General features: G+C 55.4%; 56 protein-coding genes, 2 tRNA genes, 1 other RNA gene, 1 pseudogene and 1 riboswitch (1 of these 61 cut by a window edge). Of the genes and pseudogenes, 28 read left to right on the plus strand and 32 right to left on the minus strand.

The window, feature by feature from the left end:
- Positions 1-583, plus strand: partial view of a glucans biosynthesis protein MdoC gene (gene mdoC, locus ECL_RS12710; RefSeq protein ID WP_013097165.1) — the 3' portion only. It extends 557 nt beyond the left edge of the window; only the last 583 of its 1140 coding nucleotides appear in the window; its start codon lies off the left edge, out of view; its stop codon occupies positions 581-583.
- Between the two features lie 34 nt (positions 584-617).
- On the opposite strand, the gene ymdB is transcribed toward mdoC, so the two are convergent.
- The 5 genes from ymdB to csgB form a co-directional block, all read right to left on the minus strand.
- Complete coding sequence (gene ymdB, locus ECL_RS12715; protein ID WP_013097166.1) at positions 618-1160, minus strand: O-acetyl-ADP-ribose deacetylase; 543 nt, start codon at positions 1158-1160, stop codon at positions 618-620.
- A gap of 105 nt (positions 1161-1265) precedes the next feature.
- Positions 1266-1586: a fimbrial protein gene (locus tag ECL_RS12720; RefSeq protein WP_013097167.1), complete on the minus strand. Its 321-nt coding sequence runs from the start codon at positions 1584-1586 to the stop codon at positions 1266-1268.
- Positions 1587-1747: 161 nt separating this feature from the next.
- Positions 1748-2080: a curli assembly chaperone CsgC gene (gene csgC, locus ECL_RS12725; protein ID WP_013097168.1), complete on the minus strand. Its 333-nt coding sequence runs from the start codon at positions 2078-2080 to the stop codon at positions 1748-1750.
- Between the two features lie 61 nt (positions 2081-2141).
- Positions 2142-2597 carry a curli major subunit CsgA gene (csgA, locus tag ECL_RS12730; RefSeq protein ID WP_044158649.1) on the minus strand — a complete coding sequence of 152 codons (456 nt, stop codon included), beginning with the start codon at positions 2595-2597 and terminating at the stop codon, positions 2142-2144.
- Positions 2598-2638: 41 nt separating this feature from the next.
- The gene (gene csgB / locus ECL_RS12735) at positions 2639-3094 is read right to left on the minus strand and encodes a curli minor subunit CsgB (RefSeq protein ID WP_013097170.1); all 456 of its coding nucleotides are present in this window, start codon (positions 3092-3094) and stop codon (positions 2639-2641) included.
- Positions 3095-3838: 744 nt separating this feature from the next.
- Between csgB and csgD the strand changes: the two genes are divergently transcribed.
- From csgD to csgG, 4 genes are read left to right on the plus strand one after another with little or no spacing between them, the layout of a single operon-like run.
- A complete protein-coding gene (csgD, locus tag ECL_RS12740; RefSeq protein WP_013097171.1) occupies positions 3839-4489 on the plus strand; it encodes a biofilm master transcriptional regulator CsgD in 651 nt (216 codons plus the stop codon).
- Positions 4490-4493: 4 nt separating this feature from the next.
- A complete protein-coding gene (gene csgE, locus ECL_RS12745; RefSeq protein WP_013097172.1) occupies positions 4494-4883 on the plus strand; it encodes a curli production assembly/transport protein CsgE in 390 nt (129 codons plus the stop codon).
- A gap of 23 nt (positions 4884-4906) precedes the next feature.
- On the plus strand, positions 4907-5320 hold the full coding sequence (gene csgF / locus ECL_RS12750) for a curli production assembly/transport protein CsgF (RefSeq protein ID WP_013097173.1): 414 nt from the start codon (positions 4907-4909) through the stop codon (positions 5318-5320).
- A 26-nt stretch (positions 5321-5346) separates the two neighbouring features.
- Positions 5347-6180: a curli production assembly/transport protein CsgG gene (csgG, locus tag ECL_RS12755; protein WP_013097174.1), complete on the plus strand. Its 834-nt coding sequence runs from the start codon at positions 5347-5349 to the stop codon at positions 6178-6180.
- A gap of 43 nt (positions 6181-6223) precedes the next feature.
- Here the strand turns inward: csgG and ECL_RS12760 are convergent, their stop codons facing one another.
- The 4 genes from ECL_RS12760 to ghrA form a co-directional block, all read right to left on the minus strand.
- Positions 6224-6706: a DUF1097 domain-containing protein gene (locus tag ECL_RS12760; protein WP_202797609.1), complete on the minus strand. Its 483-nt coding sequence runs from the start codon at positions 6704-6706 to the stop codon at positions 6224-6226.
- 96 nt (positions 6707-6802) lie between these two features.
- Positions 6803-7357, minus strand: coding sequence for a TorD/DmsD family molecular chaperone (locus tag ECL_RS12765; protein WP_013097176.1), 555 nt, complete (start codon positions 7355-7357; stop codon positions 6803-6805).
- A 20-nt stretch (positions 7358-7377) separates the two neighbouring features.
- Positions 7378-8115, minus strand: a complete 738-nt coding sequence (locus ECL_RS12770; protein ID WP_013097177.1) for a phosphatase — start codon at positions 8113-8115, stop codon at positions 7378-7380.
- Between the two features lie 84 nt (positions 8116-8199).
- Complete coding sequence (gene ghrA / locus ECL_RS12775) at positions 8200-9138, minus strand: glyoxylate/hydroxypyruvate reductase GhrA (protein WP_013097178.1); 939 nt, start codon at positions 9136-9138, stop codon at positions 8200-8202.
- Positions 9139-9369: 231 nt separating this feature from the next.
- Here ghrA and ECL_RS12780 point away from each other — a divergent pair.
- Positions 9370-9457, plus strand: a tRNA-Ser gene (locus tag ECL_RS12780).
- A gap of 131 nt (positions 9458-9588) precedes the next feature.
- On the opposite strand, the gene ECL_RS12785 is transcribed toward ECL_RS12780, so the two are convergent.
- A complete protein-coding gene (locus tag ECL_RS12785; RefSeq protein ID WP_013097179.1) occupies positions 9589-10494 on the minus strand; it encodes a LysR family transcriptional regulator in 906 nt (301 codons plus the stop codon).
- A 109-nt stretch (positions 10495-10603) separates the two neighbouring features.
- On the opposite strand from ECL_RS12785, the gene ECL_RS12790 reads away from it, so the two are divergent.
- The 4 genes from ECL_RS12790 (at position 10604) to ECL_RS12805 (ending at position 12569) form a co-directional block, all read left to right on the plus strand.
- Positions 10604-11464 carry a pirin family protein gene (locus ECL_RS12790; RefSeq protein ID WP_013097180.1) on the plus strand — a complete coding sequence of 287 codons (861 nt, stop codon included), beginning with the start codon at positions 10604-10606 and terminating at the stop codon, positions 11462-11464.
- A 20-nt stretch (positions 11465-11484) separates the two neighbouring features.
- Positions 11485-12162: an isochorismatase family protein gene (locus tag ECL_RS12795; protein WP_013097181.1), complete on the plus strand. Its 678-nt coding sequence runs from the start codon at positions 11485-11487 to the stop codon at positions 12160-12162.
- Positions 12163-12299: 137 nt separating this feature from the next.
- Positions 12300-12387: transfer RNA gene (locus ECL_RS12800), tRNA-Ser, on the plus strand.
- A gap of 44 nt (positions 12388-12431) precedes the next feature.
- Positions 12432-12569, plus strand: a non-coding RNA gene (locus tag ECL_RS12805) — RtT sRNA.
- Positions 12570-12736: 167 nt separating this feature from the next.
- Here ECL_RS12805 and ECL_RS12810 read toward each other — a convergent pair.
- The 5 genes from ECL_RS12810 to efeU form a co-directional block, all read right to left on the minus strand.
- Positions 12737-14242, minus strand: a complete 1506-nt coding sequence (locus tag ECL_RS12810; protein ID WP_013097182.1) for an alanine/glycine:cation symporter family protein — start codon at positions 14240-14242, stop codon at positions 12737-12739.
- Positions 14243-14650: 408 nt separating this feature from the next.
- Positions 14651-15442, minus strand: a complete 792-nt coding sequence (gene phoH / locus ECL_RS12815) for a phosphate starvation-inducible protein PhoH (RefSeq protein WP_013097183.1) — start codon at positions 15440-15442, stop codon at positions 14651-14653.
- 500 nt (positions 15443-15942) lie between these two features.
- Entirely contained in the window at positions 15943-17226 is a 1284-nt protein-coding gene (efeB, locus tag ECL_RS12820) for an iron uptake transporter deferrochelatase/peroxidase subunit (RefSeq protein WP_013097184.1), read from the minus strand.
- Between the two features lie 5 nt (positions 17227-17231).
- Entirely contained in the window at positions 17232-18359 is a 1128-nt protein-coding gene (gene efeO / locus ECL_RS12825; protein WP_013097185.1) for an iron uptake system protein EfeO, read from the minus strand.
- A gap of 43 nt (positions 18360-18402) precedes the next feature.
- On the minus strand, positions 18403-19236 hold the full coding sequence (gene efeU, locus ECL_RS12830; RefSeq protein WP_013097186.1) for an iron uptake transporter permease EfeU: 834 nt from the start codon (positions 19234-19236) through the stop codon (positions 18403-18405).
- Between the two features lie 250 nt (positions 19237-19486).
- On the opposite strand from efeU, the gene ECL_RS12835 reads away from it, so the two are divergent.
- Positions 19487-20671 carry a NupC/NupG family nucleoside CNT transporter gene (locus tag ECL_RS12835; protein WP_013097187.1) on the plus strand — a complete coding sequence of 395 codons (1185 nt, stop codon included), beginning with the start codon at positions 19487-19489 and terminating at the stop codon, positions 20669-20671.
- Between the two features lie 70 nt (positions 20672-20741).
- Here ECL_RS12835 and ECL_RS12840 read toward each other — a convergent pair whose 3' ends face one another.
- Together ECL_RS12840 and putP are read right to left on the minus strand one after the other, a co-directional pair.
- Positions 20742-21161, minus strand: coding sequence for a DUF3574 domain-containing protein (locus ECL_RS12840; protein ID WP_013097188.1), 420 nt, complete (start codon positions 21159-21161; stop codon positions 20742-20744).
- Between the two features lie 117 nt (positions 21162-21278).
- Entirely contained in the window at positions 21279-22787 is a 1509-nt protein-coding gene (gene putP, locus ECL_RS12845) for a sodium/proline symporter PutP (RefSeq protein ID WP_044158644.1), read from the minus strand.
- A gap of 422 nt (positions 22788-23209) precedes the next feature.
- Between putP and putA the strand changes: the two genes are divergently transcribed.
- Positions 23210-27172: a trifunctional transcriptional regulator/proline dehydrogenase/L-glutamate gamma-semialdehyde dehydrogenase gene (putA, locus tag ECL_RS12850; protein WP_013097190.1), complete on the plus strand. Its 3963-nt coding sequence runs from the start codon at positions 23210-23212 to the stop codon at positions 27170-27172.
- Between the two features lie 101 nt (positions 27173-27273).
- On the plus strand, positions 27274-27663 hold the full coding sequence (locus tag ECL_RS12855; protein WP_044158640.1) for a lysozyme inhibitor LprI family protein: 390 nt from the start codon (positions 27274-27276) through the stop codon (positions 27661-27663).
- Between the two features lie 68 nt (positions 27664-27731).
- Here the strand turns inward: ECL_RS12855 and rutR are convergent, their stop codons facing one another.
- Entirely contained in the window at positions 27732-28370 is a 639-nt protein-coding gene (rutR, locus tag ECL_RS12860; RefSeq protein WP_013097192.1) for an HTH-type transcriptional regulator RutR, read from the minus strand.
- Between the two features lie 242 nt (positions 28371-28612).
- On the opposite strand from rutR, the gene rutA reads away from it, so the two are divergent.
- From rutA to rutG, 7 genes are read left to right on the plus strand one after another with little or no spacing between them, the layout of a single operon-like run.
- Positions 28613-29704, plus strand: a complete 1092-nt coding sequence (rutA, locus tag ECL_RS12865; RefSeq protein ID WP_013097193.1) for a pyrimidine utilization protein A — start codon at positions 28613-28615, stop codon at positions 29702-29704.
- Positions 29704-30393, plus strand: coding sequence for a pyrimidine utilization protein B (rutB, locus tag ECL_RS12870; RefSeq protein ID WP_013097194.1), 690 nt, complete (start codon positions 29704-29706; stop codon positions 30391-30393). Before rutA ends, rutB begins: the two co-directional genes overlap by 1 nt.
- Before the next feature lie 11 nt (positions 30394-30404).
- The gene (gene rutC, locus ECL_RS12875) at positions 30405-30791 is read left to right on the plus strand and encodes a pyrimidine utilization protein C (RefSeq protein WP_013097195.1); all 387 of its coding nucleotides are present in this window, start codon (positions 30405-30407) and stop codon (positions 30789-30791) included.
- Positions 30792-30798: 7 nt separating this feature from the next.
- Positions 30799-31599, plus strand: a complete 801-nt coding sequence (rutD, locus tag ECL_RS12880; protein ID WP_013097196.1) for a pyrimidine utilization protein D — start codon at positions 30799-30801, stop codon at positions 31597-31599.
- Between the two features lie 9 nt (positions 31600-31608).
- Positions 31609-32199, plus strand: coding sequence for a malonic semialdehyde reductase (locus ECL_RS12885; protein WP_013097197.1), 591 nt, complete (start codon positions 31609-31611; stop codon positions 32197-32199).
- Positions 32200-32208: 9 nt separating this feature from the next.
- Positions 32209-32703: an NADH-dependent FMN reductase RutF gene (gene rutF / locus ECL_RS12890; protein WP_013097198.1), complete on the plus strand. Its 495-nt coding sequence runs from the start codon at positions 32209-32211 to the stop codon at positions 32701-32703.
- Between the two features lie 21 nt (positions 32704-32724).
- Positions 32725-34053 (plus strand): pyrimidine utilization transport protein G, encoded by a 1329-nt coding sequence (rutG, locus tag ECL_RS12895; RefSeq protein WP_013097199.1) that lies wholly within the window; start codon positions 32725-32727, stop codon positions 34051-34053.
- Between the two features lie 35 nt (positions 34054-34088).
- Here the strand turns inward: rutG and ECL_RS12900 are convergent, their stop codons facing one another.
- Positions 34089-34982, minus strand: a complete 894-nt coding sequence (locus ECL_RS12900; RefSeq protein ID WP_013097200.1) for a DMT family transporter — start codon at positions 34980-34982, stop codon at positions 34089-34091.
- 120 nt (positions 34983-35102) lie between these two features.
- On the minus strand, positions 35103-35273 hold the full coding sequence (locus ECL_RS12905; protein ID WP_013097201.1) for a con-10 family general stress protein: 171 nt from the start codon (positions 35271-35273) through the stop codon (positions 35103-35105).
- A 391-nt stretch (positions 35274-35664) separates the two neighbouring features.
- Here ECL_RS12905 and wrbA point away from each other — a divergent pair, with 391 nt between their 5' ends.
- Positions 35665-36261, plus strand: a complete 597-nt coding sequence (wrbA, locus tag ECL_RS12910; RefSeq protein ID WP_013097202.1) for an NAD(P)H:quinone oxidoreductase — start codon at positions 35665-35667, stop codon at positions 36259-36261.
- 18 nt (positions 36262-36279) lie between these two features.
- Positions 36280-36507, plus strand: coding sequence for a YccJ family protein (locus tag ECL_RS12915; protein ID WP_008499832.1), 228 nt, complete (start codon positions 36280-36282; stop codon positions 36505-36507).
- A gap of 32 nt (positions 36508-36539) precedes the next feature.
- Here ECL_RS12915 and agp read toward each other — a convergent pair whose 3' ends face one another.
- A complete protein-coding gene (gene agp, locus ECL_RS12920) occupies positions 36540-37781 on the minus strand; it encodes a bifunctional glucose-1-phosphatase/inositol phosphatase (protein WP_013097203.1) in 1242 nt (413 codons plus the stop codon).
- 152 nt (positions 37782-37933) lie between these two features.
- On the opposite strand from agp, the gene ECL_RS12925 reads away from it, so the two are divergent.
- Both ECL_RS12925 and ECL_RS12930 read left to right on the plus strand, forming a co-directional pair.
- Entirely contained in the window at positions 37934-38377 is a 444-nt protein-coding gene (locus ECL_RS12925; protein ID WP_013097204.1) for a winged helix-turn-helix transcriptional regulator, read from the plus strand.
- Positions 38378-38502: 125 nt separating this feature from the next.
- Positions 38503-39297 (plus strand): SDR family NAD(P)-dependent oxidoreductase, encoded by a 795-nt coding sequence (locus tag ECL_RS12930; RefSeq protein ID WP_013097205.1) that lies wholly within the window; start codon positions 38503-38505, stop codon positions 39295-39297.
- A 1-nt stretch (position 39298) separates the two neighbouring features.
- Here ECL_RS12930 and ECL_RS12935 read toward each other — a convergent pair whose 3' ends face one another.
- Entirely contained in the window at positions 39299-39658 is a 360-nt protein-coding gene (locus tag ECL_RS12935; protein ID WP_013097206.1) for a winged helix-turn-helix transcriptional regulator, read from the minus strand.
- A 100-nt stretch (positions 39659-39758) separates the two neighbouring features.
- On the opposite strand from ECL_RS12935, the gene ECL_RS12940 reads away from it, so the two are divergent.
- Positions 39759-40508: an SDR family oxidoreductase gene (locus ECL_RS12940; RefSeq protein WP_013097207.1), complete on the plus strand. Its 750-nt coding sequence runs from the start codon at positions 39759-39761 to the stop codon at positions 40506-40508.
- Between the two features lies 1 nt (position 40509).
- On the opposite strand, the gene ECL_RS12945 is transcribed toward ECL_RS12940, so the two are convergent.
- The gene (locus tag ECL_RS12945) at positions 40510-41013 is read right to left on the minus strand and encodes a DedA family protein (protein WP_013097208.1); all 504 of its coding nucleotides are present in this window, start codon (positions 41011-41013) and stop codon (positions 40510-40512) included.
- Between the two features lie 156 nt (positions 41014-41169).
- Positions 41170-41339: riboswitch (M-box (ykoK) riboswitch) on the plus strand.
- 59 nt (positions 41340-41398) lie between these two features.
- On the opposite strand from ECL_RS12945, the gene ECL_RS12950 reads away from it, so the two are divergent.
- Positions 41399-42400, plus strand: coding sequence for a magnesium transporter (locus ECL_RS12950; RefSeq protein ID WP_013097209.1), 1002 nt, complete (start codon positions 41399-41401; stop codon positions 42398-42400).
- A 42-nt stretch (positions 42401-42442) separates the two neighbouring features.
- Here ECL_RS12950 and ECL_RS12955 read toward each other — a convergent pair whose 3' ends face one another.
- On the minus strand, positions 42443-43519 hold the full coding sequence (locus ECL_RS12955; protein WP_013097210.1) for a LacI family DNA-binding transcriptional regulator: 1077 nt from the start codon (positions 43517-43519) through the stop codon (positions 42443-42445).
- A 269-nt stretch (positions 43520-43788) separates the two neighbouring features.
- On the opposite strand from ECL_RS12955, the gene ECL_RS12960 reads away from it, so the two are divergent.
- A complete protein-coding gene (locus tag ECL_RS12960; RefSeq protein WP_013097211.1) occupies positions 43789-45054 on the plus strand; it encodes a maltoporin in 1266 nt (421 codons plus the stop codon).
- A gap of 102 nt (positions 45055-45156) precedes the next feature.
- Here the strand turns inward: ECL_RS12960 and ECL_RS12965 are convergent, their stop codons facing one another.
- The 6 genes from ECL_RS12965 to ECL_RS12990 form a co-directional block, all read right to left on the minus strand.
- A complete protein-coding gene (locus tag ECL_RS12965; RefSeq protein ID WP_013097212.1) occupies positions 45157-45399 on the minus strand; it encodes a PTS sugar transporter subunit IIB in 243 nt (80 codons plus the stop codon).
- A gap of 130 nt (positions 45400-45529) precedes the next feature.
- A complete protein-coding gene (locus ECL_RS12970) occupies positions 45530-47587 on the minus strand; it encodes a beta-galactosidase (protein ID WP_013097213.1) in 2058 nt (685 codons plus the stop codon).
- Positions 47588-47616: 29 nt separating this feature from the next.
- The gene (locus ECL_RS12975) at positions 47617-48819 is read right to left on the minus strand and encodes a glycoside hydrolase family 53 protein (protein ID WP_013097214.1); all 1203 of its coding nucleotides are present in this window, start codon (positions 48817-48819) and stop codon (positions 47617-47619) included.
- Positions 48820-48821: 2 nt separating this feature from the next.
- Positions 48822-49673 carry a sugar ABC transporter permease gene (locus ECL_RS12980; protein ID WP_013097215.1) on the minus strand — a complete coding sequence of 284 codons (852 nt, stop codon included), beginning with the start codon at positions 49671-49673 and terminating at the stop codon, positions 48822-48824.
- Between the two features lie 11 nt (positions 49674-49684).
- The gene (locus ECL_RS12985; RefSeq protein WP_013097216.1) at positions 49685-50989 is read right to left on the minus strand and encodes a carbohydrate ABC transporter permease; all 1305 of its coding nucleotides are present in this window, start codon (positions 50987-50989) and stop codon (positions 49685-49687) included.
- Positions 50990-51046: 57 nt separating this feature from the next.
- The gene (locus tag ECL_RS12990) at positions 51047-52261 is read right to left on the minus strand and encodes an extracellular solute-binding protein (protein ID WP_013097217.1); all 1215 of its coding nucleotides are present in this window, start codon (positions 52259-52261) and stop codon (positions 51047-51049) included.
- A gap of 321 nt (positions 52262-52582) precedes the next feature.
- Here ECL_RS12990 and ECL_RS12995 point away from each other — a divergent pair, with 321 nt between their 5' ends.
- Positions 52583-53698: an ABC transporter ATP-binding protein gene (locus ECL_RS12995; protein WP_013097218.1), complete on the plus strand. Its 1116-nt coding sequence runs from the start codon at positions 52583-52585 to the stop codon at positions 53696-53698.
- On the opposite strand, the gene hpxK is transcribed toward ECL_RS12995, so the two are convergent.
- On the minus strand, positions 53695-54933 hold the full coding sequence (hpxK, locus tag ECL_RS13000) for an allantoate amidohydrolase (RefSeq protein ID WP_013097219.1): 1239 nt from the start codon (positions 54931-54933) through the stop codon (positions 53695-53697). The genes ECL_RS12995 and hpxK overlap by 4 nt on opposite strands.
- Positions 54930-56170: pseudogene (locus tag ECL_RS13005) on the minus strand (pyridoxal-phosphate-dependent aminotransferase family protein). Before ECL_RS13005 ends, hpxK begins: the two are co-directional and overlap by 4 nt.
- Positions 56171-56172: the final 2 nt, after the last annotated feature.

Genomic DNA, 56172 nt, shown 5'->3' on the forward strand with positions numbered 1-56172 from the left:
GCTGGGCATCGCCTATGCGGCAGTGCGACGGACGCTGTTTATTGTCTATCCGCCGATTCTGAGCGACGGATTATTCAATTTTGTGGTGATGCAGTCGCTGTTCTACATCCCCTTCTTTTTAATCGGGGCGCTGGCCTTTATTTATCCGAAGCTTAAGTCGCTGTTTACGACGCCCTCACCGTGGTGTGCTTTTGGTGCCGCCATCGCGTTTGCGGCCTATCTTTTAAATCAGCGCTACGGCAGCGGCGATGCGTGGATGTATGAAACCGAGAGCGTCATTACCATGCTGCTGGGCCTGTGGATGGTGAATGTGGTCTTTGCGCTGGGCCACCGACTGCTTAATTTTAAGTCCAGCCGCGTGACCTATTTCGTCAATGCTTCGCTGTTTATCTATCTGGTGCACCACCCTCTGACGTTGTTCTTCGGGGCCTATATCACACCGCATATCGCCTCCAACACGCTGGGCTTCTTTACCGGGCTGGTCTTTGTGATTGGAATCGCCATCGTGCTTTACGAAATCCACCTGCGGATACCGCTTCTGCGTTTCCTTTTCTCCGGGAAACCGCAGGTAAGAGCATCATAAAAAAACGCGGCGCACTCAGTGCGCCGCGTGTGTTTCAGATCTCTAATTCCTGTCCGCGCTGGGTCAACAGCCGCTGATAAAGATGCAGTGTCTCCTCATCGAAACAGACAAATGTCACTTTTTCGGGCATCGGTTTAAGCGACAGGTAACGATACACGGTGTCTACCGCAATCGTCGCTGCGGCAGCTTTCGGATAGCCATACACTCCGGTGCTGATGGCCGGAAACGCCATGGTTTTATAGCCATTATCAGCGGCCAGACGCAGGCAGTTTCGGTAGGCCTCTTCGAGGATACTCGCCTCATGCCGATCGCCGCCATGCCATATTGGCCCCACGGCATGAATCACCGCTTTCGCGGGAAGATCGCCCGCAAGCGTAATAACGGCATGACCCGGTGGGCACTCCCCCTGTTGCTGACGCACAGTCTTGCAGGCTTCCAGCAGTTGCGGTCCGGCAGCCCGGTGGATAGCGCCATCCACGCCACCGCCGCCCATCAGTGACGGATTGGCTGCATTGACGATCACATCAACGTGCATCGTCGTGATATCGCCATGAATAACGTCAATTTGCGGTTTCATAAATACCCTCTGCTTCCCGCCATTTTCTTAAGTGTATCGCAGAGGTACCCGAGAGAAAAAACTATCGGGAAAAACCTCTTCCGCCGTAAAGCGGAAGAGCACACATCAGCGGTACTGAATTTGTACCACCGCGAGCGTTTTTTCAGGATTGAGGTACTTCATGCTGAGGGTGGCGAGGCTGGTATCGGTCACATGGCCATTAAGTGCATCTTCATAACTGACCATGCGCGTATGAATCCGGTTATTTTCCGGGCATGACAACGCAAACTGCCGCGTTTGTGCAGTCACTTCACAGGGGTCGGCGACAATCGCGCCGCGAAAATGAATGACCCCACCCTCAACAACCGTCGCCGCAAAAACCGGGGTTACAAAAAGAGAAATGAGCAGACTAAAACCAGAAGCGAGTTGAGCGATATATTTGGTCACGTGTATGTACTCCTCAATGAAAATCGTCCTTGAGGGGTAAAAGCGCTCCATTAAAGCAAACGTAGTTTCACGTTCCGGAACTTAGTTGCTCAGTTCCTGTTATCAGCATAGCTCAACGGTGAAGGCCTGCCACATTGGCAAATCATTGATTTTATGAATGATTAAAGCCTCTTCTCCGGCGGTGACCACTGCTGTGATAAATGAAGCGATTTACCATCAGAGACGGTGACAATAATGTTCACCGTATCCCCCGTACCAATATTTAAACTCAGCCGCATTAAATCGATCGTCTGATTAGCGGGGATAAAAAGCCTGTTTTGCTGGCGTGATGTACTTTGGCCACTCTGCCCTTCCCGTTCAGCCACGATTTGTACCTGACAATCACACGGCGTTGTCAGCGTAACCTGGGGAATAATGGTGGTCATATCGCCCTGCTGCGATGTGTTAAACGTTATTTGACTGGAAAGCGCGGCAAGGAGAATTAAGGTATTCATGATGCACTCCCGAAAAAAAACAGGGCTGAGGCCCTGTTTTTTTGTAGCACAGATTTCAGTATTAATACTGATAAGCTGCAGCGTGGTTACCAAAACCAATCTGGGTAACATTGACCGTAGAATTAGACGCAGTCTGATCAACCATTGCGCCGTTAAATCCACCGTACTGGCTCACATTCATTGTAGAGTCGTGACTGTTCCATTGATCAAGCGTTGCGCTGTTGGCAAAACCATTCTGAGTCAGAGAGATGGTGCTGTCGTCAGAACCTTGTCCAACATCTGCGCCATTACCGCCACCACTCTGGCTAATAGACAGCGTTGAATCTCTGGCATTGGTCTGCAAGGCGACAGCTGAGTTACCGCCACCGTTCTGGTAAATATTCAGGGTTGAATTTGGGCCATCACCGCCTTGACCATGACCGTGTCCATGGCCCCAGCCACCTTGATCAATGAGACCGGCCATAGCACTACCAGAAACGACGATTGCTGCAAGAGCTGCCACTTTGATAAATTTCATGGTAAAACCCCCATCGGATTGATTAAAGTCGCCGCGAATAACTAACGTTGAATAACGCGAATTGCCATTTGCGACTGTTTTTGCACTACAACTGCGTTTTTCTGTGTACCGTACTGCGTGATGCTTGCCCTATTACCCGACCCTTTCTGGATAATTTTCGCACTATTACCAAATCCGTCCTGCGTAATATCTGCATCATTCGCAAAGCCGCTCTGAGCAATATACGCAATATTATAAGTCCCTGATTGATCAACCCGCGCCCTGTTACCTGACCCATCCTGGGAAACGATGGACAATAATTTTGAACCGTCCTGGCGCACCTGAGCGTCATTAAGTACACCCTGTTGACCAATAATGGCTGCCTGATTTAATGATGTACGGCTTAATTCATTTACCGCAAAGTTATATTCAGAGGTAGCCAAATCTGAATTCGCCGCGGTGACAACCCCAGGCGCTCCCAGTAATGTAAACATCATAAATAACGATGTGTTTTTCATGTTGCCACCCTGGACCTGGCTGTTTTAAAAGACTTCAGGTTAGAACAACGCATATTTTATTAACGCGTCGTTACGGTGAAGAGTATGTCTGCCGAAACACGTTAAATATCTCACCCGCGCGGCTTATTTTTATTTTTCAGGTCACCTCAAAGTAGTAATCCCTGAACAAAAATAGCGATAAGCGAAGCCATTTAATTTTTATAAAGCCTTATCCCTCGCAAATGGGTGAAACATCGCAGCGGCTGTTCCGACGCGAGAGAGGAAGGGTTAAACGTAACGACAGGATGACATTAACGTTAACGTGTGACACAAGACGCGATTTCTTAAGGCGAAGCGGCATTCATTCCGTAGGTTAGATTTTTTTTGAAACTCATACTTTAAAATTTCTGAAAAAGAATAGCATAAAAACATTAAAATCAGTCGCATATAAATATTTGTATGATTTTTAAAATCTGTGCATCATTATTTAGCTGTACAACTTTTTCATCAATTAAAGGCTTTCAAGAAGGTACTTATTCATAAATTAATATTGATTTTTACATCTTGTTACACGTTTAACACTTGCTTTAAACTTCGTAAAAGCTAGATTGAAATTAGATGTACGAAATTCGTTTTATATTTTCCTCCCCTGTGGAGGTTATGGTTTGATTCTACACACAGCAGCGCAACATCTGTCAGTACTTCTGGTGTCCTCTTTTCGCAGGAGGACAACTGCCAGGTGTCATAAAAAAGTGGGGTTTCATCATGTATAATGAAGTCCATAGTTTACATGGTCATACATTACTGTTGATCACAAAACCTTCTTTGCAGGCGACCGCTTTATTACAACATTTAAAGCAATCTTTATCCCTGAACGGAAAATTGCATAATATTCAACGTTCTTTCGATGATATTGCACCTGGCAGCATTATTCTTTTCGATATGATGGAAGCGGATAAAAAGCTCATCCATTACTGGCAAGATACTTTGAGCAGGAAAAACAATAACATCCGCGTGTTATTATTGAATACGCCTGACGAGTATCCTTTCCGGGACATTGAAAGTTGGCCGCATATCAATGGCGTGTTCTACGTCACTGAAGAAGAGAATCGGGTGGTAGAAGGCCTGCAAGGTATCTTGCGAGGAGAGTGTTATTTTTCGCAAAAGCTGGCCAGCTACCTTATCACGCACTCCGGAAATTACCGCTACAACAGTTCAGAGTCAGCACTGCTAACGCACCGCGAGAAAGAGATCCTGAACAAATTACGCATTGGTGCTTCAAATATTGAAATCGCCCGTTCGTTATTTATCAGCGAAAATACGGTAAAGACGCACCTTTATAATCTTTTCAAGAAGATAGCTGTTAAAAACCGAACTCAGGCGGTTTCATGGGCAAACGATAACCTCAGGCGTTAATCACATGAAACGCACCATGAGTTGGATTGCCGCAGCGGGCTTTCTGCTCGCTGCCGGGAACCTGAAGGCCGTCGAGGTCGAAGTTCCCGGATTGTTAACGGACCATACCGTCTCTTCTGTCGGACACAATTTTTATCGTGCCTTCAGTGATAAATGGGACAGTACGTATCCTGGAAATATAACAATCAACGAGCGGCCCAGTGCTCGATGGGGAAGTTGGATAACAATAACGGCTAATCAGTTCGTTATTTATCAAACATTTTTATTTCCCACCAAAATAGACTTCGATAAAAACGTAGCCTTGGCGCTGGCGCAATCAGAAGACGCTATTAATCGCATGCAAATAGACAAAGCGCTATTAAGCACTAGTGATTTAGCAAAAGACGAGTTCTAGCGAACCTATATCCGGAGGCTGTCATGCGTATTGCATATGCAGTTGTTTCGATAATGCTCATCACCCCATTAAGCTGGGCCGGGAATATGACATTCCAGTTCCGTAATCCCAACTTTGGTGGTAACCCGAATAATGGGGCGTTCATGTTGAATGAAGCCCAGGCGCAAAATTCTTATAAAGATCCCAGCTTCAAGGATTTTAGCGTGGATACGCCATCTGCACTGGACAACTTCACCCAGGCGATCCAGTCGCAAATTTTGGGCGGTTTGCTGACCAATATCAACACCGGCAAACCCGGCCGCATGGTGACCAATGACTTCATTGTCGATATCGCCAACAGGGACGGGCAGCTCCAGTTGAATGTTACCGATCGTAAAACCGGAAAAACCTCAACCATTCAGGTTTCCGGTTTACAAAATAACTCGACTGACTTTTGAACAACCCCAAAATAAGGACAACGATCATGCAGCGCTTCCTGATACTTGTTGCAGTGTGCTTATTGAGCGGTTGTTTAACTGCTCCACCTAAAGAAGCTGCAAAACCGACATTAATGCCTCGGGCTCAAAGTTATCGTGATTTAACCCATTTGCCTGCCCCGACAGGTAAAATATTTGTCTCCGTCTACAACATTCAGGATGAAACCGGGCAATTTAAACCTTACCCGGCAAGTAACTTCTCTACGGCCGTACCGCAAAGCGCCACCGCCATGCTGGTGACCGCGCTGAAAGATTCGCGCTGGTTTATTCCTCTGGAACGTCAGGGGCTGCAAAACCTGTTAAATGAACGAAAAATTATTCGTGCGGCGCAGGAGAATGGTACCGTTGCAGATAATAACCGCATGCCGTTGCAATCTCTGGCTGCGGCGAACGTTATGATTGAAGGGTCGATTATCGGTTACGAAAGTAACGTGAAATCTGGCGGTGCTGGCGCACGTTATTTCGGTATCGGTGCAGATACGCAGTATCAGCTCGACCAAATTGCCGTTAACCTGCGTGTCGTTAACGTCAGTACCGGGGAAGTGCTCTCTTCGGTAACCACCAGCAAAACCATACTCTCTTATGAAGTGCAGGCCGGGGTGTTCCGCTTCATTGACTATCAGCGTCTGCTGGAGGGTGAAATCGGTTATACCTCTAACGAGCCGGTGATGATGTGCCTGATGTCAGCCATTGAAACCGGAGTTATCTTCCTGATAAATGATGGTATCGACCGCGGGCTGTGGGATCTGCAAAACAAAGCAGACGTGCAAAACCCGGTACTGGTGAAATACCACGATATGTCGGTTCCTCCGGAATCCTGACAGGACGCGCATAAAAAAGGCGAGATAGTTATCTCGCCTTTTTTTATTCACTCACCGCTGGCACGTTTTGCGCTTTTTCTCGTCGTGCCGCCAGCCACAGACCACTGTTCTTCATGGCATAGCCAAACAGCAACCCCAGCGCCAGCGAGGGGACCACCAGCTTCCAGTCACCCTGCCCCGCAAAGGTGGCACACGCCCCCATAAACGTGCCGGGTACAAACGACAGCAACAGATGCTTTGCCTGAACGCACATCAAAAAGGCGACCACGCCCGTCATGATATAGCCGAGGATCTCCAGATGCGGAGCGAGCGCACTGCCCTTCATGATAACCAGCGCCCAGATAACGCCGCTCATCAGCGTGCAGCCTGAGATAAAAAGCCCTTTGATCCCACCCTGCGGGCAGGCGAAGTAGGCCGTGCAGCCGAGAAATCCAGCCCAGCTGAACAGTCCGAGAGAGACGGCCACCCATCCCCAAAGTCCGGAGAGGATACCTGTTGTGAGTGCGATACAAAGTAATATGTTCATGGCGCGCATCTTAGCAGAAGCGCGCCATGGAAATGAGATCAGAAGCACATTATATGCAAGATGATGCGTTGCGTTGCAGAACTAATGTGATCATGATCACTCTTCATTCTCTTCTTCCAGCTCATCCCACATTGCAGCGATGGCGTCACGCGTCAGGGGAGCCAGCGTTCTCCAGAATGGCGAGGTGGCATGCGCTTCAACTTTCCCAAGGAATGTCCCGACCCACGGCAGCAGGTACATTTCGAACAAGGTTTCGATGGCTTCGTTCTCATCGTCACCGGCGTGGTCCTCAATCCAGGATGCGGCCAGCAGCAGCGTACCGATATGATCGGCAGGCGTGTCGGTCAGCGGCATGCCGCGCTCTGAAAGAAAAGCGCGCACTTCCGCTTCCGTTGCCCCTTCCTGCCAGGCAGAGCGGTAAGGTGAAACACGGCACTCTTCCCCCACAAACAGCGCGTTGTAATCTGTGGAGATTTGCTGCATGTCGCAGCTTTTCTGCAGGCGCTCCAGTAAATCATCCTGTTCCAGCGGCCAGTTCTGCGCCAGTTTCCCTTCACGAATTAATGTAAAGAGCGGGACCAGCAGCGGGTCTTGAGGCTGGCGGTAGTACAGCGTACCCAGCACGCGGCAAAGGATGGAAAACTCATTCATTTTTTTATTCCATTACACAATTAAAGATCGGCAAATTCGGCAATCGGTTCCATTCCGCGCGACTCAAGGAAATCGAGCATGCGACGAGGGGTCACGTTCAGGATTTGCGCTTCCGGGAAGTTAACATCATTCAGCACTTTCAGGCACTCGCTGAAATCACCCAGTGTGAACGCAGTATGGGAATCTGAACCCAGCGCCACCATGCCTCCTGCATCACGCACTGCGGCCGCCACTTCGCGGCAGTTCGCTTCACTGCCCTTACGCGAGTGCACGAAGGAGGAGTTGTTAATCTCCAGCGCCACGTGATGCGTCGCTGCCGCCTGCGCGACAGCCTGAATATCGATTGGGTACTTCGGGTTGCCGGGGTGGCTAATAATATGCACGTTGCCGCTGGCAATGGTGGCAATCATCGCCGCGGTGTTGGTCTCTTTATCCTGAGGCGCAAAGACAGGTTCATGGAAACCGGCGAGAATAAGGTCAAGAGATGTCAGCATCGGGCCGGTGCAGTCGATCTCACCGTCGGTATTTTTAATGTTCGCCTCAATGCCACGCAGTATCCCAATACCGTCCACCAAGCGTGGCCAGATCCGCATATTCACAAAATGCCAGTAGTGCGGCGCATCCGCCATATCCGGGCCATGATCGGTGATCGCAAAAAGCCTGATGTCCTTGAGCTTCGCTTGTGCAATGTAATCATGGAGGTTGCTATACGCGTGGGTGCTGGCGACGGTGTGCATATGCAGGTCAACGGGATACATCTCTCTCTCCTTTGCGGTTTTTCCAAAGGATAGCAGTTATCTGCTGCGATTATTAGCAAAAACCCGGCTAACGCCGGGTTTCACTCAGTAGCCGCGCGTTCTGTCGACCTGCCCGGTCACCGCGTTGCCCTGCTCTATCTCACTGATGGTGTGCGTAATATAGGCCACCGCCTCTGCCGGACGCGTCACAGCGGCAACGTGTGGGGTCATCGCCACGCGCGGATGTGCCCACAGCGGGCTCTCTGCCGGCAACGGCTCGCGGCTGTACACATCCAGCATCGCGCCTTTCACCTTGCCACCATCAAGAGCTTTGAGGAGATCGGCTTCCACCAGATGAACCCCGCGCGCCAGATTCATCACGTAACTCTGATCGGCCAGCTGATTCATAAGCGCGCTATTAATAATGCCGACCGTTTCCGCCGTATTCGGCAGCAGATTGATCAGTACGCGCGTCCCCTTCAGAAACGCCGGGAGTTCATCTGTTCCGGCAAAACTCTCAACGCCAGGATAGTTCTTGCGGCTGCGGCTCCAGCAGCGCAGCGGGAAGCCCCACGGTGCCAGCGCTTCGGCCACTTTTGAGCCGAGCACGCCCGCCCCGAGAATACCGATGGTAAACTCTTCACGTTGATATTCCGGCAGCGGCTCCCAACGGGATTGCAGTTTTAAGGCCTGATAATCGTCAAAACGTCGGAACCAGTGCAGCACCTGACTCACGGCATATTCCTGCATTTGCTGGCCCATGCCGGTATCTTCCAGGCGGAACAGGGGGATTTCCTCCGGCAGCATTTCAGGGTGCGCTTTCAGTTTGCTCAGAATGGAATCCACACCGGCGCCGAGGGCAAAAACGGCCTTCAGCTTGCGCCCCTGGAGCATCTCGACCGGGGGATGCCACACCAGCGCGTAGTCTGCATGTTCGTTATCACCGCGCTTCCATTCACGCACACGCGCCCCCGGTAACGCTGCCGAAAGTGCCTTAATCCAGTAAGCCGTATCAAAAGTGGGGTGATAGAAGATAATATCCATACTCATTCCTGCCTTTTTTGCGCTGTTTTATTTTCATTTTCAACTGGATTGCCAGCATAACAAATTTATCGCCGGACCGCGTTGCCGATAAAAAAGGCGCTTTCAGCACATTTAAGAATCATGTTGTTTGAAGTTTGTCTAAATGCGCTAATTTACTGAAAAAGTGTGTTGACGGCTGTTCGGCTTTTCCTTACATTAGCGCCCGTCCCGACAACAACGGGATGACAATATGGTGAGGTGTCCGAGTGGCTGAAGGAGCACGCCTGGAAAGTGTGTATACGGCAACGTATCGGGGGTTCGAATCCCCCCCTCACCGCCATATTCAAGGCAAGAGCTCGTACGAAAGTACGGGCTTTTTTCTTTTATAGTCTCCGAAAAGGGGGATGAGAACCTTGAGCCCCCTACGCTCTTCATGTCGGGTGGCGCTGTGCTTACCCGACCTACATAAAGCTACTCTTCAACCATCCGTGCATACTCTTCTGTAAGAAAATCCACCAGCGCCCTGACGGACGGCAGTAATCCGCGTCTTGATGGATAAACCGCATGAATCACTTCTCTTTTTGGCTCCCACGCCTCCAGCACCCGAATCAGCTCTCCTGATGCCAGCTGATCTTTCACCATCAGTATCGGCAGTTGCACCACACCGATGCCCGCCATGGCCGCTTCACGCAGCGCCAGCATGTCGGTGGTAATCAGGCGCGGGGTAAAATGGATTTCTGCTTTCGCGCCTTCCGGGCCGCATAATTGCCATTTATGGATATGCTTACCCTCGCCCATACTCAACCCGGGCCAGGCGCTGAGTTCTGACGGCATCGACGGTTTTCCCAGGCGTTCAATCAAGGCCGGGCCCGCGACCAGGCAATGTCCCCGGTCGGCAAGCACCCGTAATACCAGATCGCTGTCATCAAACGGACGGGGACGCACGCGGATCGCCACATCCACACCCTCCCCCACCAGATCCACCCGCCGGTTCGTTGCTTCCAGCTGAAGGTTGATCCCGGGATAGCGCACCATAAAGCGCGCCAGCATCGGGCCAACATGCACATGCAACAACGTGACAGGACAGGTGAGCCTGACGATACCGCGCGGTTCCGCCTGCAGCGCGGCCACGGCTTCTTCCGCTGCTTCCGCTTCAACCATCATGGCTTTGCAGTGTTGATAGAACGTCTGCCCGACCTCCGTTACCGTAAATTGTCGCGTTGTACGTTGAATTAACCGCACGCCGAGCCGCTCTTCAAGCTGCGCAATACGGCGGCTCAGTCTGGACTTAGGCAGATCGAGTGCCCGCCCTGCTGCTGCAAAACCACCGTAGTCGACCACTTTCACAAACCACACAAAGTCATTGAGATCCTGCATAAATCCTCATCGTTCTATTTTCAGAACAGTGAATGCCATTTTCACTCTCTACCGGAACATTAACTCTGAATATAAGCTAATTACATCAACAGAACATCAGGAGTTCATCATGAAAAACGTAACAGGCGTCTATACCGCCCCCCGTCAACACTGGGTTGGCAATGGTTTCCCGGTGCGTTCGATGTTTTCTTATCAGACACACGGCGAGTCGCTGAGCCCGTTCTTACTGCTGGACTACGCAGGCCCACATACCTTCCCGGTGGACGGCACAAAACGCGGGGTGGGCGAGCATCCGCATCGTGGTTTTGAAACGGTCACCATTGTCTATTCCGGCGAAGTGGAGCATCGCGACTCCACCGGCAGAGGCGGCGTCATTGGTCCGGGCGACGTGCAGTGGATGACAGCCGGTGCAGGCATTCTGCATGAAGAGTTCCACTCCAGCGCGTTCGCGCACAAAGGCGGAGAACTCAAGATGATGCAGCTTTGGGTCAACCTGCCGGCGAAAGACAAAATGGCCACGCCGGGCTATCAGAGCATTACCAAAGCCGATATCCCGGTGGTCACGCTGCCCGACAACAGCGGCTCGCTGCGGGTTATCGCTGGTCACTACGACGATGTTAGCGGCCCGGCGCATACCTTCTCGCCGCTGAACGTGTGGGACATTGCCCTCAACCAGGGCAGCCACGTCACGCTCAGTCAGCCAGAGGGCTGGAGCACGGCGCTGGTGGTGCTGGAAGGCCATGTCACGGTGAACGGTACGGCTCACGCGGGAGAAGCACAGCTGGTGGTCATGAGTCAGGAAGGTGACAGGTTACACCTGGAAGCCAGCAGCGATGCCAAAGTACTGCTGATGGCCGGTGCGCCGCTGAATGAACCGATTGTGGGCTACGGCCCGTTCGTGATGAACAGTAAAACCGAAATCAATGAAGCCATTCGTGATTTCAACTCCGGCCGTTTCGGCCAGATCTAACCGTAATAAAGGAGATGAACATGTCTACACCTGCCAACTTTAATGGAGCACGTCCGATCATTGATGTGAACGATGCGGTGATGTTGCTTATCGACCACCAGAGTGGCCTCTTCCAGACCGTCGGCGATATGCCGATGCCAGAGCTGCGTGCCCGTGCGGCGGCTCTGGCGAAAATCGCGACGCTTGCGAACATCCCGGTGATCACCACCGCTTCCGTCCCGCAGGGCCCGAACGGTCCGCTCATCCCGGAAATTCATGCCAACGCGCCGCATGCACGGTATGTGGCACGTAAAGGGGAGATCAACGCCTGGGATAACCCGGAATTTGTGGCTGCGGTTAAAGCCACCGGACGTAAGACGTTGATTATCGCCGGTACCATCACCAGCGTCTGCATGGCATTTCCGTCGATTAGCGCAGTGGCGGATGGCTATAAAGTCTTTGCGGTGATTGATGCGTCCGGTACTTACAGCAAAATGGCGCAGGAGATCACCCTGGCCCGTGTGGTGCAGGCGGGCGTGGTGCCAATGGATACGGCGGCCGTTGCCTCTGAGATCCAGCGGACATGGAACCGTGAAGATGCGGCCGAGTGGGCAGAAGTCTACACGCACATTTTCCCGGCGTACCAGCTGCTGATCGAGAGCTACGGTAAGGCGCAGGAAGTGGTGAAAAACAGCGAAGCGCTCGATTCACAGCGTTAAGCGCCCGTGCTGTGACCAAAGCTGATTAAGACTTAACCGAACACGCACTAAAGCTGAAAATCTGCTTGACCGTTTTAGCGCAACTCCCTATAGTAGCGCCCCGTTGCCCCCCAAGCGGTCAGGCAGCAAAACAATATGGTGAGGTGTCCGAGTGGCTGAAGGAGCACGCCTGGAAAGTGTGTATACGGCAACGTATCGGGGGTTCGAATCCCCCCCTCACCGCCATATTTAAGACAAGAGCTCGTACGAAAGTACGGGCTTTTTTCTTTTATAGTCTCCGAAAGGGGGGGATGAGAACCCCCGACCGGGGTTCGACAACTGGCGACAGCCAGTTGGACAGACTGCGAGCGCAGCGAACAGGCTGCCCGAAGGGCGAGCGAAGCGAGTCAATCCCCCCCTCACCGCCATATTCAAGACAAGAGCTCGTACGAAAGTACGGGCTTTTTTCTTTTATAGTCGCCTTATCCCGCCGACAAGCCTCGTAGGCCCGTGCAAGCGTAGCGCCGCCGGGCGAAACCCACAAAGCGCACATTGCCAGCTGTCTGAGCCCGTATAGCAATACGGGCTACCACGATTAATTGTTCAGTTTCCCTGCGTTCTGCTCTCTCACGACAGAAGTCGTCTGTTCTGGATTTGCAGCAGGTTCATCTTTACGCTCTTCCAGCCAGTAATCCGCATTTTTAATCCCCAGTCGAATCGGGTCAAAGTGCGGATCCACCCCCTGCGCATTCTGAATTTCATAATCTTTAAGGCTGGCAAACGCTTTTTTATGTAAAAGCACAATGGCAATAATGTTGAGCCATGCCATCAGCCCTACCCCAATATCCCCCAGCCCCCATGCCAGATCCGCCGTGCGGACTGTGCCATATACCGTTGAAGCCATCAGGCATAATTTGAGAACGAATGTCAGCCATGGACGGTGAATTTTACGGTTGATGAAGGCGATATTAGTTTCAGCAATATAGTAGTAAGCAATAATGGTCGTGAAGGCAAAGAAGAACAGCGCAACAGCAACAAAGTAATTACCAAAGCCTGGCATCATACTTTCCATTGCCGTCTGCACATAGCCAGGCCCTGCTGCCACGCCGGAAATACCGGTATAGAGTGCAGCACCGTCAATGCCCTGCACGTTATACAGACCGGTGATCAACAGCATAAACCCGGTCGCCGAGCAGACAAACAGCGTGTCGATATAGACCGAGAAAGCCTGAACCAGCCCCTGCTTCACCGGATGGCTCACTGCCGCCGCAGATGACGCATGCGGCCCGGTACCTTGCGCCGCCTCGTTGGAATAGACTCCGCGCTTAACGCCCCACATGATAGCCTGACCAAGAATGGCACCAAAACCAGCTTCCAGACCAAAAGCGCTTTTCCAGATCAAAAGAATCACACCAGGAAGCTCAGTAATATTAATCGCGATAATAACGCAAGCCACAATAATATAGCCGAGCGCCATAAACGGAACGACCATACTGCTAAAACTGGCGATCCTTTTCACACCACCGAAAATAATAAAGCTTAACAGTACGGCAAGTAGTGCCGCCGTGACATTTGGATCAAGCCCAAATGCAATCTCCAGGCTGGCACCAATCGAGTTTGCTTGTACCCCTGGCATTAATAAACCGCAGGAGAAAATGGTGACGATGGCAAATAACCATGCATACCATTTAACGCCTAAGCCTTTTTCAATATAAAAGGCAGGACCGCCACGATATTCACCGTTGATTTTTTCTTTATAAACCTGGCCCAACGTAGATTCCACAAACGCAGAGCTGGCCCCCAAAAACGCCACCATCCACATCCAGAAAAGTGCGCCCGGTCCACCGAAGGTGATAGCGGTGGCGACGCCAGCAATGTTCCCGGTCCCTACACGCCCTGCCAGCGTCATCGTCAGTGCCTGGAACGACGATACGCCAGCATCGGTAGGACGCCCCTGGAACATCAAGGTAATCATATGTTTTATATGACGTAACTGCAAAAAACGACTACGTAATGAGAAATAGAGGCCGACACCCAGACATAAAAATATTAACGCCGGGCTCCAGATAACACCGTTAATTGCACCAACCAGTTCGTTCATGTATGACCCTCAACGTGATGTTCCAGGGAAACGGTTCCCCATGGGATTTTCTTGTTAGAATGTTGTTTGAATCAGTACGAAACATAGAGAATTAGACACAATACACCAACTTAATTTTCACATCTTAGTAACATTATGTGACAACATTCACGTTTAAATTTGAGCGAACAATTAGCGCGATCATGATATTCATGGGTACTTTGTGGATATTATAAATACACATCACATTTCGCTGAGCGTGATAAAAAACCAGCGTCAAAAATGAATAACCGACATGATCAATTCCGCAAGACAGGCAATCTTTTAAAAGACAACCAGACGCGAGTCGTGAGAAGAAATAAAAGAAGCTTCCCGGCATTACGCCGGGAAGGGATGACAGGTGAGCGGTAAAACGGCGATGTTTTACCGTCAGTCGGAATAGACTTCCAGCGTGCGCTGGCACAGCGCCGACCGCACACAATCTTCTTTGGTAAAGCGTACTACCCCAATCATGTCGTCTTCCTCAAAACGTGACATGGCGTCGCTCAAGCCGGATTTCACGCCGGATGGCAGGTCGCACTGGGTAATATCGCCATTGACGATAACCGTCACGTTCTCCCCGAGGCGCGTTAAGAACATCTTCATTTGCGCAGCGGTCACATTCTGAGCCTCGTCAAGAATGACGACCGCATTTTCAAATGTACGTCCGCGCATATAGGCGAACGGCGCGATTTCCACCTTGCCAATCTCTGGTCGCAGGCAGTACTGCATAAAGGATGCACCCAGTCGCTTCACCAGCACGTCATAAACGGGCCTGAAGTAAGGGGCAAACTTCTCCGATATGTCACCGGGTAAGAAGCCGAGATCTTCATCAGCTTGCAGTACCGGACGGGTAACAATAATTCTCTCCACGTCCTTATGGATCAGGGCCTCCGCTGCTTTGGCTGCACTGATCCAGGTTTTCCCGCATCCGGCTTCACCGGTTGCAAAGATGAGCTGTTTACTCTCGATAGCATTCAGGTAGTGCGCCTGAGCCTCATTGCGCGCCACAATTGGGGAATTATCACGGCTGTCCCGCGCCATGCCAATTGCTTCTACGCCACTCATCTGCACAAGCGAGGTGACCGATTCTTCTTCACGCTGTTTATGACTACGTGAATCCCGTCTCAGCACACGTTTTGCTTCGCGACGAGCTTTGATCACTGCTTTTTGTCTTCCCATGGATAGCACCTTGAGTTGTTGGTATTCATCACACGCGCCAGTTTCGGCACGATTATGCGCACGAACATCAGAGGGTTGGCTTCCTTGTAAGCCATTGCTTGCCTTGCCGGATGACGATACAGAATAGCTACGCGCACCATTCTGCACGTCGGTAGAATCTGGTTTCTGAATAGAAGGGGAAAATTTAGTGGTGAGGAAATCGCTGCCGGAGTCTGAGCCTCCGCGCCGGGTACTGCGGTTGTTGTGTTTACCTTGTCCAGTACAGGACGATACCATTCGCGATCTCCATAGTGATTCAGCATCACTGCCGGGAACTACCGCTGTCTTATCTTAAGTACATCAGGGATTATCATAAATGCAACATTTATTTTACCTGAATGCAACTTTTAAGACTGCTCCTGCAGTTGAAAACAGTCTCATACAGGAATATTACAGAAATATAACAGAGGGATAGTCATATGAAAAAATAATGTCCCCGCGAACTATCGCAGGGACAATTATCAGGCTTCTATCAGCCCTTGCGCGAGCCAGGCGTTCGAATCGCGCACGCCGGGCAGCGCGAAGAAATAGCCGCCGCCGATAGGTTTAACGTACTCTTCCAGCGCTTCGCCGTTTAACCGCTTCTGCACGGTGAGGAAACCCTTCTCCAGATCGTGCTGATAGCAGACAAACAGCAGCCCCATATCCAGCTGACCGGAATTGGTCACCCCCAGCGAGTAGCTATAGCCCCGGCGCATCATCAGGCTTGACTGCGTCTCTTTGGTGCGCGGGTTCGCCAGCCGGATATGGCTGTCCAGCGCAATGGTATTGCCATTAGGATCGCTGGCGTAATCCGGCACATCATGCTCGTGCTTCATGCCAAGCGGCGCCCCGCTCTGCTTGTCACGGCCAAAGATCGTCTGCTGCTCTTTAAGCGGCGTGCGATCCCAGAATTCCACATGGAACTGAATCACCCGCACCGCCTGATAGCTCCCGCCGACGGCCCAGGCAGGCTCACCCTGATCGGCTGTGACCCAGACGACCTCTTTCATTAGCTCGCCGTTGCTGCTGTCCGGGTTGGCGGTGCCATCCTTAAAGCCCAGCAGGTTCACCGGCGTCTCTTTGCCTTTGCTGCGGGCAGCATGGTCAGAGATAAACCCTTCCCGCTTCCAGCGCACGCTCAACAGATCAGGCGTGTGTTTGATGATATCCCGCAGAGCGTGGATCACCGTGTCCTGCGTGTTAGCGCAAATCTGCAGGAGCAGATCGCCGTGGCAGAGAGCAGCATCCAGCGAGTCATTCGGGAAACGCGTCATTTTTTGCAGCGCTTTCGGCTTCTGTTTTGCCAGCCCGTAACGTTCATCAAACAGCGATTCGCCCAGCGACACCGTAATGGTCAGATTATCCGGGGCGATGAACGACCCTAAGATCCCCGAGTCCATAGGCGGCAGTCGTGGATTTGGCGTTTCTGGCGCCGGTCCCCCTGCAGTCAGAAACGCGATGCGGGTGGTGAGCAGGCGAAACAGGCGCTCCAGGTCAGCTTTATCACTTGCCAGCGAATCAAAGGCCACCAGCATCATGGAGGCCTGCTGTGGTGTCAGAATGCCCGCCTGATGCTCGCCATAGAAAGGCTGCGTCTCCATACGGGCATCCGGTGACAGCGTACCGGGCGCACTTTGCGGTTTTACCGCATGCGCCACCGGACACCCTCCGGCCAGGGCAAATGCGCCCCCCAGCGCCCCTACCCCTTTCAACAACCGACGACGTGACGGTTCTGCCACGTCGTATTCGTCATGCTTGTTCATCGTGCTTAGTCCAGACCCAGTACGCCACGCAGCAGGGAGAGATCTTCCGCCAGGGTGGTAATCGGGCCTTTCAGCGCGTTACGGTCGGCGTCGGTCAGTTTGTCGTAGGTTTCAAACCCGTCTTTGGTGCGGTACTTCGCCAGAATGGTGTCGACTTTCTTAAAGTTGGCATCCACTTTTGCCAGCAGCTCGCTGTTCTCTTTTTGCAGCTGTGGGCGCAGAAGGTTAACAATTTTCTGTGCGCCATCGACGTTCGCCTGGAAATCCCACAGATCAGTGTGGCTGTAGCGATCTTCTTCACCGCTGATTTTGCTGGCGGCCACTTCTTCAATCAGTCCGGCCGCACCGCCCACCACTTTAGATGGCGGGAAGGCCAGCTCGCTGATGCGCTTTTGCAGCTCCAGCACGTCGCTGTTGAGCTGATCGGCATACTTCTCCATCCCTTTGGTAGAGTTATCGCCAAACAGGGCTTTCTCCAGACGGTGGAAGCCGGTGAATTTTGGATCGGCCGCTTTCTGCTCGTAATCGTCTTCACGGGCATCAATGCTGCCATCAAGATCGGAGAACAGCTCCGCAATCGGCTCAATGCGCTCGTAGTGCTGACGGGTGGGCGCATACAGGGATTTCGCTTTGTCGATATCGCCCGCTTTCACCGCATCCGTAAAGGCTTTGGTTCCCGCTGCCAGGTCTGCCGTCTCTTTGATGACATACGCTTTATAAGCGGTGATGGCATCGCCCAGGCTCAGCAGGGCCGTGCCTTTCGCGGCATCCGCTGTGGCATTCCCCTTAACGATGAGCTTACCTTTCGGGTTGGTCAGCAGACCGCAGGTCATGTCATATTCACCCGGCTGCAGGTTAGCCGTCATTTTCTGGCTAAAGCCCGGCGCGATATTTTCGCGCTCTTCCACGACCATCACGCCTTTGAGAATTTCCCACTCCAGCGCTTTCTGGCTGTGGTTCTGAATAATAAATTGTGTCTTACCGCTGTTGACCGTAATGGTCATCGGCTCACACTGCTTATCATTCACCGTCACCTTGACCTGTGGAATATCAGCAGCCTGAGCGGCGAAGGCAGAAGCAACAAGCGCTGCCACACCAACCTGTAACGCACTACGACGAAATTGAATTGCCATGACCCTTCCCTTTTAAAAGTATGTTGTAACTACAGTAAGCACATCAGGGCGCAGTACGCGACGGCTGAGCGCTGGGGCGCGATGGCATAAAGAACAGCGCCAGCGCCGGAATAAGATAGATAAAGTACATCGCCACTTCACTGACGCTTGGCGTTTCCTGATAGCCGAAGATCCCTTCGAGCAGCGTGCCGGTCAGTGAATGGGTAGAAAGAACATTGCTAAGATCGAACGCCACATCCTGGAAGTGGTTCCACAGACCCGCCTCATGGAAAGCGCGAATCGCCCCTGCCGCCAGCCCTGCGGCCACCAGCAAAATGAACAGGCTGGTCCATTTAAAGAAGGCCCCCAGGTTCAGGCGAATGCCACCCCAGTAGAGCAGGAAACCCAGCACCACGGCCGTTGCCAGCCCCAGCATCGCCCCCAGCGGTGGCCAGATCCCCACATCCTGCTGAAAGGCAGCCAGCAGGAAGAAAACGGATTCCAGGCCTTCACGCGCCACGGCGAAAAAGACCATCATGATCAGCGCCCAGCCGTGATGATTTCCCTTCTGCAGGGCATTATCTACCGCCTGCTCCAGCTGCACCTTCACGTTACGCGAGACTTTACGCATCCAGAACACCATCCAGGTGAGGATCACCACCGCTATCACGGCAACGATACCTTCGAACAGCTCCTGCTCTTTCTGCGGGAATTCACCGGTGGTTTCATTGATCAGAATGCCCAGGCCCAGACAGAGCGCAGCGGCGAGGAAAACCCCTATCCACATCACCCCAATCCAGCGTCCGCGCTGGGTTCGCTTCAGATAACTGGCGATGAGGCTAACAATGAGGGCCGCTTCCAGGCCTTCGCGTAACATAATGAGAAATGGAACAAACATGCAGACACCTTAAACGTTTATCGCGGTCAACTGATGCAAAGAAAGGTAAATTCTTGTGATAGTGATTATCATTACGGCGATAAGAAAAACAAGCGAAATGTGTGGTTTTTGATGACGAGTTGTAAACGCATCGCGGGGTAATAGTTGCGCTCGTGATGTTCCGGTTTATAAGGTATAACGAAAATGCCCATTTACGGTTAATCAGCGCTGTGGCTAAATATCCGCCTCGCAAACTAACCGAAAATAAACCATGTTTAAGATTGTCCATTTCCTGCTGGCGCTGGTGATTATTCTTGCGCTTGCCTGGCTGGTAAGTTTTGACCGCCGAAAAATTCGCATTCGCTTTGTTTTACAGCTGATCGTTATTGAAATTGCGCTGGCGTTCTTTTTCCTGCACGCCGAAAGCGGGTTATTCCTGATTAAATACATCTCCGGTTTCTTTGAATCACTGCTCAAATTTGCCGGCGAAGGGACCAATTTCGTCTTTGGCGGAATGGGTGAAAAAGGGCTGGCGTTCATTTTCCTCGGCGTGCTTTGCCCGATTATTTTTATCTCCGCACTCATTGGTATTCTTCAGCACTGGCGCATTCTGCCGATTTTTATTCGGCTGATTGGCACGCTGCTGTCAAAACTGAACGGCATGGGCAAGCTGGAATCCTTTAACGCGGTGAGTTCGCTGATCCTCGGACAGTCTGAAAACTTTATTGCCTACAAGGGCGTACTGGGCGATCTCTCGTCACGTCGTCTGTTCACCATGGCGGCCACGGCCATGTCGACCGTCTCCCTGTCGATTGTCGGTGCCTATATGACCATGCTCGACGCTAAATTTGTGGTGGCGGCGCTCATTCTGAACATGTTCAGCACCTTTATTATTCTCTCCGTCATCAACCCGGTTCGCCCGGAAGCGGAGCCGGATATTAAGCTCGAAAAACTGCATGAATCCCAGAGCTTCTTCGAAATGCTGGGCGAGTATATTCTGGCCGGTTTTAAAGTGGCGATGATTATTCTGGCGATGCTGATTGGCTTTATTGCGCTTATAAGCGCCATTAACGCCCTCTTCTCCAGCGTATTTGGTATGAGCTTCCAGCAGATCCTGGGCTATGTGTTTTATCCGCTGGCGTGGCTGGTGGGTATTCCGCTGAGCGATGCCTTAAATGCCGGCAGTATTATGGCAACTAAGCTGGTAGCGAATGAATTTGTGGCGATGATTGAGCTGCAAAAAATTGCGCATCAGATGTCACCGCGCGGGCTGGGGATTTTATCCGTGTTCCTGGTGTCGTTCGCCAACTTCGCCTCCATCGGTATTGTCGCAGGTGCAATCAAGGGCCTGAACGAGCAGCAGGGCAACGTGGTGTCGCGGTTTGGTCTGCGTCTGGTGTATGGCGCGACGCTGGTGAGTTTGCTGTCGGCGAGCTTTGCGGGCCTGGTATTGTGATGTGATGCCGGGTGGCGCGCAGCGATCCCGGCCTACGATGCAACAACGGCGGGTTATCCCGCCGTTTTCTTTAAAACTGCACACACACCGGCTGATCGACCCGCATCACCGACTCCTGCGCAAAGCGGGATTTATAGATACCGCGTAACGCCTCAATGTTCTTCTCGCTCTGCGCATCTTTTCCGTGGATCAGCATCAACGCCTTGCTCGGCTCACGCGCCACTTTACCGTCGTTGCCCAGCCACTGTCCGCGCGCATCAAACACCGTTAAGCCATCACGAAAACGCGGCGTCACGTCCCGGTCAACAAACTGCTGCCACTCGTCGGGGGTGATCTGCGCCCCGGCCGGACGATTTAAGCCGAAATAAAGCGTGGTCTGCTGCATCTGGTTATCCACTTTGCAGGTGTCAGTCGCCGTATGCTGCGACGGTGCCGTACAGCCAGCCAGCATCAGGAATGCCGCTGCCAGTAACCCTGTTTTGATTGTCATGCTTCGCTATCCTCATTGTTATAAGTGCAGCGATATCACCGTAAATTACGGATTTTGGCAAGAAAAAAGCCGGGTGGCGCTGACGCTCACCCGGCTTACAGTGTGCAGGAAGAAAAATTACTCAGCCTGGAGCTTCGTCGGCGGCGCAGTGTGGTAATGGGCATCCGCTTCCGCAAAGCGTTTCTGCATGGAGGCAGACGGCGCTTTACCCAGCAGGCTAAAGACCACAATACCGAGACTGCCGAAGATGAAGCCCGGGATAATTTCGTACAGACCCAGCCACGCGAACTGTTTCCAGACGATAACCGTGACCGCACCAATAATCATCCCCGCCAGCGCGCCGTTACGGGTCATACGCGACCACATCACGGAGAACAGCACCACCGGACCAAACGCCGCACCAAAGCCCGCCCACGCGTAGCTCACCAGACCCAGCACGCGGTTTTCCGGGTTCGACGCCAGCGCAATGGCCACCAGCGCCACCACCAGCACCATGAAGCGCCCTACCCACACCAGCTCTTTCTGGCTTGCGCCTTTACGCAGGAATGCCTTGTAGAGGTCTTCGGTGATCGCACTGGAGCAGACCAGCAGCTGGCAGCTCAGGGTGGACATCACCGCCGCCAGAATAGCGGAGAGCAGAATACCGGCAATCCATGGGTTAAACAGCACCTGCGCCAGCTCGATAAACACACGCTCGGCGTTCTGGTTTACCGCTCCCGCCTGCGCCGGGTTGTTGTTGAAGTATGCAATGCCAAAGAAGCCCACCGCGCACGCCCCTGCCAGGCAGAGGATCATCCACGTCATACTGATGCGACGCGCATGAACGATGGTGTGGTGAGAGTCGGCCGCCATAAAGCGCGCCAGGATATGCGGCTGACCGAAATAGCCCAGACCCCAGCCCATCAGGGAGACGATGGCGACAAAGTTCAGCCCTTTGAGCATATCGACGTTTTCAATGCTCTTCTGCTTGATCACTTCCAGCGACTCGCCAAAACCACCAACGGTGAAGATCACAATCACCGGGGTCAGGATCAGGGCGAAAATCATCAGGCTCGCCTGCACGGTGTCGGTCCAACTTACCGCCAGGAACCCACCCACGAAGGTGTAGAGGATGGTAGCCGCCGCACCGGCCCACAGGGCGGTTTCGTAGCTCATGCCGAAGGTGCTTTCGAACAGACGCGCACCGGCCACAATGCCGGAGGCACAATAAATAGTGAAGAACAGCAGGATCACCACCGCCGAGATAATGCGCAGGATGCGGCTGTTATCTTCGAAACGGCCGGTGAAATAATCCGGCAGCGTCAGGGCGTTGTTGTTCGCTTCGGTATGCACGCGCAGACGGCCTGCTACCAGCTTCCAGTTAATCCACGCCCCGAGAGTCAGGCCAATGGCAATCCAGCTTTCAGAGATGCCGGAGATGAAAATCGCCCCCGGCAGCCCCATCAGCAGCCAGCCACTCATGTCCGATGCCCCCGCAGAAAGCGCAGTCACCATTGGGCCTAAACTGCGGCCACCCAGAATGTAGTCGTCAAAGTTCTTTGTAGAACGCCATGCCAAAAACCCTATCAGGATCATGCCAAAAATATAAACGAGAAATGTCACCAGCATCGGTGTGCTCATTGCCATTCAAATTCTCCAAAAGTCGAGCGACAACCGTCCGGGTTGCCTTGTTATGTCATCACCGGAACGGGGTGATGGGTATCTGTGTTTCTGTTGGCCGCGCGTATCCTGCCGTAAGCAGTGCTCGCACACAAACGATTTAACACTGCATTTACATCAAATTCATCCCCGGTTTTATATGTCTTTCCTATAGGTTGCACTCGCTCACATTTATACGGGTTGCACCTTTTAAAAGTGTTAAGTACCGCATAAAAACAGGCTTCGTATGCAGAAGCCAGCGCTTTTTTCCAGCTAACCATCCGTTAACAATCCATTCATTTTTCAGCTTGCTAGCCGGGTCACATTTAACACGGTTGCACAAAGTTGCAACATGATGGATATTTCAGGCTAACCACCGAACACGATCAAAGAACAACAGGAGTTTTGGCATGGGCATGACCACCATGGGGGTTAAGCTGGATGACGCAACCCGCGAACGGATTAAGACCGCAGCAACCCGCATTGACCGCACGCCGCACTGGCTAATCAAGCAGGCAATTTTTAACTATCTCGAACGGCTTGAGAGCGACGAAGGTCTGCCCGAGCTGCCCGCCCTGCTGGCAGGTGCCGCCAATGAGAGCGAAGACGCGCCGGTTGCTGGCGACGAGAATCATCAGCCGTTCCTGGAGTTCGCGGAGCAGATCCTGCCGCAGTCCGTCAGCCGCGCCGCCATTACCGGTGCGTACCGCCGTGCTGAAACGGACGCCGTGCCAATGCTGCTGGAGCAGGCTCGCCTGCCTGAAGCCGTCGCCGCGCAGGCGCACAGCCTGGCGTATCAGCTGGCCGACAAACTGCGTAACCAGAAAACCGTCAGCGGCCGTGCCGGTATGGTGCAGAGCCTGCTGCAGGAGTTTTCCCTCTCCTCCCAGGAAGGCGTGGCGCTGATGTGTCTGGCGGAAGCGCTGCTGCGTATCCCTGATAAAGCCACCCGCGATGCGCTGATCCGCGACAAAATCAGCAACGGCAACTGGCAGTCACACATTGGCCGCAGCCCGTCGCTGTTCGTTAACGCCGCCACCTGGGGTCTGCTGTTTACCGGCAAGCTGGTCTCGACCCACAACGAAGCGAACCTCTCCCGCTCCCTGAACCGTATTATCGGCAAGAGCGGCGAGCCGCTGATCCGCAAAGGCGTGGATATGGCGATGCGCCTGATGGGCGAGCAGTTTGTTACCGGTGAAACCATCGCCGAAGCGCTGGCCAACGCCCGCAAGCTGGAAGATAAAGGGTTCCGCTACTCTTACGACATGCTGGGTGAAGCGGCCCTGACCGCTGCCGACGCGCAGGCCTACATGGTCTCTTACCAGCAGGCGATCCACGCCATCGGTAAAGCGTCCAACGGTCGCGGTATTTATGAAGGTCCGGGCATCTCAATCAAGCTCTCCGCCCTGCACCCGCGCTACAGCCGCGCGCAGTACGACCGGGTGATGGAAGAGCTCTACCCGCGCCTGAAATCCCTGACCCTGCTGGCGCGCCAGTATGATATTGGCATCAACATCGACGCCGAAGAGGCAGACCGTCTGGAGATCTCGCTCGATCTACTGGAAAAACTGTGCTTTGAGCCAGAACTGGCAGGCTGGAACGGAATTGGCTTTGTTATTCAGGCCTACCAGAAACGCTGCCCGTTCGTTATTGATTACCTGATTGATCTGGCCAGCCGCAGCCGTCGTCGCCTGATGATCCGACTGGTAAAAGGCGCTTACTGGGACAGCGAGATCAAACGCGCCCAGATGGAAGGTCTGGAAGACTACCCGGTTTACACCCGCAAGGTTTACACCGACGTCTCTTACCTCGCCTGTGCGAAAAAGCTGCTCGGCGTACCAAACCTGATCTACCCGCAGTTCGCTACCCACAACGCTCATACCCTGGCGGCGATCTATACCCTGGCCGGGCAGAACTACTATCCGGGCCAGTACGAATTCCAGTGCCTGCACGGCATGGGTGAACCGCTGTATGAGCAGGTCACCGGTAAAGTGGCAGAGGGCAAGCTGAACCGTCCGTGCCGTATTTATGCTCCGGTGGGTACCCATGAAACCCTGCTGGCGTACCTGGTGCGTCGTCTGCTGGAGAACGGGGCGAACACCTCCTTCGTTAACCGCATTGCCGATACCACCCTGCCGCTGGACGAACTGGTTGCCGATCCGGTGCAGGCCGTTGAGAAAATGGCGGCTCAGGAAGGCCAGATTGGTCTGCCGCATCCGAAGATTGCCCTGCCGCGCGAGCTGTACGGCAAAGGCCGCATCAACTCGGCGGGTCTGGATCTCGCCAACGAACACCGTCTGGCGTCCCTCTCTTCTGCCCTGCTCAACAGCGCGCTGCAGAAATGGCAGGCCAAACCGATGCTGGAACAGCCGGTCGCAGACGGCGAGATGCAGCCGGTGATCAACCCGGCAGAGCCAAAAGATATTGTCGGCTACGTGCGTGAAGCCACGGAAGCGGAAGTGGAGCAGGCGCTGGAAAGCGCGGTAAACAACGCGCCAATCTGGTTCGCCACCCCGCCGCAAGAACGTGCCGCCATTCTGGAACGCGCCGCGGTGCTGATGGAAGATCAGATGCAGTCGCTCATTGGTATCCTGGTGCGCGAAGCGGGGAAAACCTTCAGCAACGCCATCGCCGAAGTCCGTGAAGCCGTCGACTTCCTGCACTACTACGCAGGCCAGGTACGCGATGATTTCGATAACGAAACGCACCGCCCGCTTGGTCCTGTGGTCTGTATCAGCCCGTGGAACTTCCCGCTGGCGATCTTCACCGGCCAGATTGCCGCCGCGCTTGCCGCAGGCAACAGCGTGCTAGCCAAACCGGCGGAGCAAACCCCGCTGATTGCCGCTCAGGGGATTAACATCCTGCTGGAAGCGGGCGTACCGGCGGGCGTGGTGCAGCTGCTGCCTGGGCGGGGTGAAACAGTGGGTGCGAAGCTCACTGCGGATAACCGCGTGCGCGGCGTGATGTTTACCGGCTCGACCGAAGTGGCCTCCCTGCTGCAGCGTAACATTGCCACCCGTCTGGATGCCCAGGGCCGCCCAACGCCGCTCATCGCGGAAACCGGCGGCATGAACGCCATGATTGTCGACTCCTCCGCGCTCACCGAGCAGGTAGTGGTAGACGTGCTGGCCTCCGCCTTTGACAGCGCGGGGCAGCGCTGCTCCGCCCTGCGCGTGCTGTGCCTGCAGGACGACGTGGCCGACCACACGCTGAAGATGCTGCGTGGTGCCATGGCCGAGTGCCGCATGGGCAACCCGGGCCGCCTCACCACCGATATCGGGCCGGTGATCGACGCGGAAGCCAAAGCGAATATTGAAAACCACATTCAGGCCATGCGTGCCAAAGGCCGTCCGGTGTTCCAGGCCGTGCGCGAGAACAGCGAAGATGCCCGCGAGTGGCAGACCGGCACCTTTGTGCCGCCTACGCTTATCGAGCTGGCAAGCTTCGACGAGCTGAAAAAAGAGGTCTTCGGCCCGGTCCTGCACGTGGTGCGTTACAACCGTAACAACCTGAATGCATTGATTGAGCAGATCAACGCCTCCGGCTATGGCCTGACGCTCGGCGTGCATACCCGTATCGACGAAACCATCGCCCAGGTCACCGGCAGCGCCAAAGTGGGCAACCTGTACGTCAACCGCAACATGGTTGGCGCGGTCGTGGGCGTGCAGCCGTTCGGCGGCGAGGGGCTCTCCGGCACCGGTCCTAAAGCGGGTGGCCCGCTCTATCTGTACCGTCTGCTGGCGAACCGTCCTGAGCGCGCGCTGGGCGTGACGCTGGCACGCCAGGACGCGGACTATCCGGTGGATGTCCAGCTGAAAACCGTGCTGACGCAGCCGCTGGAAGCACTCATCACCTGGGCGGAAAAACGTCCTGAGCTGCGCGCTGTCGCACAGCAGTACGGCGAGCTGGCGCAGGCTGGCACGCAGCGTCTGCTGCCTGGTCCTACCGGCGAACGCAACACCTGGACGCTGATGCCGCGCGAACGCGTGCTGTGCGTGGCGGATAACGAACAGGATGCGCTGGTTCAGCTGGCCGCCGCGATGGCAACAGGTTGTGAAGTGCTGTGGCCGGAAGACGGTCTGCACCGCGATCTGGCGAAGCAACTGCCGAAAGCGGTGTCTGCCCGCATTCACTTTGCGAAGCCTGATGCCCTGCTTGCGCAGCCGTTTGACGCGGTTATCTACCACGGTGATTCCGATCAGCTGCGCGAACTGTGCGAGCAGGTTGCGGCCCGCAGCGGGGCGATTGTTTCGGTGCAGGGCTTCGCCCGCGGTGAAACCAACCTGCTGCTGGAGCGCCTGTACGTGGAGCGTTCGCTCAGCGTCAACACCGCGGCAGCGGGCGGTAACGCCAGCCTGATGACAATCGGGTAATCGTGTACACTCTCCCCGGTGACGCTACGCTAACCGGGGCTACAACTTCACCTTAGGCCGGATAAGCACAGCGCATCCGGCTTTTTTACACGGAGGGGATGATGAAAAGAGTATTTCTCGCAGGCGCCGCCCTGCTGCTGAGCGCCAGCGCGCTGGCCGACGAGTGCGACAACGCCACTACGCAGCTTGAACTGAATACCTGTAGCGCGCAGCAGTACCAGGCCGCTGATAAAAAGCTCAACCAGACTTATCAGTCCGCCATTAAGCGTGCGGCGGCCCCACAGCGTGACCTGCTGAAAAAGGCGCAGCAGGCGTGGATCGCCCTGCGCGATGCGGATTGCAATTTTATCGGTTCTGGTACCGAGGGAGGCAGCGTGCAGCCTATGATCATGAGTCAGTGCCTGACGGAGAAAACCGTGGAACGCGAGGCGTTTCTGGCCTCGCTGATGCAGTGTGAAGAGGGCGACTTAAGCTGTCCTCTCACCCCATAGGGGCGAGGGAGAAAAGACAGCACAGAACAGTCCCCTCTCCCCGTGGGAGAGGGTTAGGGTGAGGGAAACTAGCGCACGCGGATCCCTTCAATAATCATCCGCTGCACGTTTTCGAGAGTGCTCTGGAAAAACGCTTCGTCCTGCAGCGTCTTTCCGGTTACCGCTTCCACCTGGGCCGCAAAGTCAGCGTAGTGCTGGGTGGCGGCCCAAATCATAAAGATCAGATGCTGCGGATCGACAGGTGCCAGTTTGCCGCTGGCGACCCACCCGGCGATGATCGCGGATTTATCGTCCACCAGCTGTTTTAAATCCCCCGTCAGCTCTGCCTTCAGCAGCGGCGCGCCCTGCAGCATCTCCAGACAGAACAGCCGGGATGCCTGCGGATAATCACGGGAGACCTCCAGCTTCAGGCGAATGTACTCTTTGATCGCCACCAGCGGGGCGAACTCCTGACGAAAGGCCTTTAGCGGCGCCAGCCAGATATCCAGGATCTGCTGCATTACTGCCACATACAGCGCCTCTTTCGACGGGTAATAGTAGAGCAGATTGGTTTTGGACACCCCGGCCTGCTCCGCCACCTGTTCCAGGCGCGTGCCGTGAATGCCGAACTGTGAAAAGGTCTCCAGCGCCGCACTGAGGATGGCGTGTTTTTTGGCGCTCACCGCCTGCGAACGTTTACCTGCTGTTTTCACTGCGCCTTGTGTCATCCCGCTCTCCTTATTCTGCGTTGCCAACAGCATAGCAAAACCCCCGCCTCGCCACGACATTCTGCACTCCCATCGCGCATGAATGCCTGTTTTGTGTGCAATGTTTTTGACCAGTTAGTCCACTTTTGTCACGCTCAATTCACCAACCATTGATTAACACATTAATAACAAAGCCATTTTGAAAACTGGCACTCCCTTTGCAAAACCCTGTTCACCTGCAACGTAGTGAAGAGAGGTTCGTGATGAAAATTGGCGTATTTGTACCCATCGGCAACAACGGCTGGCTTATCTCGACCACTGCTCCGCAATACATGCCGACCTTTGAGCTGAACAAAGCCATCGTGCAAAAAGCGGAGCACTACCATTTCGACTTTGCACTTTCGATGATCAAGCTGCGCGGCTTTGGCGGTAAAACCGAATTCTGGGATCACAATCTGGAGTCCTTCACCCTGATGGCGGGCCTGGCGGCGGTGACGTCACGGATTCAGATCTACGCCACCGCCGCCACGCTCACCCTGCCGCCAGCCATTGTCGCGCGGATGGCCTCCACCATCGACTCCATCTCCGGGGGGCGTTTTGGCGTCAATCTGGTCACCGGCTGGCAAAAGCCGGAGTACGACCAGATGGGGCTCTGGCCGGGAGATGAGTACTTCTCGCGCCGCTATGAGTACCTTACCGAATACGTGCAGGTGCTGCGCGATCTGTGGGGTACCGGCAAGAGCGATTTCAAAGGTGACTACTTCACCATGAATGACTGTCGCGTCAGCCCGCAGCCTTCTGCACCAATGAAGGTGATCTGCGCCGGGCAGAGCGACGCGGGAATGGCGTTCTCGGCAAAATACGCCGACTTCAATTTCTGTTTCGGTAAAGGTGTCAACACCCCCGCCGCCTTCGCCCCAACCGCCGCACGCATGAAAGAGGCCGCCGACAAAACCGGCCGTGATGTGGGCTCTTACGTGCTGTTTATGGTCATTGCCGACGAAACCGATGAGGCCGCGCGCGCCAAATGGGAGCGTTATAAGGACGGGGCTGACGACGAGGCCCTGAGCTGGCTCACCGAACAGAGCCAGAAAGATACCCGTTCCGGCGCGGACACCAACGTGCGCCAGATGGCCGACCCGACCTCTGCCGTCAATATCAACATGGGCACGCTCGTCGGCTCGTATGCCAGCGTTGCCAGAATGCTCGACGAAGTGGCCGCCGTTCCCGGCGCGGAAGGCGTTCTGCTGACCTTCGACGATTTCCTCACCGGTGTGGAGACCTTCGGCGAGCGCATTCAGCCGCTGATGCAGTGCCGCGCCCACATTCCCGCCATCACCAAGGAGGTGGCGTAATGACAACCCTTAATGCCCGTCCGGAAGCCATCACCTTTTCTGCACCGCAGAGCGCGCTGATTGTAGTGGATATGCAAAACGCCTACGCCAGCCCCGGCGGTTATCTGGATCTGGCGGGGTTTGACGTCTCCGCCACCCGGCCGGTGATTGAGAACATCAAAACCGCCGTCGCCGCCGCACGCGCCGCCGGGATGCTCATCATCTGGTTTCAGAACGGCTGGGACGATCAATACGTGGAAGCCGGTGGCCCCGGCTCGCCCAATTTTCACAAATCGAACGCCCTGAAAACCATGCGCAAACGGCCCGAACTGCAGGGCAAGCTGCTGGCTAAAGGTGGCTGGGATTATCAGCTGGTGGATGAACTGGTGCCGGAAGCAGGCGATATCGTGCTGCCCAAACCGCGCTACAGCGGCTTTTTCAACACGCCGCTCGACAGCCTGCTGCGCAGCCGGGGCATTCGTCATCTGGTCTTTACCGGCATTGCCACCAATGTCTGCGTGGAGTCGACCCTGCGCGACGGCTTCTTCCTCGAGTATTTCGGCGTGGTACTGGAAGACGCCACTCATCAGGCGGGGCCGGAATTTGCCCAGAAAGCGGCGCTGTTCAATATCGAAACCTTTTTTGGCTGGGTCAGTAACGTCGCCGATTTTTGCGACGCCCTGAATCCGCCGCTCGCCCGTATCGCTTGAGGAGACATACGATGCCGAAATCCGTGATTATTCCACCGGGCACCAGCACGCCGATTGCGCCGTTTGTCCCCGGCACGCTCGCCGATGGCGTGGTGTACGTCTCCGGTACCCTGCCGTTTGATAAAGACAACAACGTGGTGTTTATCAACGACCCAAAGGCGCAAACGCGCCACGTGCTGGAGACGATCAAGACCGTGATCGAAACCGCGGGTGGCACGATGGAGGATGTGACCTTCAACAGCATCTTTATCACCGACTGGAAAAACTACGCCGCGATTAACGAGATCTACGCGGAGTTCTTCCCCGGCGATAAGCCGGCCCGCTTCTGCATTCAGTGCGGGCTGGTAAAGCCGGACGCGCTGGTTGAAATCGCCACCGTTGCGCACATTGGAAAGTGAGGCTGCCATGAAGCTCTCCGTCTCACCGCCCCCGTTTGACGGCGCGCCCGTCGTGGTGCTGATTGCCGGACTCGGCGGGGGCGGCAGCTACTGGTTACCCCAGCTAGCCGCGCTGGAACAGGAGTATCAGGTGGTCTGTTACGACCAGCGTGGCACCGGCAATAACCCTGACACCCTGCCGGAAGAGTACACCCTGGCGCAGATGGCCGGTGAGCTGGCACAGGCGCTGACCGCGGTCGGCATCACCCGCTACTGTGTGGTCGGCCATGCGCTGGGGGCGCTGATCGGCCTGCAACTGGCGCTCGACACCCCCGATGCGCTCAAAGCGCTGGTGTGCGTCAACGGCTGGCTGACGCTGAATGCCCATACCCGACGCTGCTTTCAGATCCGCGAACGGCTGCTGCATGCCGGTGGCGCGCAGGCGTGGGTAGAGGCGCAGCCGCTGTTTCTCTATCCGGCAGACTGGATGGCCGCCCGCGCACCGCGTCTGGAAGCAGAAGAGGCACTGGCGCTGGCGCACTTTCAGGGCAAAAACAATCTGCTGCGCAGGCTGAACGCGCTGAAAAAGGCCGATTTTAGTCGCCATGCCGCCCGCATGGCCTGCCCGGTGCACCTTATCTGTTCCGCCGATGACCTGCTGGTGCCCTCTGTCTGCTCGTCTGAGCTGCAGGCGGCGCTCCCGCACAGCCACAGCGTGGTGATGCGCCAGGGCGGCCATGCCTGCAACGTCACCGAGCCGGAAACGTTTAATACCCTGTTGCTGAACGGGCTTGCCAGCCTGCTGCACAGCCATGAACCCGCTTTATAAGGAGTTTCGATGAGCGAAGCCATTACCTCTGCCGCGCTGGATTCACTGTTCACCGGCGCACGCACCCACAACGGCTGGCTGGACATACCGGTCAGCGACGAGACGCTGCGCGAGATCTACGACCTGATGAAATGGGGGCCTACCTCCGCTAACTGTTCCCCGGCCCGTATTGTGTTTGTGCGCAGCGCAGAGGGTAAAGAGAAGCTGCGCCCCGCACTCTCCAGCGGCAACCTGGAGAAAACCCTCACCGCACCGGTCACCGCGATTGTGGCGTGGGACACGGAATTTTATGAGCGTCTGCCTGAACTGTTCCCGCACGGGGATGCGAAGAGCTGGTTTACCACCAGCCCCGCGCACGCTGAAGAGACCGCCTTTCGCAACAGCTCCATGCAGGCCGCTTATCTCATCTTTGCCTGTCGCGCCCTGGGGCTGGACACCGGCCCGATGTCCGGTTTTGACCGGCAAAAAGTCGACGAAGCCTTTTTCACCGGCACGCTGCTGAAAAGCAATCTGCTGATCAATATCGGCTATGGCGATGTGGGAAAACTCTACGGCCGTCTGCCGCGCCTGGCCTTTGAAGACGCCTGCGGGCTGGCGTAAGGAGCCATCATGACGACACCCGATAAACAAACCTTTCGCGATGCCATGGCCTGTGTGGGCGCGGCGGTCAATATCATCACCACCGACGGCCCTGCTGGCAGAGCGGGCTTCACCGCCAGCGCCGTATGCAGCGTCACCGACTCGCCCCCGACGCTATTGGTGTGTCTTAACCGCGGCGCGTCCGTCTGGCCGACGTTTAGCGAAAACCGCACCCTGTGCGTCAACACCCTGAGCGCCGGACAGGAGCCACTCTCCAACCTGTTTGGCGGCAAAACGCCGATGGAAGATCGCTTCGCCGCTGCCCGCTGGCAGACGGGCGAGACGGGCTGCCCGCGTCTGGAGGAGGCGCTGGCCTCGTTTGATTGCCGTATCAGCCAGGTGGTCAGCGTCGGCACCCACGACATTCTGTTTTGCGACATCGTGTCCATTATCCGCCACCCTGCCCCGCAGGGGCTGGTGTGGTTTGACCGCGGCTACCACGCGCTTATGCGACCCGCCTGTTAACCCTTCTTAAGGAAGCAGCTCATGGCAATGTTCGGATTTCCCCACTGGCAGTTGAAATCGACCTCTACAGAACCTGGCGTGGTCGCGCCAGATGAACGGCTCCCGCTCGGGCAAACCCTGGTGATGGGCGTCCAGCACGCGGTCGCCATGTTTGGTGCAACGGTGCTGATGCCGATGCTGATGGGCCTTGATCCCAATCTCTCCATTCTGATGTCGGGTATTGGCACCCTGCTATTCTTTTTTGTCACCGGCGGGCGCGTGCCCAGCTATCTGGGCTCCAGCGCCGCCTTTGTCGGCGTGGTCATCGCCACCACCGGGTTTAACGGTCAGGGGATCAACCCCAACCTCAGCGTCGCCCTCGGCGGCATTATCGCCTGTGGTCTTGTCTATACCCTGATTGGCGTCGTGGTGATGAAGATCGGAACCCGCTGGATCGAGCGAATGATGCCGCCAGTGGTTACCGGCGCGGTGGTGATGGCGATTGGCCTGAACCTGGCGCCAATTGCCGTGAAGAGTGTCTCCGGCTCGCCGTTTGAGAGCTGGATGGCGGTGATCACCGTGCTGTGTATCGGTCTGGTGGCGGTATTCACCCGCGGCATGGTTCAGCGTCTGCTGATTCTGGTCGGGCTGATTGTGGCCTGTCTGATCTACGCCCTGCTGGCCAATGTCTTTGGTTTCGGCAAGCCTGTCGACTTTACCCTGCTCCATCAGGCTGCCTGGTTCGGTCTGCCGCAGATCACGTCGCCAACCTTTAACACGCAGGCGATGATGCTTATCGCCCCTGTCGCGGTGATCCTGGTGGCGGAGAACTTAGGGCACCTGAAGGCCGTGGCGGGCATGACCGGGCGCAGTATGGATCCGTATATGGGGCGCGCGTTTGTCGGGGATGGCCTGGCGACGATGCTTTCCGGGTCGGTGGGCGGCAGCGGTGTCACCACCTACGCCGAGAACATTGGCGTGATGGCGGTAACGAAAGTCTACTCCACGCTGGTGTTCGTGGCGGCGGCGGTCATGGCGATGCTGCTCGGCTTCTCACCTAAATTTGGTGCGCTGATCCACACCATTCCCTCGCCGGTCATCGGCGGCGCATCGATTGTGGTGTTCGGGTTGATTGCCGTGGCGGGAGCGCGCATCTGGGTACAGCATCGCGTCGATCTCAGCCAGAACAGTAACCTGATTATGGTGGCGGTCACGCTGGTGCTGGGTGCAGGTGATTTTGCCCTGACGCTGGGCGGGTTTACGGTTGGCGGGATTGGTACGGCGACCTTTGGGGCGATCCTGCTTAATGCCCTGCTGAGCCGCCGGAAAGGGGATGAAGCGCAAGGGGAAGCCATCACCCCCTCCACCTGATATAAAGGCCCCTTACTTGCCGGGTGACGCTGCGCTTACCCGGCAATCGCCTTACGTCTTTTTTTGAGCTTTAGCTCACTCACCAGCACCCCAACAACGATAAACGCCGCGCCGACCAGCGCCAGCAGCGGTAAGCGTTCTCCGGCAATGCGTCCAAAAATCCCCGCCCAGACCGGCTCCCCGGTGTAGATCACCGTCGCCCGCGTCGGCGACACGCTGCGCTGTGCCCAGTTCATGGTCACCTGAATAATGGCGCTGAAAATACCCAGTCCCACTGCCACCACCACCAGCCCGGCAGACATCGGCGGAACCGACTCCCCTGCCGGAACCATCGTCGCGAACGCCACCAGCGACGCCGTGGCAAGCTGTACCACCGTGACGCGCTTAACGTCGACCTTCCCGGCCCAGGCGCTAATGAGGATAATTTCCGCGGCAATCGCAATGGCTCCCACCAGGGTAATGATCTCGCCCGGCCCCATTGCCAGCAGGTTATTTTCCGGCCCGGCCAGCAAAATCAGGCCGATGAACGCCAGCACAATACCAATGCAGGACATCACACCCGGCAGGCGTCCCAGACACAGCCATTGCAGTAACGGCACCAGCGGCACATACATGGCGGTGATAAAGGCCGATTTACTGCTGGAGATTGACTGTAACCCCCACGTCTGCAGGCTATACCCCATGGCAATCGCCACGCCAATCGCCACCCCGGCCTTGAGCTCCTGCAGGGTCAGCCCGCGCAGGGTTTTCAACGAGATCAACCCCACGGCAATCGCTGCTGTCGCAAAACGCAGGCCGACAAAGAAGAACGGATCGCTCAGGGTGACCGCATACTGGACGGCGAGAAAGGTTCCGCCCCAGAACATGGTGATCAGAATGAGGATCGCTTCCTGAGGTTTGACGGAGAAGGTAAAACGAGAAACAGACATGAGGCACCAGAACGTAGAATGAACGGACTAGTGTGCGATGCCTTTGATTGCAGTTCAATGTTACAGAAATAAAAAAACCGCCGGGAGAACCCGGCGGCAGAGGTCTTTCAACCCGGCGACTTACTTATTGCCGCCATGGCTGTTTTTACCCCCTTTTTTGCCAGCCTCAGATGCGCGCTGAGGGTCATTTTTAAAATTACCCCCGCTATGCTGGCCACCTTTACGGCCTGCTTCTGATGCTCTTTCACGATCTTCGGCGAAATTGCCTGAACCACCACGATGGTTTGCCATCTCTAACCTCCAGTGTGTGAAACATTAGACATCATATTGCATTCAGTAAAAGAGGATTCTTTCACCTCGCGGCTAAGGGACAGCGCCTTTATCTGTGCCGCGTGAAACTAAGCTTAGTGGACTGAGGGTATCCAGCAAGCTGTAGTTAATATTCTGCAACAAGATCTCAGTCTTTTGGGTGAGAAAACGCGGCGGCCATTCATAAGCCTTTCTTATCATTTCAAAAATCGTCGGCGGTAAAAATGTTTCATTTTGCTACAAGCCGCGATGGTCAGCATATTGTTATAAATCAAAGAAATGCCGTTCATTTTTGCAGTCTGGCTGTGATGTCATATCTTTAAATGAACGCAGCGATTCGCTGTCAGAAAAAACAAACGAGGAGTGATGCAAAATGGCTAAAGTTCTGGTGCTCTATTATTCCATGTATGGACACATTGAAACCATGGCTCACGCGGTAGCAGAAGGTGCAAACAAAGTGGACGGCGTGGAGGTTGTGGTAAAACGCGTACCGGAAACCATGCAGGCAGAAGCGTTCGCCAAAGCCGGAGGAAAAACCCAGAATGCGCCGGTCGCCACGCCTCAGGAACTGGCGGATTACGACGCCATTATCTTCGGCACCCCCACCCGTTTTGGCAATATGTCAGGCCAGATGCGCACCTTCCTCGATCAGACGGGCGGGCTGTGGGCCTCTGGCGCGCTGTACGGCAAACTCGCCAGCGTGTTCAGCTCCACCGGGACCGGCGGAGGCCAGGAACAGACGATTACCTCAACCTGGACTACCCTTGCTCATCATGGGATGGTGATTGTACCGATTGGCTATGGCGCGCAGGAACTGTTTGATGTCTCTCAGGTACGTGGCGGCACACCTTACGGTGCAACCACCATTGCCGGTGGCGATGGATCCCGACAGCCGAGCAATGAAGAGCTCGCTATCGCCCGCTATCAGGGTGAATACGTCGCGGGTCTGGCCAAAAAACTGAACGGCTAACTCAACAGGAGGACAAGCATGCCAACTCAAGAATCCAAAGCTCACCACGTGGGCGAATGGGCAAGTTTACGCAATACCTCTCCGGAGATCGCCGAAGCCATTTTTGAAGTCGCGAAATACGATGAAAAACTGGCAGAGCAGATTTGGGAAGAAGGCAATGATGAAGTGCTGGTACGCGCCTTCGAAAAAACGGACAAAGACTCGCTCTTCTGGGGTGAGCAAACCATCGAACGTAAAAACGTCTGAGCGTTTCCCCCCGCCTGCGCGGGGGGATTATCTTATTTCGCCGCGTCGTTCATCACCGTATTAAATTTATCGATCGGGCAAAAACCGTTCGCATCCACCGGACACCCCTTCAGTTCCAGCGTCACGCGCTGCGCCGGAGACTGCAGCGACAGCACGCTGGCGTTACGCAGCTGCTCTGAGCTCTGATACACATACTCAATTTTCATCAGCTCGCGGTTGCCGTTTTTGTCGTGCCAGCGCTGGAAGACAATTTTGCCGCCGATTGGGGTGCGCTCCTGCTGGTCATGCAGCTGGTACGGCTTGAAGTCCAGCGCCGTCAGCAGAGAGGCAATGTTGGAGTCATGCCCCACCAGCAGGGTGATTTTCGGCGCTTTTGCCTGATCGGTCACCAGGGCGTTATCGATATACTTCACCAGCGGTTTGGCGACGTTTTGCGCCACCTCGGTTGAGGTAAACAGCGAGTCCTGATATCCGTTTTTCAGCTTCGACAATACGCGCCACTGCTGGTCGGTTTTAATCTCTCCCCAGGCCACCTGGTCGGCCGGGAAGCCTTCGTAATACTGCAGCGTGAACGCATCCACCAGCGAGTTGCCCACTTTCAGCGGCCCGGAAACGCCCGGTTCTTTTTCGTAGTCGGCGCTGAAGGTGTCTTTCGCGTCTGCCAGTGAACAGACTTTTTTCTCTTTGCATGACGGCGAATCGGCGTAGTTCGTCATCTGCTCCAGCAGCTTATAGCTTTCGCCAAGCTGCATTTTCTGCCGCTCGGACTCCATCGCCTTGAGCGCTTTTTCGCGGAATTCCGGCGAGTTATCGGTAATTACCGGATTAAAGGTTGGGTCCATGGTGCCCATTTTGTCCTGATGGTGCACAGGCACGTCGCAGCCCGGGAAAGCCCCGGTAATGAAGAACTGCGCGGTGGCCACGGTGCGCTGCAGGCTGTTGGCGTAAGCATAAACGCTCTCCGCCGGTGGACATTCTCCCGTCTTCACCATCCCCTGCTGGGCCAGCCACTCGCGCATGTAGTGCCCCATGTAAACCTCCAGCACGCCACCTTTGGTGGTGAGCTGACCGCCCGGCACTTCCCATTCAGGCCATTGCTTTGGCGTGGACTGCTCCAGCACGCTGCCGTTATTGGCGAGCGGTGCGCGCAGGTTGTGACGGCTCATAATTAAAACTTGCTCCAGCTGATACCCTTCCGGCGTCTCTTGCGCCTGCACCCCGGAGGCTGCTGAAAAGAGACCGGCTACGGCCACCGCGAGTAGTGCTTTTCTCATCCCTAATTCCTCACTCGTTTTAAAATGTCGCGTTCAGTGTGACAGAACCGTGACAATTTTCCGGGAAGCATTTCTCAAACTGATGAATAACACGCTTACCCGGTGAGCAGATTAGTTTTATAATAAAACTACATACGCCCGGAGATTTGCCTGTGAAACGCACCCGTCTTGAAGAGAGTACCTGCCCTGTCGCCCGTTCGCTGGATATCATCGGCGACTGGTGGTCGCTGCTGATTGTTCGCGACGCATTGCGTGGGATTAAACGCTTCGGCGAGTTCCAGAAAAGCCTCGGTATCGCGAAAAACATGCTGACCGCGCGGCTAAAACTGCTGGTCGATGAAGGCATCCTCCGGCTCCAGCCCGCCTCCGACGGCAGCGCCTGGCAGGAATACGTTCTGACCGACAAGGGACGCGCACTCCAGACGGTGCTGGTGGCCCTGTCCCAGTGGGGCAATGAATTTTTGTTCGCGGAAAACGAATGCGGCACCGTTCTCGTTGATAGCGAACAGCGCAAACCGCTGCGTAAACTGCTGCTTATTGCCGACGATGGCCGCGAACTGACGCCTGAAGAGATCGTGGCCAAACTCCCCTCCTGATCGTTACCGACGGCAAAAGCACAAAATGACCACCAATATAGTTGCATTATAAAACCAAATAGCAGACAGTGAATTAAGTTTCATATTGAAACCAAATAACCCACTTTGCTTTGAGGTAACACACGATGACTACGCAAATCACTACCGCCCTGATTACGGGTGCCTCTTCCGGGATTGGTGCCGTCTATGCCGATCGCCTTGCCGCGCGCGGCGCTAACCTGGTCCTGGTCGCCCGCCGCGAGGATCGGCTGCAAACCCTCGCCGCCGACCTGCGCGCGCGCTATGGCGTGACCGTCGATATTCTGGTGGCCGATCTCACCGATGAAACCGGGATCCGCGCGGTAGAAGACGAACTGCGTAGCAATACCGCCATTGATGCGCTGGTTAACAACGCCGGCACCGCGCAGATGGCGCCGTTCCTCGCGGGCGATGTGGCCCAGCATCAGGCCATTAACACCCTCAATACCACGGCGCTGATGCGTCTGACCTATGCGATCCTGCCGCGCCTGGCGCAGAATAACCACGGTACGCTTATCAATATCGCCTCGGTGTTGTCCCTGCACGTGCGTGCAGGCAGCGCGCTGTACAGCGCCACCAAAGCCTGGGTGCTCAGCTTTACCCGTGGGTTACAGGAGGAGTTTGCCGACAGCAACCTGCGTATTCAGGCCGTGTTACCCGCCGCGACGGCAACAGAAATCTGGCAGCATTCCGGCGTGACGGTGAACGATCTGCCGGAAGGCTCGGTGATGACCACTGACGATATGGTGGATGCTTCGCTGGCGGGTCTGGATCAGGGCGAGCTGATTACCATTCCGCCAATGCATGATGCCAGCCTGTGGGATCGCTACGAAACGGCACGTCTGGAACTGTTTAACAGCGCCCGCACCGGCATCCCGGCGCCGCGCTATGTAAAACAGTAGGCTAACGCTCAAGCTGGTCGCCGTACTCACTCATCCAGGCGGCCAGCGGCGAGAGCGCCCCTTGCAGGGTCAACCCCAGCCCCGTTATCTGATACTCCACGCGCGGTGGGATCTCCGGGTAAACCGTGCGCGACACCAGCCCGCGCTGTTCGAACAGCCTGAGCTGCTTCGTGAGTTCTTTTTGCGTGATGGGGGCGGTAGCGCGCAGCAGATCGCCAAAGCGTACCGGCGCATTGAGGATAATCAGGCGATAAAGAACAGGGATCGCCCACTTCCCGGAAATCAGGTTCACAAACTGCGTCATCGGGCAGACATAAACCTCAGAATTTTTTTCACAACGTATATCGAGCAATTCCGCCATAGCACACCTCTTGCCGCATTAGTATCCAATTGGTACCTGGTTTCCTTTCGATACTAACGTTTCTATAGTGCTTTCTCCAGAGACATTTCAGGAGAAGAACATGGGTCGTTTAGCAGGTAAATATACGCTGATTACCGGCGGAACCAGCGGCATTGGCCTTGCCACTGCGCAGGTGTTTCTCGCCGAAGGGGCGCATGTCGCCGTCACCGGTCGTAACCCGGAAACGCTCGCCGAAGCAGAGCGCATTCTGGGCGATAAGGCCTGGGTGATCCCGACCGATGCAGGAGATATTGCTTCGCAAAAAGCGCTGGCGGAGACGCTTGCCGCCCGCTGGCCACGCCTGGACGCGGTGTTTCTCAACGCCGGCGACGTGACCCACGCGCCGCTGGAAGCGTGGCAGGAAGAGGCCTGGGATCGTCTGATGGGCATCAACCTGAAGGGACCGTTCTTTTTAATTCAGGCGCTGCTGCCGCTGCTGAATAATCCGTCCTCGGTGATCCTGTGCGGCTCCGTAAGCGCGCGCATCGGCCTGCCCACCAGCAGCGTGTATGCCGCGAGCAAGGCCGCCCTGCTGTCGCTGGCACGCACACTGTCAGCAGAGCTGTTACCGCGCGGCATTCGCGTTAACGGTCTGAGCCCCGGCCCGGTAGAAACCCCGGCCTTTACGAAAACGGGCTTAAGCGAAGAAACGCTTAACGCGATGATGGCGGAGATCATCAAGCTTGTGCCGCTGGGCAGAATGGGCTCGACGACGGAGCTGGCAAAAGCCGCGCTCTATCTGGCCTCCGACGAATCCAGCTATACGGTAGGAACGGAACTGCTGGTCGACGGCGGAATGGGAAGTTTGTAACTTAAAAGGCGCTGATGCCGGTGACAATGCCGACATACAGCGCCGCCCAGACGGCGGCAGAAAACAGACTGACCGCGTAAACCTTCACCCGGTTGAGCCTGAGCATGCCCGCCGCCAACGGCACGATATAGCGCAGTACCGCCAAAAAACGGGCGGTGAAGAGCACTAGCACGCCGTTTTTCTGTAGCTGATGCTGCACCCGCAAAAATGTATCGGCATGTTTTGAGGTAATGCGCGTCACCAGCCGCGTATGCCCCATCAACTGACCGATATGATAGTTCAGCAGCGAACCGAGCGTGGCCCCCATTACCACCGCCAGCCACGTCAACGCCGGATGCAGGCTCGCCTGGCTGACGGTGATCCCGGCCAGCAACATCACCGAGGCGGGCGGCAGCACGGAGGAGATCAGCACCGTGGATTTACTCAAAGCCAGCACGAAGAGCAGCGCAAAGAGATGCGTCGGATAATGCGCAAAATGATTGAGCAGATTGTCGAACCACGCCACCTTGCTCTCCTCGTGAATATTTACCCTCCCATTAAAGTCGAGCAAGTTTAAATAAAGGCTCAACGCGTCATGAATAATGAATACATAAACATTCCCTAAACATTTTTTAAATTCCAGAGCGGGAAAATAAAATAAGCGTATTATCCCGCTGGGTTACAACGATCTCGTTATGGCGAGGCTCCTGTACAAATACACGTTATCGCTCTGACAGGTTCGAGAGAACCCGCACAGGGTAAAACAGGCACTGTCGAATCAAGGCTTTGTCAGTATAACTTCCCTTACGGGATACGGTGTACAGTGCTGAACCCAGGACGTGGGGATCTCCTCTTCGACATGCCCTGTCTTGCTCGCCCCTGAGAGATTTTTTATTCAAAGGGAATTCACTATGTCTTACGCTATTCACAACCAGAACCCGTTATTCAATGACAGCGCTATCGCGCAATATATGAATACCGATTTTATTGTCCTCGATATTTCATTATGCGTGGCGCTGGCGCGCGAGCAGTTTTTCGAAAAATTAAAAGACGATGATATTCCGTCGCATATTTTCATTGAAGATCAGGGTCGCCTGGCAGGCATGATTGCGGTACGCAAATTGCTGCAAACCACCGATACCGTGCAGCCGGTAAAATCGCTGATGCTGTCGCAATTTCTGCAGGTCAAACCGGAAGATGAGCGGGCCGATGTCGCCGGACTGCTGGCTCACAGCGGTGCGGATGTAGTGCCTGTTGTCACCCACGGCAAGCTGGTTGGCTGCCTCACCGAGCGCGAAATGGCTCACCTGCTGGAAGACGATGTCACCGAAGATGCCCAGCGCCAGGGGGCCACGCTGCCGCTGGAAAAGCCCTATCTGGAGACCAGCGCCTTCAGCCTGTGGAAAAAACGCTCCGTCTGGCTGCTGCTGCTGTTTGTCGCGGAAGCCTACACCAGCTCGGTGATCCAGCACTTTGAAGAGGCGCTGGAGTCCGCCATTGCGCTGGCATTTTTTATCCCGCTGCTGATTGGCACCGGCGGGAACAGCGGAACGCAGATCACCTCCACGCTGGTGCGCGCCATGGCGCTGGGTGAAGTGCATCTGCGCGATGTCGGTCGCGTACTTTGCAAAGAGATGACCACCTCACTGATGATTGCCGTCACGCTCGGTATTGCCGGGTGCATCCGCGCATGGATGATGGGGATTGGGCTGGAAATTACCCTTATCGTCAGCCTGACGCTGGTGTGCATTACGCTGTGGAGTGCCATAGTCTCGTCCGTTATTCCCATGGTACTCAAGCGCTGCGGCATTGACCCGGCCGTCGTCTCCGCGCCGTTTATCGCGACGCTTATCGACGGTACCGGGCTGATTATCTACTTCAAAATCGCCCAGTATACGCTGGGGCTGGAGTAATCTTGCGAGCACCTCTTTCCTGTGATTGAGGTGCTCACTCCGCTACACATCACCCAGTTGATGCGCAATCTCGCGCAGCTGCTGGGCCAGCGCCTGGAGGTTTTTTCCCTTCTCCCCTTTCGGCCCGGTGGACTGTCGCACCACCAGACGGGCAGGTAAAATCGAGGACATGCGCAGGGCACTCTCTTCGCCGCTGTCCAGAATGCGGCGCACCGCCTCTTTGCCCTGCAGATCTAAATCCAGTGAGACCGTCGTCAGCGCCGGGTAGAAGAACGAGCTTTCGTAGGTATCATCGTAGCCAATCACCGACTTCTCGCCCGGAATGGAAATCTGCTGCTGGTGGAAGGCGCTCAGTACGCCCAGCGCCATCTGGTCGTTGGCCACCAGTACGGCGGAAAACTGCGGCGTTTCGCGCAACATCTGCAGCGCACCGGCATACCCGCTCTGCGCATCCCAGTTGCCGCGGATCACCGAAGCGGGCTCCAGCCCGTAACCCTTCAGGGTTTCGATCCAGCTTTTTAGCCTCAACTGTGCCGACACAGAGGACTCCGGCCCCGCCAGCAGGGCGATGTCGCGATGGCCCAGCTCGTAAAGGTATTTAACGCTGGCGCGGGTCCCATCCGCCGGGTTAAACGAAACGTTAAACACAGAACTGTACGGGTCGACATCCAGGAAAAGACAGACGATATCGTCGTTGTCGGTGGCGATTTTCTGCGCCTCTTCGGCCTCCAGAGGCACGTTAATGATCACCTTGCTCACCAGCTGGGACTTCAGTTCGTTGATAGAGTCCTGAATACTTTGGTTGACGTTCTCATCTATCATCGAGATCAGTACCTGGTATCTCTCCACGTTCGCATAGCGTTTTACCGCTGCCGCCACCTGAGAAGGCGCGTGCAAAGCCAGTGAAATGGTCACCAGCCCGACGGTCTGGCTCTGCTTGCCTACCAGTTGCTGGGCCAGGCGATTCGGCACATACCGCAATAACTCTATGGATTTCTCAACCTTGTGGCGCGTGGCCTCGGATACATTGGCAGATTTATTCAGTACCCTGGACACGGTCTGATAGGAGACGCCTGCATGGCGTGCGACGTCCTCTAACGTTGCGCTTTTCGACTTCATGGTCCGGTTCCTTATGTTGTTATGCGATGATTGTAACAGGGGCGCTGTAAAAAAACGCTCACTGCCCTCACCTCGCAGACATAACACCATCAAAAAGTATTACGTTCACAATGCCATAATTTGTGGCACAGCTCATCACTCGTAACAAAATTGTCTATTTTATTTGCAGTTAATCACACATTTAGGATCGTTCAATTGCCAGCCAGAAGGTTTAGGCATTTTATGACAGCGGATTTGTGAACGTATTACAAAACAATAAGAGGGTAACAATGAACACGACGATCCGCTCTGTATCCGTTGCGCTGGCTGCCGCGTTAGCGTCTCCATCGCTGTTTGCTGCGTCTTCAGTACCGATTGATTTTCATGGCTATCTTCGCTCCGGCGTTGGCGTCTCACGGGATGGTGGGATGGAGGAGTGGCAGAAGAATAAAATAGGCCGTCTGGGTAACGAAGCCGATACCTACGGCGAGCTGGAACTGGGCTCTGAGGTCTACAAAAAGAACGACGTGAGCTTTTATCTCGACAGCATGGTGAGCATGGTGTCTGACGGCTCTAACGATAACGAAACCACCTTTGGCGACGACGCTCAGTTTGGCCTGCGTCAGCTTAACCTGCAGATCAAGGGGTTGATCCCGGGCGATCCGAATGCGGTTATCTGGGGTGGGAAGCGCTATTACCAGCGTCATGATCTGCACATCATTGACACCAAATACTGGAACATCTCGGGATCCGGTGCAGGTATTGAAAACTATACGCTCGGCCCTGGCGCGGTCTCCGTGGCCTGGATCCGCGGCGATGCCAACGACGTGGACTACCGCGTTGACGGTGATAACGACGTGAACATTAATTATATCGATCTCCGCTATGCGGGCTGGAAACCGTGGGCAGGCGCGTGGACGGAAGTGGGTATTGACTATGCCATGCCAAACCCGACCAACAAACAGAAAGAGTATGGCGGGCTGTACGAGGCCGACAACGGCGTGATGGTAACCGGAGAGATCAGCCAGGACATGCTGGGCGGCTATAACAAGCTGGTGCTGCAGTATGCCAACAAAGGTCTGGCGCAGAACATGGTTTCCCAGGGGGGCGGCTGGTACGACATGTGGAACTATGTGAACGATGCCAGCGGCTACCGCGTGATTAATACCGGCTTAATTCCCATTACCGACAAGCTCTCCTTTAACCACGTCCTGACCTGGGGTTCGGCGGATGACACCACGCAGTATACCGATAAATCGCGCCTGATTTCGCTGGTGGGCCGCGCGCAGTATCAGTTCACCGAATATGTGCGTCTGATTGGTGAAGTGGGCGGGTTCTACCAGAAAGATACCTATACCGACGGTTCAAACTACAAGCAGAGCGGTGAGAAGTACACGATCGCCTTAGGTCTGGCGGACGGACCTGATTTTATGTCACGTCCCGAGCTACGGGTGTTTGCCTCCTACCTGAATGATTCCGAACATGGGAAATCCTTCGAAGACGGCACCGCCAGTAATACCTGGAATTTCGGCGTGCAGGTTGAAGCCTGGTGGTAATATTTATTTCTAAAATGCGTTAATCGTTATTGTATCTCCAACAACTGGCAGTTTATTCGCCTGTTTCGGGATAGCCATTATTTTGGCTATCCCTTTTTTTATTTATTGATTAAAATGTTCATCTAATAACTGACGTAAGGCATCAGATTGCCTGCCAAATATGGCATGCACCTGCTGGCCAATAATAATTACCCCCAGCGCCCCTTCATTCTGTAACGCCTCAGAGTCAACTTTATTTAAATCTTTTACCGTCACGCGCAGGCGGGTAATACAGGCTTCGACGTGTTCGATATTATCGTCGCCGCCAAACGCGGGAATTAAACGCTGGGTAATTTGACTGTCCATAATACGCCTCATTATATGCAGATAAAAAAATGCCTGCTCGTGGAGCAGGCGTTCTGTGCCTTTTTGCCCGGACGGTGCGGTCTGATGTCCTCACCCCAGCCCTCTCCCACAGGGAGAGGGAGAAAATCAATTACGCTTTACGCCTGAGCACCCGACAGTCCCAGGGCAGCAGAGCGGTATCGCCCGCAGCAGCGGCGTCTGTCATGCAGTCGGTATACCCCTGTGGCAGCGCGATGTACTGCTGCTGTGCCGTGTAGTTCTGCACAAACACCCAGGTGGTTTCGCCATCCGTGCGTGCCGTGGCAACCACGCCCGGCGGGAGTTCACCCTCGATGGCGCGCGGTAGTGCCAGCTCGTTGATAATTCCGGCGAAGAAATCGCGCTGGAACGGCAGATCGTTACGTGAAGCAACATGCCACGCCTTGCCTTTACCGACGCGGTTGACCGTTACCGCAGGGCGACCTGCGTAGAAATCATCGCGGTAGGTCGCCAGCACCTGTGCGGACTCAGCGTGGATCAGCTCGCATAAATGCCGCACCTGATACGGCCCCTGCAAACCTGCCGCGTTGCCTGCCAGCCCCTGAATCAGGTTGCGCTCCCCCTCGCCCAGGCACTCGATTTCTTCTGCCCAGATGCCCAGAAGCTTGCGCAGCGGGCCAGGGAAACCGCCCAGATGACAGAGATCGGTCTCATCCACCACGCCGGTCCAGTAGGTCGTCACCAGATGCCCGCCATTAGCCACAAAGGCTTCTGCCCGCTCGGCAAACCCTTCGCGTACCATATAAAGCATGGGGGCCACCACCAGCGCGTAGTCGCTCAGATCGCCGTCAGCGTCAATGACATCCACCGCAATGCCTTTTTCCCAGAACGGACGATAGTGCTCGTTGACGGTTTTTTCGTACTCCATTCCCATATTGCGCGGACCTTCGGCATCATCCAGCGCCCAGCGGTTTTGCTGGTCGAAGACAATCGCCACCCGGGCCTCGGTACGGCAACCTGCGACCTCCGGCAGGCGTGCCAGCATCTCGCCCAGGCGCGTCACTTCACGCCCGACGCGGGTATCCAGATGACCCACGTGGTCGATAACCGCGCCGTGGAATTTCTCCACCGACCCGCGGCTTTTACGCCACTGGAAGTACTGCACCGAATCCGCTCCGTGCGCCACCGCCTGCATCGACGAGAGAATATGCATCCCCGGCTTTTTCAGCTTGCTGGTTGGCTGCCAGTTGGTGGTGCTCGGCGTCGACTCCATCAGCACGAAGGGCTTACCGCCCTTCAGGCTACGCATCATGTCGTGATACATGGCGGTGTAGCAGGCAAGCGCCGTTTCGTCTTTCTCCTTGTGCCACATCGGGTAGCTGTCCCAGGAGATAAAGTCGATCGCCTTCGCAAGCTGCCAGTAGTCGTAGTCGTAGAAATACTCCATAAAGTTGGTGGTTACCGGCAGTTCCGCATTCGCTACTTTTAGCGGGGCCACTTCATGGCGGCAGAAATCGGTCACCTGTGCGGTATTGAAGCGACGCCAGTCGAGGTTGAGGCCATGAATCGATACTTCTCCCTGCGGCGCAGGGGACTCTATCTGCGACCAGTCGGTGTAGGTGTGACTCCAGAAGGTGCTCCACCACGCGTGGTTCAGCGCGTCCAGGGTTTTATAGCGCGCCTTCAGCCAGTCGCGAAAACGTGCCTGACACAGGTGACAGTGACATTCGCCGCCGTATTCATTAGAGATATGCCAGCCCAGCACCGCCGGATGGTGTGAATAACGCTCCGCCAGCAGGCGGTTAATGGTGAATGTCTTCTCACGGTACACTGGCGATGACATGCAGTGGTTATGTCGGCCTCCGTGCAGCGCGGGCACCCGGTTGCGCCCGACGCGCAGCACCTCAGGGTATTTTTGCGACATCCACGCCGGACGCGCGCCGCTTGGCGTAGCAAGGAAAATATGAATACCTGCCGCATACAGTTTTTCAATAATATTATCCAGCCACGCAAAATCATATTCCCCTTCACGCGGCTCCAGCTTTGCCCAGCTAAATATGCCCACCGACATCACATTACATTTTGCCTGCTGCATCATGGCAATATCTTTTTCAATAATACCGGGATAATTCTCCCATTGCTCCGGGTTATAGTCGGCGCCATGCAATAACGCCGCGACCTTTGGGCTTAAAGGCGCAAATTTATTCATATTAAAAACGTCCTGAATGAAGATAAAAATTATTTAAATACCGTTATTGATGGCAGCACTTTTCCCTGGCAATCAAATAACGCCTGATTCTCGCGGGCATTCCCCTCTTTCCATTCGTCATGAATATATTTCATGCCGGCTTTGGTCGCCCACGTGGTGCCCGGTACGGCAATCCAGGTCGGCTCCCAATAAAAAATGCCTTTGCCACGGTGGTCCGGAACATCAATAACGGACTGCATTAAATCGTGAATATAATCGTACTGGCCCTGAACGGTACCCGGATAGCCGCCGTCTTTTTCTTCTTTCGCCTGGAAGCTGTTCTCAGCGTTATCGCAGTTGTCCAGCGTATAGCCGTATGCCGCTTCCACCACAATCACGTCTTTGTTATAGCGCCTGCTGATGTCATCCATATTGGCCTTCAGCGCGCTAATCGGGCCGTTCCAGTAGGTGTACATTGACAGGCCGATGATATCGAATGGCACGCCGCGCTTCGCGATTTCGTCAAACCACCAGCGGAAGGTGTCATTTTTAGTCCCTTCGGCCAGGTGCAGCATGATTTTCACCTGCTCGCCGCCGGTCAGATTCTCTTTTAGCCCGCCAATCGCGGCGTTGAGCAGTCCGGCCAGACGGTCAAACTCGCCGCCGCCCTGCCCCCAGCTTTTGCCTTCCGGCCACAGCATGCCGCCGTTGATTTCGTTACCGATTTGCACCATGTCCGGCAGTACGCCCTCTTGCTTAAAGCGGGCGATGGTGTCGCGGGTGTAGTCATGGATCGCCGTTTTAAGCTGCGGGTAGTCCATCTTCTCCCAGGCTTTCGGCTTGAACTGTTTGCCCGGATCGGTCCAGAAATCGCTGTAGTGGAAATCGAGCAGCAGCTTCAGGCCCTGCGCCTTCACGCGCTTCGCCAGCGCAATCGTGTTTTCCAGGTTGTTACTGCCACCGCCATAGGTCTTGCCGCTCGCATCCTGTGGATCAACCCACAGGCGCAGGCGTACATAGTTCACGCCGTTGGCCTTCAGGATCGCAATCGCATCCTGCTGCTGGCCGTTCTGGTTATAGAATTTCGCGCCGTGTTGTTCGGCTTCCAGTAGGGTCGAAATATCCGCCCCCTTAATAAAATCTGCAGGCATGGCGTTAAACGGACGCGTTTTCACCGCGTCGGCAGCAAAAGCACTCGCGGCAAGGCCACATGAGAGGCAAACGGCGAGCAAAGCGGGTTTGAGTCTTTTCATGGTTATCCTTTGGTACTCCCGGAGGTCAGGCCGGAGACGAAGTATTTTTGTAACGCCAGGTAGAGGATCGCCACCGGCACCGCAATCAGGACCGCGCCTGCCGCGTAGGTGGTGTAGCTGGCCCCCATTTTTTGTGCCACCAGGTTATAAAGCCCGATGGGTAAGGTGTATTTGTCCGGGGTGCGCAAAATGGTGCTGGAGAGGATGAAATCCCCCAGCGGCCCGGTGAAGGAGAACAGCGCCACCACCGCCACAATCGGCTTCGAAAGCGGCATGATAATTTCGATGAAAATCCGGAAATTACTGGCCCCGTCCATGCGCGCGGATTCATCCAGATCTTTCGGGATGGCATCGAGGTAGCCTTTCATCAGGTAAGTGTTCATTGGGATCATGCCGCCCACGTAGATCAGCACCAGCGCCAGATGGCTATTGATAAGGCCCAGCAACTGCGACAGCACGAAGATGGCAATCAGCGCCGAGAACTGGGGGATCATCTGCAGCAGCAGGAACAGCATCAGACCGTTCTGGCGCCCCTTAAAGCGAAAGCGCGAAAACGCGTAGGCGGTAAAGCTGACGCTGATTAAGGTCAGTACCATGGTCAGGAAGCTGATTTTCATTGAGTTCCAGTACCAGGTCATGTAGTTCACCTGGCCGTTGAACAGGTCGGCATAGTGCTGCACCGAGAAGTTCTCTGGAATAATCGACGAGCTCAGCAGGCTATTACCCGCGTTAAACGACGCACCGACAGTCCACACCAGCGGGTAAATGATGATTATCGAGACCAGCACGATAACCAGCCAGGAGAGCGAGAGGCGAACCCACTTCTCACGTTTAATACTTTGTGATTGAGCCATTGTTCCGTTCCTTACGCCATGTCGTCATTTTTGAACGATTTCGTGGCGCGGAACTGCCACAGCGCCAGCCCGACGACAAAGATCGACAGCAGGATAGTGATGGTCGCCGCAATCGCATATTGCGAAGAGGACATCGTCAGTTTGTAGATCCACGACACCAGGATATCCGTCCCACCCGCATTCGACCCTACCACCGCCGGTCCGCCGTTATTAAACAGGTAGATGATGTTGAAATTATTGAAGTTGAAGGTGTATTGAGTGATCAGAATCGGCGCAATCGAGTAAAGCACCAGCGGCAGCGTGATGGTACGCAACTTAGTCGCGCTACTGGCACCGTCCATGGTCGCCGCTTCGTACAGATCGTCCGGAATGGCCTGCAGCACGCCGGTGGTCATGGCGAAAACAAACGGGAAGCCGAGCCAGGTCTGCATCATAATTAGCGCCGTTTTGGTCCAGAACGGATCGGTCATCCAGGCTTTTGGCGCGATGCCGAAGAAGGCCAGAATGGCGTTGTTGATCACCCCAAAGGAGTCGTTAAACATTCCGGCAAACACCAGGATGGTGACAAAGCCCGGCACCGCCCAGGGCAGAATGAAGATGGTGCGGATCAGCGGTTTAAAGCGCAGATCTTTCTGGTTTATCAGAATGGCCAGCAGCACGCCTACCGAACATTGCAGCGTGGTAGCGAGCAGGGTCCAGACCACCGTCCACTGCAGCACGTCGAAGAAGGTCGAACGCCAGATGGAGAGCGTGAAGATATTGATGAAGTTCTTAAACCCAACCCAGTCCACCAGCTTAGCCGGCGGCGTGTGATAGAGGTTGTAGTTGGTAAAGGCGATGGCAAAGCCGAACAGGATCGGGAAAACCACTACAAACACCAGCAGGATAAAGCCGGGCGTGATCATCAGATACGGGAAGCCGTCGCTCAGCAGCATCTGGTACTGCTTGCGCACGCTGTTAAGCGCAAGTCCCGTATCGCGTTTTCTGCCATTCACCCACGCATCACGCATCGACAGGTACCAGACCATCACGCCAAACGCGGCGATCAGCACGCTGATGATCCCCTCAGCCAGCAGGAAGATAGAGTTGTCCCGCGGCACCTCCTCGCCCAGCGTCACCAGCCCCCACAGCCCTTCGCGCAGAAAATCGGCAAATACGCCGATAAAACTCACCAGCAGTACCAGGAAGATGATCCCTTTCAGCCACTGACGATGGTAGAACTGGCCGAAGCCGGGGATGAACGCTAGCAGCAGGCCGGTCCAGGCATGGCGCCCGGCCCCGTGCGGTCTGGCAAAATTTTCCGGGATGATACTCACAGACAACTCCTTTCAAAAAAACGGGAGAGAGTCCTCCCGTTTTGCGACGGCAGAAAATTACTGGTTGCTGGCCTGCATGGCTTCGATTTGCATCTGGACCTGTTTTTCTGCGCTATCCAGCGCGGCTTTAGGATCCTGTTTGCCGGTCAGGCTCAACTCCAGCGCGGCGTTGGCTGGCCCCCAGACTTCACCCATTTCAGGGATGCCCGGCATGGCAGTTGCGCGCGCCGACTGTACCGCGACGGCACTCGCTTTTTCGTCGTTTTTGATAATCGGATCGTCGATCATCGCGGTAAGCGGCGGGATTTCACGCGTGGCGATGTAGCGCGTTTTCACATACTGCGGCTGGTTGATGAATTCGATAAATTTCTGCGCCAGGGCTTTGTCTTTGCTCCACGTGGAGACAACGTAGCCTTTCACACCAAGGAAAGAACTCATAGGCTTGCCGTCGGGCAGCGTTGGCAGCGGCGCAACGCCGTAGTTGATCCCTGCTGCTTCATACGGCTGGAATGCCCACGGCCCATTGATCACGGCTGCCGCTTTCTTCTCGGTGAACAGGGAGTCAATGGCGTTCAGACCGTTGTCACCGACTATCCCGGCCGGGAAGATCCCGTCGGCGTAGAATTTTTTAAGGTACGTCACGGCCTCTACCGCGCCCGGCTTGTTCAGGCCAACGTCGCTGGCGTTATAGCCGCCCTTGTCGTTATGACCGAAGATGTAGCCGCCCATCGGGGAAATTGCCCCCCAGCTGTAGTAAATCTGGTCGAACTTGGCGAGCAGGCCGTACTGGTTTTTCGCGCGCTGCTGTTTCGAAAAGTCATACCAGTCCTGCAGCGAATTGAGGGGCTTGTCGATGAGGTCTTTGTTGTAGATCAGCACCAGCGTCTCGACCGCTTTCGGTACGCCGTAGAGGGCATTATCCATTTTGAAGGCATTAATTGAGGCCGGGGTGTACTGTTCGGTCTGCTTAGCCTCCAGATTCAGGGGGGTCAGCAACCCTTGCACTACGGCGCCGCCCAGCTGATCGTTAGGGATCACCAGCACGTCCGGGCCAATGCCCGCCGGGCCATCCAGACGCAGTTTTTCCAGCTGTTGGGCGTAAGGGGTTTCCTGGACGTTGACCTTAACGTCGTACTGTTTTTCAAAGTCAGCCACCGCCTCTTTTATACCGGATGACTTCTTGATGTCTTCCCAGACGTTAAGCTGCGTGGTGGCATGTACCTGCACCGAGAGCGTAGAGAGGATCAGAGCGGCAAGTAGGTTCTTTTTCATTACAAACCTCATGTGAAGGTATAACAATTTTATGGTTGTTATGACATTTAACGCCTTATCTGCCTCATCTAAAATTCAGCAAAATCAGATGCTGCACGTATGACGTCAAATATCTTTGGTTTGGTATACGCTACCCTTCACATCATGATAACTCTACAAAAAACTGTAAGTTGTGTGATCGTCATAACATTAATGGAAAATCTGTATAGGGCGCATGAATACTGGAAGTTATAGTCAATACAGACAAATTGCACCGTCCAGCTATGTTGAACCTGATTGTTATACGTAAAACATAGACAGCGGTTTACTCGGGGAACACTGATGTCAAACATACAGTTAAGGAATGTCACCAAGCGCTTTGGCGACACCGTCACCTTGCACAACGTGAATCTTGAAATTGAAGACGGGGAATTCGCCGTCTTTGTTGGCCCTTCCGGCTGCGGTAAATCGACCATGCTGCGCATGATTGCCGGTCTGGAGGAGATTAGCGAAGGTGAAGTCTTAATCGGTAATGAGGTCATGAATGACGTCGCGCCTTCCCACCGCGGCGTGGCCATGGTGTTTCAGTCCTACGCGCTCTATCCGCACATGACGGTCGCCGAAAACATGGGCTACGGGCTGAAAGTGAATAAGGTCCCAAAAGAACAGATCCGTCACCAGGTGGAGATGGTGGCAAAAACGCTGCAGCTCTCCCATCTGCTGGACCGCAAACCTAAACAGCTTTCGGGCGGGCAGCGCCAGCGCGTGGCAATAGGCCGCGCCATCGTGCGTAACCCGCGCGTCTTTATGTTTGATGAACCGCTCTCTAACCTGGACGCCGAACTGCGCGTCGAGATGCGTCTGCACCTTGCCCGCCTGCATCAGGAGCTGAAAACCACCATGGTGTATGTCACGCACGACCAGATCGAAGCGATGACCCTGGCCGACAAGATCGTGGTCATGAACTATGGCAAGGTTGAGCAGATGGGCGCCCCGATGGATCTCTATTACAAACCGGCAAATAAGTTTGTCGCCGGGTTTATCGGTTCTCCGAAGATGAACTTTCTGTCGGCGACCGTTGAAGCCTGGCAGCCAGGTAAGCTTACCGTCAGGCTATCGCAACAGAAGTCGCTCACGCTCGCGATAACCACCACACCGCTGCAGCCGGGAAGTCAGGTCACGCTGGGCATCCGCCCGGAACATTTAACCACCGACCTTCACCGCGGCACGCGGCTGGAATTTAACTGTGAAGTGGTGGAGCGACTGGGAAACAATACTTACCTGTTTGGGCAATGCTATGGCCATGACAACGTGAAGATCTTGCTGCCGGGCGACGTGAAGTTCGCGCCCTGGCAGAAGATAGACGTGGCGTTTGACGACCATCACTGCATGGTTTTTGACGACCAGGATGTACGGGTGAGCGCTGATATCGAAGATGCGGTGCGTTCGGTGGCTTAACGCGCGCCACCGTCAGCCAGCGCTCTCACCGCCCGCCCAAACGCCTCAATCGCCAGGGCAACATCCTCAGCCATCACCGACTCCGCCGGATGGTGGCTGATGCCCCCCTTGCAGCGCACAAACAACATCCCCACCGGCCAGCGTTCTGCCAGCGCAATGGTGTCGTGCCCGGCACCGCTCGGCAGCGATAGCGTACGGCCCTGAACCGATGTCACGGCCTCCCCTAACAGCGATTGCAGTCTGGCATCGCAGGGCGTGGCGGCTATCCGGTAAAACTCCTCGGCGTTGAAACGGAGCCCACGCCGGGCTGCGATCTCTTCCGCCTGAATGAGCAGTGCAGTGAGCAGTGCGTCCAGCGGGGCATCCTGCGGGCCGCGAATATCCAGCGATAGCGCCACCTCGCCGGGAATCACATTGACCGCGCCGGGCAGGCAGCGTAACGCCCCCACCGTGGCAACCAGATTGCCGCCGCGCTGTCGGGTGGTGTTTTCAACCTGCACCATCCATTCGGCAGCTGCGGCCAGGGCATCTTTGCGGTGAGCCATCGGCACGGTACCGGCATGCCCGGCTTCGCCGGTAAAGAGACAGTTCAGACGCCGCGCACCGTTAATGGCTTCTACTACCCCCAGCGCCAGCCCCTCCTGCTCCAGACACGGCCCCTGTTCAATATGCAGCTCCAGACAGGCGCTGAAATCGTCCTGATGCCGCGCGGCAAGCGCTACCCGTGCGGGATCCAGCCCCGCCTGCACCATCGCCTGCGCCACGCTTATGCCACTGGCATCACAGGTATCAAGCCAATTCTCCGGCCAGGTGCCCGTCAGGCCGCGACTGCCTAACAGCGTGATGCCGAAGCGGGTTCCCTCTTCGTCGCAGAAGCCAACAATCTCGATGGCCTGCGCCAGGCGCACGCCCTGCTGATGCAGGCTGTCCACCACTTCAATGGCGGTGAGCACGCCGAGCATGCCGTCGTAGCGTCCGGCATTGCGCACAGTATCCAGATGCGAGCCAAGCAGTATCGCCGGTGCGCCCTCCAGCTGCGCCTCATAGCGCCCGCAAATATTCCCGACACTGTCCTGCCAGACGGTCATGCCCGCCTGGCTCATCCACTGCCCGACCAGCTGGTTGGCCTGCAGATGCTGCGTGGAAAGATAAACCCGCGTCAGGCTGTCCGGGGTTTCGCTGATGGCGGCCAGCGCATCGGCACGGGCCATCACCCGCTCTGCCGCCGGGCTCATTGTGACGTCTCGCGGCGATAATGATCCCACGCGGCCTGCATCGCCGCCCCCTGGGGGGTGGTGAATTTCAGGTAGTTCAGCACCGACTCCAGCGCGCTCAGGGTGGTCATTACGCAGTCTTTACGGGCGTTATAACCCATGGTGCCAATGCGCCATACCTTGCCGTGCAGCGGGCCAAACGAGGTGCCAATTTCGATACCGAAATCTTCCAGCATCAGTTTACGCACCTGATCGCCGTTAACGCCCTGCGGGATCACCACGCCCAGCACGTTGTTCATCTTGTGCTTCAGATCGCCAAAGGTCTCCAGCCCCATCGCCTGAATGCCTTTCAGCAGCGCATCGCCGTGCAGCTTGTGCCGGGCGATGCCGTTGTCCAGCCCTTCCTGGAGGATCAGCCGCGCGCATTCGCGGGCGCCAAACAGCGCGGTGGTGGCTTCAGTGTGATGGTTCAGCCGCTCCGGCCCCCAGTAATCCATCACCATGCCGAGATCAAAATAGTTGGAGTAGATCATCTCCTCGTCGCCGTCGCGATGGGCGTCGGTGCGGATCCCCTCCTCGACGCATTTGCGGCGGCGGATCGCCTCTTCCATGCGTGGGCTCAGGGTGATCGGTGACGTGCCGGACGGACCGCCGAGACATTTCTGCATGCCAGCGGAGACAGCATCCAGCCCCCAGGCATCGGTTTCCAGCGCGTTCCCCCCGAGCGACGCGGTGGCGTCGGCGTAAAACAGCACGTCATAACGGCGGCAAATCGCGCCGAGCTCGGCCAGCGGCTGCAGCATGGTGGTGGAGGTGTCCCCCTGCACGGTCAGCAGCAGACGGGGACGAATACGTTTGATGGCATCCTCCACCTGATCCGGGGTAAACACCTCGCCCCACGGCACCTCGATGGTATGCACTTCCGCCCGGCAGCGGCGGGCGATTTCGCACAGCAGATGGCCGAAGCGGCCAAACACCGGCACCAGCACTTTATCGCCCGGGCGAATGGCCGACACCAGAATCGCCTCAATGCCCGCGCGCGAGGTGCCGTCCACCAGCATCGTCCAGCGGTTTTCGGTGCGGAACACCCCGCGATAGAGCGCCATTACTTCGTTCATGTAGTGGGTCATCGCCGGGTCGTACTGACCAATCAGCTGGCTCGACATGGCGCGCAGCACGCGCGGATCGGCATTGATCGGCCCGGCCCCATCAGCAGACGCTGCGGCGGATTAAGTTGCGGAAATTGAGCGATATCCATTG

This window comes from Enterobacter cloacae subsp. cloacae ATCC 13047, assembly GCF_000025565.1.
Lineage (GTDB): Bacteria > Pseudomonadota > Gammaproteobacteria > Enterobacterales > Enterobacteriaceae > Enterobacter > Enterobacter cloacae.

Excerpts from the sequence above, each read along its gene's own strand:
- ghrA (WP_013097178.1), bottom strand. The coding sequence starts at position 9,138 with ATGGATATTATCTTCTATCACCCCACTTTTGATACGGCTTACTGGATT.
- putA (WP_013097190.1), top strand. The coding sequence starts at position 23,210 with ATGGGCATGACCACCATGGGGGTTAAGCTGGATGACGCAACCCGCGAA.
- ECL_RS12885 (WP_013097197.1), top strand. The coding sequence starts at position 31,609 with ATGAGCGAAGCCATTACCTCTGCCGCGCTGGATTCACTGTTCACCGGC.
- efeB (WP_013097184.1), bottom strand. The coding sequence starts at position 17,226 with ATGAACAAGCATGACGAATACGACGTGGCAGAACCGTCACGTCGTCGG.
- ECL_RS12835 (WP_013097187.1), top strand. The coding sequence starts at position 19,487 with ATGTTTAAGATTGTCCATTTCCTGCTGGCGCTGGTGATTATTCTTGCG.
- csgB (WP_013097170.1), bottom strand. The coding sequence starts at position 3,094 with ATGAAAAACACATCGTTATTTATGATGTTTACATTACTGGGAGCGCCT.
- rutR (WP_013097192.1), bottom strand. The coding sequence starts at position 28,370 with ATGACACAAGGCGCAGTGAAAACAGCAGGTAAACGTTCGCAGGCGGTG.
- ECL_RS12960 (WP_013097211.1), top strand. The coding sequence starts at position 43,789 with ATGAACACGACGATCCGCTCTGTATCCGTTGCGCTGGCTGCCGCGTTA.
- ECL_RS12965 (WP_013097212.1), bottom strand. The coding sequence starts at position 45,399 with ATGGACAGTCAAATTACCCAGCGTTTAATTCCCGCGTTTGGCGGCGAC.
- rutB (WP_013097194.1), top strand. The coding sequence starts at position 29,704 with ATGACAACCCTTAATGCCCGTCCGGAAGCCATCACCTTTTCTGCACCG.
- ECL_RS12950 (WP_013097209.1), top strand. The coding sequence starts at position 41,399 with ATGTCTTACGCTATTCACAACCAGAACCCGTTATTCAATGACAGCGCT.
- ECL_RS12905 (WP_013097201.1), bottom strand. The coding sequence starts at position 35,273 with ATGGCAAACCATCGTGGTGGTTCAGGCAATTTCGCCGAAGATCGTGAA.
- phoH (WP_013097183.1), bottom strand. The coding sequence starts at position 15,442 with ATGGGAAGACAAAAAGCAGTGATCAAAGCTCGTCGCGAAGCAAAACGT.
- ECL_RS12785 (WP_013097179.1), bottom strand. The coding sequence starts at position 10,494 with ATGCAGGATCTCAATGACTTTGTGTGGTTTGTGAAAGTGGTCGACTAC.
- ECL_RS12955 (WP_013097210.1), bottom strand. The coding sequence starts at position 43,519 with ATGAAGTCGAAAAGCGCAACGTTAGAGGACGTCGCACGCCATGCAGGC.
- csgC (WP_013097168.1), bottom strand. The coding sequence starts at position 2,080 with ATGAATACCTTAATTCTCCTTGCCGCGCTTTCCAGTCAAATAACGTTT.
- ECL_RS12975 (WP_013097214.1), bottom strand. The coding sequence starts at position 48,819 with ATGAAAAGACTCAAACCCGCTTTGCTCGCCGTTTGCCTCTCATGTGGC.
- ECL_RS12810 (WP_013097182.1), bottom strand. The coding sequence starts at position 14,242 with ATGAACGAACTGGTTGGTGCAATTAACGGTGTTATCTGGAGCCCGGCG.
- hpxK (WP_013097219.1), bottom strand. The coding sequence starts at position 54,933 with ATGAGCCCGGCGGCAGAGCGGGTGATGGCCCGTGCCGATGCGCTGGCC.
- ECL_RS12770 (WP_013097177.1), bottom strand. The coding sequence starts at position 8,115 with ATGTATCCCGTTGACCTGCATATGCACACCGTCGCCAGCACCCACGCG.
- efeU (WP_013097186.1), bottom strand. The coding sequence starts at position 19,236 with ATGTTTGTTCCATTTCTCATTATGTTACGCGAAGGCCTGGAAGCGGCC.
- ECL_RS12760 (WP_202797609.1), bottom strand. The coding sequence starts at position 6,706 with ATGAACATATTACTTTGTATCGCACTCACAACAGGTATCCTCTCCGGA.
- ECL_RS12840 (WP_013097188.1), bottom strand. The coding sequence starts at position 21,161 with ATGACAATCAAAACAGGGTTACTGGCAGCGGCATTCCTGATGCTGGCT.
- csgF (WP_013097173.1), top strand. The coding sequence starts at position 4,907 with ATGCGTATTGCATATGCAGTTGTTTCGATAATGCTCATCACCCCATTA.
- csgG (WP_013097174.1), top strand. The coding sequence starts at position 5,347 with ATGCAGCGCTTCCTGATACTTGTTGCAGTGTGCTTATTGAGCGGTTGT.
- ECL_RS12790 (WP_013097180.1), top strand. The coding sequence starts at position 10,604 with ATGAAAAACGTAACAGGCGTCTATACCGCCCCCCGTCAACACTGGGTT.
- rutF (WP_013097198.1), top strand. The coding sequence starts at position 32,209 with ATGACGACACCCGATAAACAAACCTTTCGCGATGCCATGGCCTGTGTG.
- ECL_RS12855 (WP_044158640.1), top strand. The coding sequence starts at position 27,274 with ATGAAAAGAGTATTTCTCGCAGGCGCCGCCCTGCTGCTGAGCGCCAGC.
- csgE (WP_013097172.1), top strand. The coding sequence starts at position 4,494 with ATGAAACGCACCATGAGTTGGATTGCCGCAGCGGGCTTTCTGCTCGCT.
- ECL_RS12795 (WP_013097181.1), top strand. The coding sequence starts at position 11,485 with ATGTCTACACCTGCCAACTTTAATGGAGCACGTCCGATCATTGATGTG.
- ECL_RS12915 (WP_008499832.1), top strand. The coding sequence starts at position 36,280 with ATGCCAACTCAAGAATCCAAAGCTCACCACGTGGGCGAATGGGCAAGT.
- wrbA (WP_013097202.1), top strand. The coding sequence starts at position 35,665 with ATGGCTAAAGTTCTGGTGCTCTATTATTCCATGTATGGACACATTGAA.
- rutC (WP_013097195.1), top strand. The coding sequence starts at position 30,405 with ATGCCGAAATCCGTGATTATTCCACCGGGCACCAGCACGCCGATTGCG.
- csgD (WP_013097171.1), top strand. The coding sequence starts at position 3,839 with ATGTATAATGAAGTCCATAGTTTACATGGTCATACATTACTGTTGATC.
- ECL_RS12940 (WP_013097207.1), top strand. The coding sequence starts at position 39,759 with ATGGGTCGTTTAGCAGGTAAATATACGCTGATTACCGGCGGAACCAGC.
- ECL_RS12930 (WP_013097205.1), top strand. The coding sequence starts at position 38,503 with ATGACTACGCAAATCACTACCGCCCTGATTACGGGTGCCTCTTCCGGG.
- ECL_RS12990 (WP_013097217.1), bottom strand. The coding sequence starts at position 52,261 with ATGAAAAAGAACCTACTTGCCGCTCTGATCCTCTCTACGCTCTCGGTG.
- ECL_RS12970 (WP_013097213.1), bottom strand. The coding sequence starts at position 47,587 with ATGAATAAATTTGCGCCTTTAAGCCCAAAGGTCGCGGCGTTATTGCAT.
- rutG (WP_013097199.1), top strand. The coding sequence starts at position 32,725 with ATGGCAATGTTCGGATTTCCCCACTGGCAGTTGAAATCGACCTCTACA.
- ECL_RS12765 (WP_013097176.1), bottom strand. The coding sequence starts at position 7,357 with ATGAATGAGTTTTCCATCCTTTGCCGCGTGCTGGGTACGCTGTACTAC.
- agp (WP_013097203.1), bottom strand. The coding sequence starts at position 37,781 with ATGAGAAAAGCACTACTCGCGGTGGCCGTAGCCGGTCTCTTTTCAGCA.
- ECL_RS12935 (WP_013097206.1), bottom strand. The coding sequence starts at position 39,658 with ATGGCGGAATTGCTCGATATACGTTGTGAAAAAAATTCTGAGGTTTAT.
- csgA (WP_044158649.1), bottom strand. The coding sequence starts at position 2,597 with ATGAAATTTATCAAAGTGGCAGCTCTTGCAGCAATCGTCGTTTCTGGT.
- rutA (WP_013097193.1), top strand. The coding sequence starts at position 28,613 with ATGAAAATTGGCGTATTTGTACCCATCGGCAACAACGGCTGGCTTATC.
- efeO (WP_013097185.1), bottom strand. The coding sequence starts at position 18,359 with ATGGCAATTCAATTTCGTCGTAGTGCGTTACAGGTTGGTGTGGCAGCG.
- ECL_RS12980 (WP_013097215.1), bottom strand. The coding sequence starts at position 49,673 with ATGGCTCAATCACAAAGTATTAAACGTGAGAAGTGGGTTCGCCTCTCG.
- rutD (WP_013097196.1), top strand. The coding sequence starts at position 30,799 with ATGAAGCTCTCCGTCTCACCGCCCCCGTTTGACGGCGCGCCCGTCGTG.
- ECL_RS12900 (WP_013097200.1), bottom strand. The coding sequence starts at position 34,982 with ATGTCTGTTTCTCGTTTTACCTTCTCCGTCAAACCTCAGGAAGCGATC.
- ymdB (WP_013097166.1), bottom strand. The coding sequence starts at position 1,160 with ATGAAACCGCAAATTGACGTTATTCATGGCGATATCACGACGATGCAC.
- putP (WP_044158644.1), bottom strand. The coding sequence starts at position 22,787 with ATGGCAATGAGCACACCGATGCTGGTGACATTTCTCGTTTATATTTTT.
- ECL_RS12995 (WP_013097218.1), top strand. The coding sequence starts at position 52,583 with ATGTCAAACATACAGTTAAGGAATGTCACCAAGCGCTTTGGCGACACC.